Source organism: Pseudomonas sp. QS1027, assembly GCF_002814235.1.
Taxonomy (GTDB): Bacteria; Pseudomonadota; Gammaproteobacteria; order Pseudomonadales; family Pseudomonadaceae; genus Aquipseudomonas.
In genome coordinates this window covers 1-56,277 of sequence record NZ_PHSU01000020.1, presented here as the reverse complement: position 1 = coordinate 56,277, position 56,277 = coordinate 1, and the positions used below count along the sequence as shown (strand labels likewise).

The window sequence follows — 56,277 nt, the reverse complement described above, 5'->3', positions numbered from 1 at the left end:
AATATCGGGCTCATGGCGTGTCCAGGGCAGGTACTGAGGAAGAGGTGCCGGAGCGCCGCCGTTCGAGCGCCTGGCCGGGTAATCTGAGGGTTGCCTTGAGCAACTCGGAAACGCCGTGCACGGCAATCACGCTGATCGCGCGCAGGGCCATGAGGGGCGAGTCGGGTACGCTGGTGCCCCAGTTCCGCGCCCAGGTGTCGGCGCGCGAGAAGGTCAGGTGGACCAGGTCGCTTTGCTGGCTCAAGGTCATCGGGTCGAAGCGGATGCCGACCGTATTGTCGCGGCTGAAGACCACGCTGCCGTCGAAGTGATAGTGCTGCTTTTGGCGAAACAGCGAGACCCGCAGGGGCGTGCCGAGGGGGATCGATTGACCTGGCGCCAGCTTCAGGCCCAGGCCGCTCTGGGAGAAGTCCTGGGTGTGGCTGTGATACTCGGTGCCGTCGGCCAGCCGCAGGCCGACCGGCAATTTCGCCTCGACCCGGGGTTCGGCCCGTACCTGGCGGGTTTCGCTGGCGACCGCGATGGCGGCGGCGCACATGATCGCGTTGTACAGGGCCCAGACCTGGTTGAGCAGCACTGTTTCATCGGTGGTGACATTGGCGCCGAGGTAGTCGTAGACCCCATACACCACGGCGGCGATGTTCAGCACCAGCAGCACGATGTAAGGCCGGGCCATCTTCCAGTCGAAGAACCCATGGTGCAGGTCACCGCCCTTGTCCGTGACGTTGAAGTGCCCGGACTTGGGCTTGAGCATGCCCATCAGCACCGGCGTCAGGATGTACCAGGCCAGTACCGTTTCGTAGACCTCGTTCCAGTACGAATGGCGGAACCGCCCCTGGATGCGCGAGTTGGTCAGGTTGGCCAGCAACAGATGCGGCGCGGCGTAGGCGGCCACCATCAATGGCGCGGCATGGAAGATCTGCGCGCCGAACACCAGGTAGGCCAGGGGCGCGGTGAGAAACACCAGGCGTGGAAAACCATAGAAGAAGTGCAGCATGGCGTTGCTGTAGCAGATGCGCTGGCCCAGGGTCAGGCCGCGGCCGAGCATGGGGTTGTCGGTGCGGAAAATCTGCGTCATGCCGCGGGCCCAGCGCACGCGCTGATTGATATGCCGCGAGAGGTTTTCGGTGGCCATGCCGGCGGCTTGGGGCAGGGCCAGGTAGGCGGTGTTGTAGCCGGCGCGGTTGAGCTTCAGCGAGGTATGGGCGTCCTCGGTGAGGGTGGTTTCATCCATCCCGCCGATGGCTTCCAGCGGCGCCCGGCGCATCAGGGCGCAGGAGCCGCAGAACATCGCGGCGTTCCACAGGTCGTTGCCGTCCTGCACCAGGCCGTAGAACAACTCGGCTTCGTTGGGGACCTCCTGGTAGGTCTTGAGGTTTTTTTCGAAAGGGTCCTGGGAAAAGAACACATGGGGGGTTTGCAGCATTGCCAGCTTGGGATCCTTGAGAAACCAGCCCATGCTGATCTGCAGGAAGGAGCGCGAGGGCACGTGGTCGGCGTCGAAGGCGGCAATGTATTCGCCGTGGGTGACCTTGAGCGCCGCGTTGAAATTGCCGGCCTTGGCGTGCAGGTTGTTGTCGCGGGTCAGGTAGTGCGCACCGACGCTCTCGCAGAACAACCGGAATTCGTCGCGGTGGCCGTCATCCAGCACATGAACCTTGAGCTTGTCTGCTGGCCAGTTCATCCGCAGTGAGGCGAACACGGTGAGCTTGACGATCTCCAGCGACTCGTTGACGGTGGTGATGAACACATCGACGCTGGGCCATTGTGCCGGGTCCTCGCTGAGCAGGATCGGCCGGCGCTTGAGCGGCCAGGCGGTCTGCACGTAGCCGAACACCAGCACCAGCAGCGCATAGAGCTCGGCCAGGACCAGGGTGTAGCCGAACAGCATGTCGTGGAAGTTCTCCAGCTCCAGGGTCTCGGTCAGGCGCCAGTACATGTAGCGCAGCGAGGCGATCAGCGACAGGCTGATCATGGCGATGATCGGCAGGTGACCTTCGAAGCGTCGCAGGACCAGGACCGCGACCACGCAGGCAAGGCCGAACAGGGCTTGCTGGAGCAGGTCCGCGGGAGCGCTGATCACCCCCGCCAGGACCACGGCGCAGAGGATCGCGGCGCACAGGATCAGGCCCAGCCGCAACGGCTGCGACCATTGGCGAGCGTAGTGCAGGGAGGTACCGAGCAGGCGTTGGACGCGGCGTTCGAAGGTCATGGGCGCTGTGACTCCAGCTGATCGTGGAGCTTGTCGGCGATGGCCAGGATGTCCTGGCAGCCACGGGATTCGGCGGATTGCTCGAACGGATTGCATTCATAGGCCAGCGCCTCGGCGATGGCCTCGTCCCAGGTGACCGTGCCGAGCAATTGGGTTTTCAGTTGGCTCTCGAGGATCTGCGCAATGTCCACGGACAAGGGGTGGGCGTTGTCCACGCCGTTGATCACGAACCAGCAGCTTGCCGGCCTTTCACCGCCCAGGTGGGGTTTGATCGCGGTGATCAGGCGCTCGAGGGCGGCATGGGAAGCGGCGTCGGGCCGGACGACGGCGACCACCAGGTCGGCCATGTGCAGCGCCTGCTGCTGATAGATCGTGCTGCCGGGCGGGGTGTCGATGATCAGTGTGTCGTGCTCGCGGAGGGCCAGTTCGTTCAGGTGGCGGGCCAGCCAGTGCGGGTCACCTTCGAGTTGGTGCTCAAGGGCTTGCAACTGTTGCGGGTCGTTCTCGCCGAAGGCCAGCAGCCGGGTGTTGGCGTAGCCGGTTTGCGCGAGGTCGTGCCAGCTCTGCTGTTCCAGGCTGGCCTGGCAGATGCCTTGCACGGGGGGGCGGGTACCCAGGTGATGGTGTTGCGCATTCTGCGGGTCGAGTTCGAGGACGATGGCCTGCCGGTCAGCGCTGTTGAGCAGGATTGCCAGCAGACTGGCCAGGGTGCTGCGGCCGACGCCGCCCCGGGTCGAGACCACCGCAATGATCCGGCCCGGAATCTGGGTGGCGAGGGCCGGCTGGTGCTCTTGCGTGGCTTGCGCCTGGCGTTGCCGGGCAAGGTCTTGGAGCCGCTCGCGCAACGAGGGGGTTGCGGTTTTTTCAGGCGTGCCGGTATCACCCTGGACGAGCGGCGGCGGTGCCTGTTCGACAGGTGTGGATGCTGGAGGTTGGGGGGCCACAGGGACGGGCGCTGGCGTTTCGGTGAAGACCCGGGCCACCTCGATTTCCCGATAGCGGTCGGCCTTGGCGCCGAACTTTCCCATCAGGTTCGCAACATCATCGTCGTCATCTGAAGGCTGCATGACAGCACCCATCCGTACCATTCTAAGAAAATCTTGAAAGGGGACAGATACGGCTAATCACACAATGCCGTCGTGCTGCATGCCTACCGGGCGGTGAGGCAAACGATGGTGTTCTTAAAGGTGTCGCCTGAACGTCTGCGATAGAACCGACGGCACTTAGTGTTAATCCAGAGTGCTTTATCGATCTATCAGGTTCAAATGTAGACCAGATTTACCGATGCAAGAAATTTTCGGTGGGTCGTGTGTCGAACAGCACGCGGCTGTACGACAGGTGTGGCACGTTTACCTGTAGGAGCCGGCTTGCTGGCGATGGCGATTTTTCAGGCGACAACGCTGTCGACTATCAGATCGCAATCGCCAGCAAGCCGGCTCCTACAGTTGACCGTATTGAGCCAAGTGGCAACGGGGTTACAGACGCAACAAGGTCTTCCAGGCACGGCTCTGGAACACCGTCAGTGCCTGCTGCACCCGGGCTTCCAGCACTTCATCGCTGATATCGGTCTCGGCCAGTTGCGCCAGCTTGTTCATTTCACCGAACAGGCGATCCAGCTCCGGCAGTTCCAGCACGCCACGGGCCAGATGCAGCCAGGCCTGGATGCGCTCGATACGCGGCAGTTGTTCGGCGAGGTCTTCCGGTTGCTGCTGGTAGCGTCCCAGTTGCAACGACGTGGCTTCCTCGGCCAGCAGCCGTGGCAACCAGTTCTGCAACTGCGCCGCGCCCTGGCGATTACCGCGGGTGGTGCGCTCGGCGGTCCAGCTACGGGCCAGCAACCAGCGCGAGGTGTTCAGCGAGAACAGGCCCCAGCGCACATCTTCCAGTTCTTCCAGGAATTGCTCCGGCGCCGCCTTGCGCACGTCTTCGTCTTCCAGGCCGGCGTGGACCAGTGGGCGCCAGTCTTCCAGCAATGCATCCAGGGCGCTGCGCAGCTCACTGGTGGATTGCCGTGGCGCGGCCTGGCCGAGGCTGCCGAGCAGGGCGCGCAACTCGGTCAACTGCGCGACCCAGTCCTGCAGCAAACGCCAGTGACCGTTGAAACGGTATTGTTCGGCCAGCCGCTGGCTGCTGGCGAGCAAATGCCAGCCCAAGGCGGCGAACGCATCGTCCAGCGGCATCTCGGCGGTCAATTGCGGGGCCGGCAGGCTCAGCGAATAGCTGTTGGCATCGAACAGGCGATAACCGCGCTCGGCCTTGCTGATATCGCATGGCATCAGCGCCAGTTTCTCGGCCAGTTCGGCGGCCAGTTCCAGCAACGCGGCCGGCTCGCCTTCGCGCAATTCCAGTTCCAGCTCGCAGATTTCTTCCTGTCGCGCGCCGGCGATGACAAAACCCAGGTCCAGGGCGGCTTCGATCACCACCTTGGCCTTGCCGCGACCCCAGGCGATTTCGGCGCGTTCGCGGACGAAATCGGTGGTGAAGATCGGCTTCAGGGTTTTCTTGTCCAGCTCGGCCAGCGCTTCGGGCCAGCATTCGCCGTCGAGTTTTTTCACATCGAGCTTGGCCTTGGCCAGGTGCCAGTCGTACTCGTTGCGTTCCGACAGGCCGGCAACGCTCTGGCCGCGGGTCTTGAGGGTCTGGATCACTTCTTCGCCGTCACGGCGCAGGCGCAGGGCGACCTTGGCCTTGGCCAGGTCACGCTCGGGGGTGTCGAAATACTGATTGGTCAGCTCGCGACGTTCCCAGCCACTTTTGTTGCGTTTTTTCAGCAGCGGGTGTTCGCGCAGGGCGGCGAGGGTTTCGCGGCTGACGCGGAGTTTGATTTCGGTTTCTTTCTGCATGGCCGGAAAATCCAGGATCGGGAGCGCAGCCGGGGGAGAAGGGGGCTGCCTAGGCCGTGCAGTGTACAGGACAAGCGGGCGGCACGCGTCGCGGCGGTTTATTCCAGGCGTCGGATGGCTCTATGATGAGCCTCGCCTTGGAGTTCGGGAGTCAGCGTCATGCCGTTGCCGTCGATGAAAGATCAATTCGCTGCGCTGATTGCCGCGCCGTCCGTCAGCTGTACCCAGCCGAGTCTGGATCAGTCCAACCGTCCGGTGATCGATCTGCTGGCGACCTGGCTCGGCGACCTGGGCTTCAGCTGCGATATCCAGCAGGTCAGCCCCGGCAAGTTCAACCTGCTCGCCAGCTTCGGCAGTGGCCCCGGCGGCCTGGTGCTGGCCGGGCACAGCGACACCGTACCGTTCGATGGCGCGCTGTGGCAGACCGACCCGCTGAAACTGACCGAAGTCGATGGCCGCTGGGTCGGCCTGGGCAGTTGCGACATGAAGGGCTTTTTCGCCCTGGCCATTGAAGCCGTGATCCCGTTGCTCGAGCAACCGTTCAAGCAGCCGCTGCTGATCCTCGCCACCTGCGACGAAGAAAGCTCCATGTCCGGCGCCCGGGCCCTGGCCGAAGCCGGTCGGCCGCTGGGTCGCGCCGCGGTGATCGGCGAACCCACGGGCCTGAAGCCGATCCGCCTGCACAAGGGCGTGATGATGGAGCGCATCGAGATTCTCGGGCGCAGCGGCCACTCCTCCGACCCGAGCCTGGGCCATAGCGCCCTGGAGGCCATGCACGACGCCATCGGCGAGCTCAAGGGCCTGCGCTGGCAATGGCAGCGCGAATACAACAACCCGCAATTCAGCGTGCCCCAGCCGACCCTGAACTTCGGCTGCATCCATGGCGGCGACAACCCCAACCGCATCTGTGGCCAGTGTTCCCTGGAATTCGACCTGCGGCCTTTGCCGGGCATGGACCCGAGCGTGCTGCGGGCGGCGATCCGCGCCAAGCTCGAACCCCTGGCGCAACGGCACCAGGTAAGGATCGACTACGCGCCGCTGTTTCCCGAAGTGCCACCGTTCGAACAGGCCGCTGACTCGGAACTGGTCCACGTCGCTGAAAAAATCACCGGCCATCGCGCCGAGGCAGTGGCATTTGGCACCGAAGCGCCTTATCTTCAGCGCCTTGGCTGCGAAACCCTGGTCCTGGGCCCTGGCGACATCGCGTGTGCGCATCAGCCGGGGGAATACCTCGAAATGTCACGTTTGCAGCCTACCGTGCATCTACTGCGTGAATTGATTCAACATTACTGCTTGAGCCCGGCCGCAACCTTGCGTTAAATGCGCGGCTCATTGATTTTTCCTGAATACCCAAGGAGAGCGCGCGTGTCGCCAAGCCTGTTCCGACGATAACCAACAGCCCGTTGTGCGTTTTGACGTTGCACCTCTTTTCTATTGGCTGTTTTTTATACAGGTTCAGGTTTTATGCCCGATTACGTGAATTGGCTTCGCCATGCGTCTCCCTATATCAATGCCCACCGGGACTGCACCTTCGTGGTCATGCTCCCTGGCGACGGTATCGATCACCCCAACTTCGGCAATATCGTCCACGACCTGGTGCTGCTCCACAGCCTGGGCGTGCGGCTGGTGCTGGTGCACGGCTCGCGTCCACAGATCGAAAGCCGCCTGGCGGCGCGTGGCCTGACCCCGCATTACCACCACGGCATGCGGATTACCGATGCGGCCACCCTGGAATGTGTGATCGACGCCGTCGGCCAACTGCGGATCGCCATCGAAGCGCGTTTGTCCATGGACCTGGCCGCCTCGCCGATGCAGGGCTCGCGGTTGCGGGTGGCCAGCGGCAACCTGGTCACGGCGCGGCCGATCGGCGTGCTCGAAGGTGTCGACTATCACCACACCGGTGAAGTGCGTCGGGTCGACCGCAAGGGCATCAATCGCCTGCTCGATGAGCGCTCGATTGTCCTGCTGTCGCCGCTGGGTTATTCGCCTACGGGGGAAATCTTCAACCTGGCCTGCGAAGACGTGGCAACCCGTGCCGCCATCGATCTGGAAGCGGAGAAGCTCCTGCTGTTCGGTGCCGATCACGGCCTGATCGATGAAAATGGCAAGTTGGTCCGCGAACTGCGTCCGCAGCAGGTCCCGGCGCATCTGCTGCGTTTGGGCACCGATTACCAGGGTGAGTTGCTGGACGCGGCGGCGCAGGCCTGTCGCGGTGGCGTGGCGCGCAGCCATATCGTCAGCTATGCCGAGGACGGCGCGCTGTTGACCGAGCTGTTTACCCGTGACGGTGGCGGTACGCTGGTGGCCCAGGAGCAGTTCGAACTGGTGCGTGAGGCGGCTATCGAAGATGTCGGCGGTTTGCTCGACCTGATCAGCCCGTTGGAAGAGCAGGGCATCCTGGTGCGGCGTTCGCGGGAAGTGCTGGAGCGCGAGATCGAGCAGTTCAGCGTGGTGGAGCGCGAAGGCATGATCATCGCCTGTGCGGCGCTGTATCAGATCGCTGATTCGGAGGCGGGGGAGTTGGCGTGCCTGGCGGTGAACCCGGAGTATCGCCATGGCGGTCGCGGCGATGAGTTGCTGGAGCGGATTGAAACGCGGGCGCGGGCGCAGGGGTTGAAAACCTTGTTCGTACTGACGACCCGGACGGCGCACTGGTTCCGCGAACGTGGCTTTGAGCCGAGCAGCGTGGAACGGCTGCCGAGCGCGCGGGCTTCGCTGTACAACTACCAGCGTAATTCGAAGATTTTCGAAAAAGCCCTTTGATTCAAGCGGGTCTGGTCCTTGAGGTTTTTGTCGGCCTCAAGGGCCTCTTCGCGGCGGTGCGGCGTCCCGACAAGCCCTGCTCCTACAGTTTTGCGTCGTACAGAAAAACTGTGACCGCTGCGAATTTGTAGGAGCAGGGCTTGCCCGCGAAGGCGTCAGCCCAGGCACCGCATCAGTAACTGACGGCCAGAATACTCGCCTGGTACGACCCGACAAACACGTCGAAATCCCCCACCTCGTTCTGCTCCAGCTCAGACTGTTGCACCAGGGACTTGCGGGCCGCGTCCTCGAAGCCGGCCTGGTCTTCCTTGCTCAACGGCTGACCACGGAAAAATTCGGCATGGGCCTGGCTCTGGCGCATCGAGAATTGCGCGAAGCTTTCCTTGTGCTCGGTCATGCTCGCCAGCACCTGGGCCGATGGCGTCAGGGACGAATCCTTGACCTTGGCAAGCTGCTCGTCCAGCGCCTTGGCGTGGCTGTCGCCACCGTGGCTGCGGTCCAGCAACGCCGCCAGCGGCGCGATCTTCTCCAGCAACTCGTTAGCCCATTCCTTCAGGCCCACCGCCTCACCCCGACGTTGCAACTGCAGGCCTGGACGCCGACCTTCCTTCACCACGCTGAGGAAGTTCGAGGTGGCATTGCCGCACTCGTTGGTTTCGAACAGCGGGCTCTCGTTCAATGCGCAATACAGCAGGAACGCATCGAGGAAACGCGCCTCGGTCAGATCGATGCCGGTCGGCAGGAACGGGTTGATGTCCAGGCAGCGCGCCTCGACATACTGCACGCCACGGGCCATCAGCGCCTGGATCGGCCGTTCGCCGGTGTAGGTCACGCGCTTGGGGCGAATGTTGGAGTAGTACTCGTTTTCGATCTGCAGGATGTTGGTGTTGAGCTGTACCCACTCACCGTCCTTGTGCGTGCCGATCTCTACGTAAGGTGCGTAGGGAGTGGCCACCGCCTTGCGCAGGCTGTCGATGTAGCTGTCCAGATCGTTGTAGCACGGCGTCAGGCCGGCCTGGGCGTTGCTCTGGTAACCCAGGTCGCTCATGCGCAGGCTGGTGGCGTAGGGCAGGTACAGCGTATCGGCGTCGAATTGTTCCAGCGAATGGGAACGCCCGCGCAGGAAACCGGCGTCCAGGGCCGGCGATGCGCCGAACAGGTACATCAGCAGCCAGCTGTAACGGCGGAAGTTGCGGATCATCGCGATGTAGGCCAGCGACTGATAGTCGCGGTCCGTACCGACGAAGCCTTCGGCCTGCTTGAGCACAGGCCAGAGGCTTTCCGGCAGCGAGAAGTTGTAGTGAATCCCGGCAATGCACTGCATGGTCTTGCCGTAGCGCAGGGCCAGGCCCTGGCGGTAGACATACTTGAGCTTGCCGATATTCGAGGTGCCGTAATAGGCGATCGGAATATCTTCTTCCGCCGGCAGCGGGCAAGGCATCGACGGGCTCCACAGGTACTCGTTGCCGAGCTTGCTGTAGGCAAAGCGATGGATCTTGTCCAGGCTGGCCAGGGTGTCCGCCGGGTCGGCCAGGGCGGGAGTGATGAACTCCAGCAGCGACTCGGAGTAGTCGGTGGTGATTTGTTCGTTGGTCAGTGCGGAGCCCAGCTCTTCGGGATGCGGTGTCTGCGCCAGACGAGCTTCGCCGGTGACGCGCAGGCATTCACGCTCGATGCCGTGCAGGCACTGTTCGAGCAGAGAGAGGTGGTCGCGCTCGCCGAGCAGAGCCAGGCGGCGGTTGAGAAGTTCGCTCAAGTTGGATTCCTTCACGCGTCGGTCGCCCCAATATGGGGGTGGGCAAGACGGTCTACAAGGGTGAAGTTGAGAACTGGCGTGGTCGCCTGGTAAATATCAGAAAACGCCGACACTTCCTCCCTGGGTCGGAGGCAGTGAAAGGGAAAACCCCGACACTGCGTTCACAGTGTCGAAATTAACCCAAATCGAGCCGGGGCGGCTAGAGAACAGCGAAGGTGCCTTGTGCTTTCGCGACAAGTTTGTCGCCTTGACGCACTTGCGCCTCGACCACCAGGGTGCGGCGGCCGGGGTGGATGACCGTGGCGACGCACAACACTTCGCCCTCGGCCACCGCCCGCATGTAGTTGATCTTGCACTCGATGGTCACGCTGCGCTGGTCAAAACCATGGGAGCTGGAGCAGGCCAGCCCCATGGTGATGTCCACCAGGCTGAAGATCGCCCCGCCGTGCATCACGTTGCCGCGATTGCGCAGGTGCGGCTCCAGTGCCAGGGCCACCTCGGCAACACCGGTTTCCAGGCGTTGCAGGCGGCAGCCGAGCATCTCGCTGAAAGCGCTCTGGGTGAGGCCCTCAGGAATGTCCATCAGCGTTTCTTCAACTGTTTGGCGTTGGCGAACAGCGAGGCCATGGCATTGTTGCTTGGCGCCGCCGGGGTGCTTTCCTTGCGCGGCGCGGTGTTCTGCGACGGCCGTGGTGCCGAGCCCGGACGCGAGCCGCGGGCACCGTCGACTTTCTCGCCCGGGGTGTCGCTCATGCGCATCGACAGGCCGACGCGTTTGCGCGGGATGTCGACTTCCATGACCTTGACCTTCACCACATCGCCGGCTTTCACCGCTTCACGCGGGTCCTTGATGAACTTCTCGGACAGCGCCGAGATGTGCACCAGGCCGTCCTGGTGTACGCCGATATCGACAAAGGCACCGAAGTTGGTGACGTTGGTCACCACGCCTTCGAGGATCATCCCCGGCTCCAGGTCCTTGAGGTCCTCGACGCCGTCCTGGAACGAGGCGGTCTTGAACTCGGGGCGCGGGTCGCGGCCGGGCTTCTCCAGTTCCTGGAGAATGTCGGTGACGGTGGGCAGGCCGAAGGTTTCATCGGTGAATTTCTTCGGGTCCAGGCGCTTGAGGAAGCTGGCGTCGCCGATCAGCGAGCGGATGTCGCGGTCGGTTTCGGCGGCGATGCGCTGTACCAGCGGGTAGGCTTCCGGGTGCACGGCGGAGGAGTCCAGCGGATTGTCGCCGTTCATCACCCGCAGGAAGCCGGCGGCCTGCTCGAAAGTCTTCTCGCCGAGGCGGGCGACTTTCTTCAGAGCGGCGCGGGTCTTGAACGCACCGTTTTCATCGCGGTGGTTGACGATGTTCTGCGCCAGGGTCGGGTTGAGGCCGGAAATCCGCGCCAGCAATGCCACCGAGGCAGTGTTCACGTCGACGCCGACGGCGTTCACGCAGTCTTCCACCACCGCGTCCAGGCCACGGGCCAACTTGAGCTGGGACACGTCGTGCTGGTACTGGCCCACACCGATGGATTTCGGATCGATCTTCACCAGCTCGGCCAGCGGATCCTGCAGGCGGCGGGCAATGGACACGGCGCCACGGATCGACACATCCAGGTCGGGGAATTCCTTGGAGGCCAGTTCAGAGGCCGAGTACACCGAGGCGCCGGCTTCGGACACCATGACCTTGGTCATCTTCATGGCCGGGTATTTCTTGATCAGTTCAGCGGCCAGCTTGTCGGTTTCGCGGCTGGCGGTGCCGTTGCCGATGGCGATCAGGTCCACCGAATGCTTGGCGCACAAGGCGGCGAGCACGGCCAGGGTCTGGTCCCACTTGTTGTGCGGCACGTGCGGGTAGACGGTGGCATGGTCGAGCAGCTTGCCGGTGGCGTCCACCACCGCGACCTTGCAACCGGTGCGCAGGCCCGGGTCGAGGCCCAGGGTCGCGCGCGGGCCGGCCGGGGCGGCCAGCAGCAGGTCGTGCAGGTTGTGGGCGAACACATTGATCGCCTCGGTTTCCGCGCCGTCGCGCAGCTCGCCCAGCAGGTCGGTTTCCAGGTGGGTGTAGAGCTTGACCTTCCAGGTCCAGCGCACCACTTCGCCCAGCCATTTATCGGCGGGACGGTTCTGGTTCTGGATGCCGAACTGCTGTCCGATCATGCCTTCGCACGGGTGCATGCTGCCTGGCTGCTCGTCGCCGACTTTCAGCGCGGAGCTGAGGATACCTTCGTTGCGGCCACGGAAAATCGCCAGGGCGCGGTGCGACGGCATGCTTTTCAGCGGCTCGTCGTGTTCGAAGTAGTCGCGGAACTTGGAACCTTCCTCTTCCTTGCCGGCGATGACCCGGGCACTCAGGGTGGCTTCCTGCTTGAGGTAGTTGCGCAGCTTGTCCAGCAGGCCGGCGTCTTCGGCGAAGCGTTCCATCAGGATGTACTTGGCGCCTTCCAGGGCCGCCTTCACGTCCGCCACGCCTTTTTCGCCGTCGACGAAGCGCGCGGCTTCGCTTTCCGGATTCAGCATCGGGTCGTTGAACAGGCCATCCGCCAACTCGCCGAGGCCGGCTTCCAGGGCGATCTGGCCCTTGGTGCGGCGCTTCTGCTTGTACGGCAGGTAAAGGTCTTCGAGGCGGGTCTTGGTGTCGGCCAGCTTGATATCGCGGGCCAATTCCGGGGTCAGCTTGCCTTGCTCCTCGATGCTGGCGAGGATGCTGATACGCCGTTCGTCGAGTTCTCGCAGGTAGCGCAGGCGCTCTTCCAGGTGACGCAGCTGGATGTCATCCAGGCTGCCGGTCACTTCCTTGCGGTAGCGCGCGATGAAGGGCACGGTAGAGCCTTCATCGAGTAGAGCGACGGCCGCTTCGACCTGTTGTGGGCGGACGCCGAGTTCTTCGGCGATGCGGCTGTTGATGCTGTCCATAAAACCACCTGACAAAGTGTGAAAGCAGACGCGTCGAGGCTCTCAAGCCATCGGGACGAATCTGGTTTGGGATCAAAAGGCAGCCTTGAGACCCATGAAATCAGCACATTGCTGTGTGCCTTGGAAAATAAAGAGCGGCACGCCACAGCAATGATCAGACGTTGCCTGAGACAAGAGGCGGCGCATTATAACCAGCGTTCCGGGCTTGCGGGGATTGTGCACCGGCGCAGGGCCTTTAGAGCGTTTACTGGTAGTTGAGGAAAAATCTGCTAACAATGCACCGGATACGGATAAGGGCCGCTGGGCCCATAATGCGTGCCGAGATCAAAGGAGCATCCAATGAGCAGCACTGCAAACCCTGCTGAAGGCGAAAAAATTCTCATCGTTGATGACGATCCCGGGCTGAGCAGCCTGCTGGAACGTTTTTTCACCAGCAAGGGCTATCGCGCCCGCGCAGTGGCGAATACAGAACAAATGGACCGCCTGCTGTCGCGGGAGGTTTTCAACCTGGTGGTCCTCGACCTGATGCTGCCCGGCGAAGACGGCCTGACCGCCTGCCGTCGCCTGCGCGCGGCGAACAACCAGGTGCCGATCATCATGCTCACCGCCAAGGGCGACGAGCTGAGCCGGATCAAGGGCCTGGAACTGGGCGCCGACGATTACCTGGCCAAACCCTTCAACCCGGATGAACTGATGGCCCGGGTCAAGGCCGTATTGCGTCGCCAGTCGGCACCGGTGCCGGGCGCGCCGGGCAGCGAAGACGAAAGCGTGACCTTCGGGGACTACGAGCTGTCCCTGGCCACCCGCGAACTCAAGCGCGGTGAAGAAGTGCACATGCTCACCACCGGCGAGTTCGCCGTGCTCAAGGCGCTGGTCATGCATGCCCGCGAGCCGCTGACCCGCGACAAGCTGATGAACCTGGCCCGGGGTCGTGAATGGGATGCCCTGGAGCGTTCCATCGACGTGCAGATTTCCCGTCTGCGCCGCATGATCGAACCGGACCCGTCCAAGCCGCGCTATATCCAGACCGTCTGGGGCGTGGGTTACGTGTTCGTGCCGGACGGCGCCGCGACCAAGTGACGATGCCCGGTGCCTGTTGACGGGCGCCTGTTGATTGGTAGGAACGATTCGCCCGGGCGCGCAAGCCCCCGGGCGAGTTGCAATCCGCAATATGCGAGCTCGCCCGCTCGCCTCTGCAAAGTGTCCAGCGGCTGCCCATGAAAACCCCTCTCTGGTTCCCCCAAAGTTTCTTCGCCCGTACCCTCTGGCTGGTGCTGATCGTCGTGCTGTTCTCCAAGGCACTGACTTTGGTGTACCTGCTGATGAACGAAGACGTGCTGGTGGACCGCCAGTACAGTCACGGCGTGGCCCTGACCCTGCGCGCCTATTGGGCGGCGGACGAGGACGATCGCGACAAGATCGCCGATGCCGCCGGCTTGATCCGCGTGGTTAGTGGCGGGGTGCCGGAAGGCGAACAGCACTGGCCCTACAGCGAGATCTACCAGCGCCAGATGCAGGCCGAACTGGGCGCCGACACCGAGGTGCGGCTGCGCATGCACTCGCCCCCGGCCCTTTGGGTGCGGGCGCCGAGCCTGGGCGCCGGCTGGTTGAAAGTGCCGCTGTATCCGCATCCGTTGCGTGGGCAGAAAATCTGGAGCGTGCTGGGCTGGTTCCTGGCCATCGGGCTACTTTCCACCGCTTCGGCCTGGATCTTCGTCAGTCAGCTCAACCAGCCGCTGAAACGCCTGGTGGATGCCGCGCGACAACTGGGGCAGGGGCGCAGCGTGCGGCTGCCGATCAGTGATACCCCCAGCGAAATGACCGAGGTCTACCGGGCCTTCAACCAGATGGCCGAGGACGTCGAACAGGCGGGGCGAGAACGGGAGTTGATGCTGGCCGGGGTGTCCCATGACCTGCGCACGCCGTTGACGCGGCTGCGCCTGTCACTGGAGCTGATGGGCAGCCACGATGATCTCAGCGACGAGATGGTCCGGGATATCGAGGACATGGACGCGATTCTCGACCAGTTCCTCGCCTTTATCCGTGACGGTCGTGACGAGTCGGTGGAAGAGGTCGACCTGAGCGAGCTGGTGCGCGAAGTGGTGGCTCCCTATAACCAGAGCGAAGAGCGGGTGCGCACGCGGCTGCAACCGATCCAGCCGTTCCCGTTGCGCCGGGTGTCGATGAAGCGGCTGTTGAACAACCTGATCGGCAACGCCTTGCACCATGCCGGCGAAGGCGTGGAAGTGGCGGCCTACGTCTCGGGCGACAGCAGCGCGCCGTATGTGGTGCTGAGTGTCATGGACCGGGGGACGGGGATCGATCCGGCGGAACTGGAAGGCATCTTCAACCCCTTCACCCGGGGCGACAAGGCCCGTGGCGGCAAGGGCACGGGCCTGGGGTTGGCGATCGTCAGGCGGATCGCCTCGATGCACGGCGGCAATGTCGAACTGCGCAACCGCAGCGGTGGCGGCCTGGAAGCGCGGGTTCGTTTGCCGCTGGGGCTGATGCTGCCCCGCGACGCAGTCTAGGGCTCAGCCCTTGCCCTTGGTCCGGGTCATGTTCGGGCCGCCGTTCTTCTCGATGTGCTCGATGATGATCCCGGCAACGTCCTTGCCGGTGGTCACCTCGATGCCCTCCAGGCCGGGCGAGGAGTTCACCTCCATCACCAGCGGGCCGTGATTGGAGCGCAGGATATCCACCCCGGCCACGCTCAGGCCCATCACCTTGGCCGCGCGAATCGCGGTCATGCGTTCTTCCGGGGTGATCTTGATCAGGCTGGCGCTGCCGCCGCGATGCAGGTTGGAGCGGAACTCCCCAGGCTTGGCCTGGCGCTTCATCGACGCAATCACCTTGTCGCCCACCACGAAGCAGCGGATATCGGCACCACCGGCTTCCTTGATGTACTCCTGGACCATGATGTCCTGCTTCAGGCCCATGAACGCCTCGATCACCGACTCCGCCGCCGTCGCCGTCTCGCACAGCACCACGCCGATGCCCTGGGTGCCTTCGAGCACCTTGATCACCAGCGGTGCGCCGTTGACCATGGCGATCAGGTCGGGAATATCGTCCGGCGAGTGGGCAAAACCGGTCACCGGCAAGCCGATCCCGCGCCGTGAGAGCAGTTGCAGCGAACGCAGCTTGTCCCGTGAACGGGCGATGGCCACCGACTCGTTGAGGGGAAACACCCCCATCATTTCGAACTGGCGCAGCACCGCGCAGCCATAAAAGGTCACCGAGGCGCCGATCCGCGGGATCACCGCATCGAAACCTTCCAGGGGCTTGCCGCGATAGTGGATCTGCGGCTTGTGGCTGGCGATGTTCATATAGGCGCGCAGGGTGTCGACCACCACCATCTCATGGCCGCGGGCGACGCCGGCCTCTACCAGGCGACGAGTGGAATACAGACGCGGGTTACGCGACAGCACAGCGATCTTCATGCAACACCTGTGGCAGAGGTAGTAGTGACCGGGAAAACCGGCTTGTCTTGAACGTATTTGTGCCCCGGATTGACCACCAAGTGGCCATCGATCAGGGCTTTGGAGCCGAGCAACAGGCGATAACGCATGGCCTTGCGGCAGGCGAGGGTGAACTGCACCTGCCAGACCCGGTCGCCCAGGGCCAGGGTGGTGGCGATCACGTAACGCACCTGGGCGTGGCCGTTGGAGCTCTTGATGGTCTTCATCGTCAGCAGCGGCGCTTCGCAGCGGCGGTGACGCAGTTGCACCACACTGCCCAGGTGGGCGGTGAAACGCACCCACTTCTCACCGTCGCGCTCGAAGGGCTCGATTTCGGTGGCGTGGAGGCTGGAGGTACTGGCACCGGTGTCGATTTTCGCCCGCAGGCCGGCGACTCCCAAATCCGGAAGCGCCACCCACTCGCGCAGACCCACAACAGTCAAATGGTCAAATGTCTTCAAAATGCTCAACCGGTGAGAGAGGCGCTCTGGCTGCCCGGCAGCCGTAATCGCGGTATTCACGCAGAATATCGGGTAAATGGCGATAGTTATCTCTGCGACCTGTTTCAGGTCGTGAAATTACCCCCTGGATCACCTGGCATTCTAGACTGGCCAGGACCATTCAGCTTCGACAGCAACGGTAGTACAGTTCGACAATATTTCAGTTTGAGGACGGACAGTGGTGCAGAAAGCGGAAGAGGACGACAAGGTTCGGTTGGACAAGTGGTTGTGGGCGGCGCGCTTCTATAAAACCCGTGCCCTGGCCAAGGCGGCGATTGAAAGCGGCAAGGTGCATTGTCGCGGCGAGCGCTGCAAACCGGGCAAGGAGCCACGGGTGGGCGACGAGATCCAGATTCGCACCGGTTTCGACGAACGGACCGTGGTGGTGCAGGCGCTGTCGCTGGTCCGTCGCGGCGCCCCCGAAGCGCAGACGCTCTATGCTGAAACCGAGCAGAGCCTGGCCAAGCGCGAAGCCGCGGCGGTGCAACGCAAGGCCGGTGCGCTGGGCCTGACCACCGACGGCAAGCCGAGCAAGAAACAGCGCCGGGATCTGTTCAAGTTTCGTGGCAGCGGCGTGTAGGAGCCGGCTTGCTGGCGATGGCGATGCCGGACTCACCGCCGCCCTCACTGGCCGTGCACGGTTTAAAGGACCTTATGTCCTTGACTGGCCGCCATTCGCCCCCATGTTGCTTGGTACAAATCCCGTTTGTTCATAAAATGCTCAGCTTCCTTGGGCCGAACACCCCTATTCCTACTTTCAGAATTGATACCTATGTCAGACCTACCGGACACCGACTACACCCAGCGCTTCATCTTCGATGACAGCGACACCCGCGGCGAACTGGTGTCGCTGGAGCGCAGCTACGCCGAAGTGCTGGCCAAGCACCCCTACCCGGAGCCGATCGCGCAACTGCTCGGCGAGTTGATGGCCGCTGCGTCGTTGCTGGTCGGTACCCTGAAGTTCGACGGCCTGCTGATTCTCCAGGCGCGTTCCGAAGGCCCGGTGCCGCTGCTGATGATCGAGTGCTCCAGCGAGCGCGAGATCCGTGGCCTGGCCCGCTACGACGAGGAACTGATCCCGGCCAACGCGACCCTGGCCGACCTGATGCCCAATGGCGTCCTCGCCCTGACCGTCGATCCGACCCAGGGCCAGCGCTACCAGGGCATCGTCGACCTGGACGGCGAAACCCTGTCGGAGTGCTTCACCAACTACTTCGTCATGTCCCAGCAGGTCGGCACACGCTTCTGGCTCCACGCCGACGGCCGTCGTGCCCGTGGCATGCTGCTGCAACAACTGCCCGCCGACCGCCTGCGCGAGCAGGAAGAACGCGACGCCAGCTGGCAGCACCTGACCGCCATGGCCAGCACCCTGACCGCCGACGAACTGCTGAGCCTGGACAACGAAACCGTCCTGCACCGCCTCTACCACGAAGAAGCCGTGCGCCTGTTCGACCTCCAGCCGCTGCGTTTCCATTGCAGCTGTTCGCGGGAGCGTTCGGGCAATGCACTGGTCAGCCTGGGGCTGGAAGATGCCCAGCAACTGGTGGTCGAACACGGCGGCCATATCGAGGTCGATTGCCAGTTCTGCAACCAGCGTTACCTGTTCGACGCTGCTGATGTTTCGCAATTGTTTGCCGGTGCCGGCGTCGACACCCCGTCAGATACTCGTCACTAAAACGGTTCAGCGCAGGTAAATCTCCTGTCAAACGACAGAAAACGGGCGTTCTGACAGGAGGACCCTACTCTTTTTGGGCTTTTCTGGCATAATCCGGCCCACTTTTTTCGCGGTAGTAGTGCACGACTTTCTACTACAAAACGTTTGGAGCACTCGGCCAATGGCCGACGGGGAATCTCATGACGCAAGCAAACAATGCCGTGTACACCGATCTGAGTGTTGACGATCTGGTAAAAGAAGCCCTGGCTCGTGGTGAAGGCGAACTCGCCGACACCGGCGCGCTGGTAGTGCGCACCGGTCACCGTACCGGTCGTTCGCCGGTCGATCGTTTTATCGTTGAAGAGCCTTCCACCCAGGACGCCATTGCCTGGGGCCCGATCAACCGCAAGTTCCCGGCCGACAAGTTCGACGCCCTGTGGAACCGCGTTGAAGCCTTCATCGGCGAGCGCGAGCGTTTTGTTTCCCACGTGCACGTCGGTTCCGACCCGGCGCACTACCTGCCGGTCAAGATGACCACTGGTACTGCCTGGCACAACCTGTTCGGCCGTTGCCTGTTCATCAACCCGGAAGCCGGCCAGTACAACGCCGGTGGCAAGGACGAGTGGCAGATCCTCAACGTGCCGGAGTTCGAGTGCGTGCCAGAGCGTGACGGCACCAACTCCGACGGTACCGTGATCCTCAACTTCGCGGCCAAGAAAGTCCTGATCGCCGGCATGCGTTACGCCGGTGAAATGAAAAAAGCCCTGTTCTCGGTGCAGAACTTCCTGCTGCCGGCCGTCGATGTACTGCCGATGCACTGCGCGGCGAACATGGGCGAAGAGGGCGACGTGACCCTGTTCTTCGGTCTGTCGGGCACCGGCAAGACCACCCTGTCGGCTGACGAAAGCCGTTACCTGATCGGTGACGACGAACACGGCTGGGGCGTGGGCGTGGTGTTCAACATCGAAGGCGGTTGCTATGCCAAGTGCATCGACCTGTCCGAGAAGAACGAGCCGGTGATCTGGAAAGCCATCCAGCACGGCGCCGTGCTGGAAAACGTCGTGCTGGACGCCAACAAGAAGGCCGACTACGCCGACGACAGCCTGACCCAGAACAGCCGTGCGGCCTACCCGCGCGAACTGATCGAAAAACGCGCACCGAAAAACCTCGGTGGCGAGCCAAACGCCGTGATCTTCCTGACCTGCGACCTGACCGGCGTACTGCCACCGGTGTCGATCCTCAGCGAAGAACAGGCCGCTTACCACTTCCTGTCCGGCTACACCGCTCTGGTGGGCTCGACTGAAATGGGTTCGGGCGCCGGCATCAAGTCGACCTTCTCCACCTGCTTCGGCGCACCGTTCTTCCCGCGTCCGGCTGGCGAATACGCTGAACTGCTGATCAAGCGTATCCGTGGTTTCGGTTCCAAGGTCTATCTGGTCAACACCGGCTGGACCGGCGGCGGCTACGGCGTTGGCAAGCGCTTCAATATCCCGACTACTCGTGGCGTGATTGCCGCGATCCAGAGCGGCGCGTTGATTGGCGCCGAGACCGAGCACCTGGACACCATCAACCTGGACGTGCCATTGGCCGTACCGGGCGTCGAGACTGGCCTGTTGAACCCACGCAACACCTGGGCTGACAAGGCTGCCTACGACGAAGCGGCGAAAGCGCTGGCGGGTCTGTTCATCGAGAACTTCAAGAAGTTCGACGTGAGCGACGCGATCAAGGCGGCTGGGCCGAAGTTGTAAGTATCGGTTGCTCTGCTGGTTGAAAAGAAAGCCGCCCCTCGGGGCGGCTTTTTGGTTAATGCGGGTTTGAAAAAATAAGTGATAGAAAGCCTACCCGCCTTAGTTTTTGAGTTCTGTGTGGGGGCTAAAACTTCAATTTTTTCAGTTCAGCGGTATTCCAGCGTTGTAGCGTGATTGCGTGGTAGAGCATCCCGATGGTCAGTGGGATCTTGCCTCGTCGCTCCTGGGCTCTTCGCCAAAAAAACAGGTCGTAGCCCTCCGGCCTGAAGTACCGATAGGCGTCGTAGTCGAGAAACGTAATCGCGAAACGCTGGTGCAGGGCCTCCATCAGTTCACTGGCGTCATCGCCGTCGCAATGCAGATCATGGTTGATCGAGGTCTTCAGGCTTAGGGGGATGTGCTTGGGCAAACCAATGTGCTCGTCCAGTAACTGGATGAGTTGCCTCATCGGCTCATCATCTGGCAGCTCCGACATTGGGTTCATCGTCAAAATACCTGATCCGAAACGTCTACAACGGCGTTGTATTTTTTCACGCTTAGCACCGCGACCTTATCCAGTTCGTAAGCGGTGTGTATTCCTTATCCCTAGATGCACGAAAACCCGCTCGACGAATCGATGCGGGCCTCGGAAATTGGGCAAATGGTTAACCAGATGCGTTGTGGAAATTTTATAGACTTGCCAAGTTTTTATGCAACAAACTTGAATCCTGTCTTTGTATTAAATCTTTTCAGTGCAGCCGGATTCGTGCAGATTGTTGGGTATGAAGTGGTTATGCTGCCGCTGACCAGACCGAGCTATTTACGACTTTTGGGGCATTTCGCTGATGCATTGGTCAAATATGACTTCGAGGCCTCGGTAATCGCACATCACGGCGCTGATGTTCGCCGGAATCCACGACGCTTCTTTCACTACCCACCAATCGACTGTGAAACCTGTGTTCACAATGATGTTTTCGAACAGGATTCGCTGGGCGCGACCATTGCCTTCACGGAAGGGGTGAATGACATTCAGGTCACCATAGGCCTGAGCGACTTCGACTATAAGGTCGGCCCGCGATAAGTCTTCGAACCAGCCAGCATCTTCCATAGCACGAAAAATCTTTGCTGCCTCGGGGACGATGCGCTCTGGAGTGCAGAACATTGTTTCAGCCTTCTGGATTTTTACAGTCCTGAGCTGACCGGCCCATTCATATAGTTCCGAGAAAAGCGTCTGATGGATGCGTTGCAAAAACGCTAAGTCGTAGGGCGGGGGGCTCAAGGTGATTCTACTAGCGGCGGCTATCTCGTAGATGGCCTGCTCTGCGTCATTGAGGGTCTGTTCGTCTCTGATGTCTAGCCGGTTGCGCAAGGCATCAGTGCCTGGGTAGCAATACGGGTCCTGGCCAGCTCCGTATTTGTCGACCATTAGCGTGAGGTGTTGCGATATTTGTTGAGGACGGCTTCCATCGTCGGAAGTGGCTTTTCCAGATCGGCAGGTGTGGTGTTGAAGCCTTCCAAACGAAGGCTTGCGAGGCAGTTTGATCTGCGGATCCTGTTGTAGTGATCCTGCTTTTCCTGAAAGGTCAGTTTACTCATGGGATTTACCTCCGGGCATAGGGTTAAAGTGTAACGCAAAGCAATGATTCGAGCTGAGGCACGGGCGATTTTTGGTCGGTATCACCAGGTTTTTTTTGCGCTTAGCTGCAAACAATCGCTGAGCGTCTTCATCGGAAATGCTGGGGTGCGGGTCATCGATACTGGCTTGAACCTGAGCCTTGAACCACTCGTCATAGGCCGTAGCTTCATGGGCTTGCTCAAGTGCTGCTGGGCGGTCTGGCCGGCTGTTGAGGTGGACGTGCTCAGCCAGTTCGAAGCAACCCTGATCTTCAATAACGTTCAGATGCATTTGCAGGAAATCTGCGTCGATACGAGGCTGCTCGAACAGGGATTCCCGGCTAGGTTGGGCTTGAGGTCGGCATTTTTCAAGTGCTCGGTGTTGGTTTTCTAATGTCTGCACGGGGCGCTCCATATTGTTCAAAGCCAAGACAATGGAGGAGTCGAAGGGCGTCTTGAATCAGGCCCTGCTGGTATTTGCGTAGTTGAGCTCTCTGAAGTGGCTATGAATTGTCCGAGGCAAGTAGGCCATTTCCTATCAGTGAAATGGCCTGTTTGTTGTGATGTTATTGAGCTACTTGCCTGCTCAATGCCATCGTCCGCTGCTGGACCAGTTGCAACAGATCGCAGCCTTCACGCACCAACAGGTATGCGGCATTGGTGACGTGGGTGAAGTCTTTGTCGCAGGTGGTGATGAGGCTCACACACGTCATGGTTTCCAGCAGGTCGCTGGCCGCCTGAAGGCGTTGATAGGCGCTGGTTTGCAGGTCGTCGAGGCTGGCGTTGGTGCCGATGACCAGGACGGGGATTGTGGTGAAGTTGGTGCTGAGAGGGATGTAACGATTTTGAGTGTTCATAGGTATGCGCTCTGATGAGTTTCATTGATCCGCTCTCATCGTGACCAAGCGATGGGTGGCGGACTGTGCACAGGTTGGTCAACCGGCAGAGCGCACCGGCACACCCGAAGGTGTCCTGCACACAGCCGCCATGAAGCGTGCCGGCACGAAACGCGCCTGCAACATCCACTGTGGCGCTAGTGCGCACTCTGACAGGTGACCAAACCCGGTCGCTGAATTGGCAGCGACGGCGCGAACTATAGAGGGCTTTATTACGGCTCCGCAAGCTGTGGCATTTTGGATTGTCAGGTGGCTACCTATCGGTTTGCTCGCTCGGCCGACGATAGCGGTTTGGTGATGTTTTTTTTTGACGAAATCCAACCGGCAAAAGTTGCCTGTCCATGGACTGTGGATAGGCGAGGTTCCATTGAGATGAAAAATCAAGATGTGTGGCCTCCCTATTTAAAACCAATACTGGAATAAGAGCTTTGCGATTTATCGCGCATAGTTTTAAGGGCTATATATTTTGAACGTTGACCCCAACATTAATGCGGGCGGATGATTGGTCCGCGCGGCGCAGTATGTCCAGATGGTCCAGTCAGCGGCAATTCACAGTTTTTCAGGGCGCCGCACTGATGACGCCAATGATGCACCCATCCTTCTCTATCCGGTGTAAACAAACACCACAATAAGAAGGACTTAGCTATGAACGATAAAATAACGACCGAGCAATCGCAGCGTGCAGGTGAACTTGATCCGGAGTTCAATGGTGGGGAGATACTTGTCCTTCCCGGTACAGATGCAACCGATGTGGCAATTGCCCCCCAGGGTAGGATCTACGTGGTGGGCGGTACGGAGCTCTGGGACTCCAAGTATATAATTTCGGGTCTGAACCCAGACGGTACATTTGACCGGTTTTTCAATGGTGGCGTCCCTGTTACTAACGTGTTCCTTCCAGGTTTCCCAGCAGTGGCAGAGAATGTTCTTGTGTTGCCAGATGGCAAGGTTTTAATTCTCGGTAGGGTGGTGGGCGAGGAAGGTTATATGTTTGGGTTGGCCCGTTATCATCCAGACGGAATGCCAGACCTCTCATTTGGTGTTAATGGTACTGCCGTTCCGACCTATGAGTTCGATGGGGTCGAGATGAGCAAGGATGATTCTGCTGTTAAGGACAAGGCGTCGAGGTATCTTGATACCGATAGCGTTTCGTTATTCGAACATGACGGGCGTATCTATATTGCGGGGCGTGGCAAGGTACGGATTGATAATAAGGTCGTGACGCTGCTCATGTGTCTTGATGAAGCGGGTAACCTCGTACAGGCATTCGGTAACAAGGGAGCCGTTGTTGTCGCGCATCCTGAATACCACGTAAATACACGGCAAATCTTGGTGGCCAATGGTTATATCTATTTGGCCGGGTTTATACAGGCTCCGCGAGGGAATCACAGGACCTGGGTTCGCCTGCATATGGACGGTCGTCTTGACCTGGCTTTTGGCCTGGATGGTTTTGTTTTTGAGATCAACGAGGACTACAGCAGTTGGGGAAACTTCATGAGGGTCGTATTGCAGAACAACCTGAAAATATTGGGCGTCGGTTCAGGTGTTAACGTGGCCACGTTTGTGTATGAGGGGCTATTGGCGAGTATCGACAAGGAGGGTGGAAAGGATTCGGATTTCAATGGGGGCGAGCCCGTCCTGACCCATATGGACGATACGAGATCGGGCTGGCAGGACGGTTCGATTCAGAGGAACGGATATATCGTCACCTGTGGCACTGCGGGTGATCTCGATGTCGAAGATCTGGTTGTCGGGCGTTACCTGCCGAACGGTGATCTGGATGTGACCTTTGGCAGCAACGATGGCTGGACGCGAATTGATGTGAAAGACTGGGTTTATCGGGCGGCGTTGGCTATACAGCCGGACAATGGGATTGTTGTAACGGGCCGATATGTCCGTGATCGGATTTCAACCCCATTTGTACTTCGACTGAAGGGCTGACTTTCGGTGGCTGAGTCCAGATGCCGGGGCGATATGGTTGACCGGGTGCGATAACAACGGTCGTCATAACGCCTTGGTTGCTGGACTCACTCCACATACTCCGTGTCGGGCGTTGAGTAGTGATTCACTCCGCCGCGCTATACGTCTTCATCGCCGTGCAATAGCGCACCTGCATCCCCTTGCTTTTCTCATCCTGGTCGCGGTTCCAGCGCTTCTCCCATTCGCCGCATTGTTCCTTGAAAAAGACCTCCGCCGATTTGCGGCATTCGCGGCGCTCGGTGCTGCCGGCCAGGAAGTTACCGCAGACGCTGGCGTTGTCGATGACGTTGTTGAAGATCCGCCATTTCGCCTGGTAGCGGTCACGACCGTCCCATTCACGAATGCTGACCGTGGCGATTTCGTACTGGCGTGTCTGCCTGGCTTCAGGCGCATTCAAGTTGGCCTGGTAACCGGCCAGGTAGCTGGCCGACACCAGACCCTGGACCTTCGGCACGGGTGCCGAGACCGTGGCGGATGCTGCCGCCGGGGCCTGGGTCTGCACCACGACCACCACTTGCGGTGCAGGTGCCGGAACGAGTTTGGCGGTGGGTTCCGGATGCGCCTGCACCGGCTCCACTGGCGCCATCGGCGCTTCGGGCGGTTCGGATGTTTCAGTCGGCATCGGCTCAGCCGCCGGCAGTGCCGGGATAGGGATCGGGTGGCTGTTGTTACGGTTGACCGTCATGTAGCCGAGCATGCCCACCAGTATCAGCACCAACACCCACATGCCGTAGGACCTTGGCTGAACTGGGCGCGGGACTTTCTGTTTGGCCGGGTGCGATCCCAGCACCACATCGAAATGTTCGGGGTGCAGGCGTTTGAAACGGATGACGCCATCGTCATCTTCTTGCTCGGGGGGATGCATATCGCCGCTGCCTTCCTTGGTGAGTCAGCGGGTTATCGGCGCTTTCTCGTGGGCTTTAAGGGGAGTCGCAGATTAAATCGTTAAACGGCCGTTGGCGAGTAACGACGACTCCACAAAAATGAAACTTTCCCTGATAGAAAGGCGAGACGGATGACAAGGCCGTTGCCCCGGCATTCGGCAGTTCGGCCAAATCGACAACGCGCCCTGTCTGGCGCGTTGTTCGTTTATGGAGGCCGTTATCGGTAGGCGAGATTGGTCGGCTGCTGCTTCGCACGTTCGCCTGCCAGTCGCGTCGCTGCCGCCAGGTCCATCAGGCCGCGCCCGTAAGCCTCGCCCTTGGCAAACAGTCCGCTGTTGTTGGCGCTATCGAGCAATACATCGCGCAGTTGCTGGGGCGTGAGTTCGGGAAAGCGACTTTGCAGGGCGGCGAGCGCACCACTGACCAGCGCCACGGCAGGCGAGGTGCCGGCCGTTTCCTTGTAGCCGCCCTTGGCACTGGTGGTCAGCAAACCTTTGTCGACGCCACCATCCCCGCCCGGGACCGCGATGCACCAGCGTTCGGCCACGCCACAGTAGTTGGACTTCTGGTTGATGGCCGTGCCGTCGTTCTTCAGCGCCACCACGGCGATCCAACCCTTTTCCAGCTCCGGCAAGGCCATGGGCAGGCCAGGTTCGGCCAGGGGTTCGCGGCGTAGCTCATTGCCCGTGGGAAAAACAAACACGGCACCGTCGGCCACCAACTGGCGAGCGACCGGTAAGGAGTCGCCCATCACTTGTTTGTAACGCGCTTCAGTGATTTCGGTGGCGGGAATGTCGTTGGCCCAGGAGTTACTCAGGATTCGGGCCCCGGCGGCGAAGCTGTCTTTCCAGGCGCGGGCGATCTGATCGTCGAAAAAGAACGGTTCGTTGTTGTCGCCGATGCGCATCGCTATGAGCTTGGCGTCGAAAGCGATGCCGTGCATGCCTTGGCCGTCGCGGTTGGCGGCGATAATGCCGGCCATCTGGGTGCCATGGCCGTGGGGATCGATCAGTTCGGGGATGTCGCGTACATAGTCGTGACCGGGGGTGGCGAGACGGCCCTTGAATTCGGGCAGTTCAGGGTTGAGGCCCGAGTCGATGATGGCCACGCTGACACCTTTGCCGGTGCCACCCTGTGCATAAAGTGCCGATGCCTTGACCAGGAGCAGGGCGCGTTGGGCGTTGTATTCCGGGGTTTCGAAGCGGCTGGAGGGTGGCTCGGTCCCGGTCTTGCCTGACTGCTTGAAGTCCAGGTCGTACAGGCAGCCACCGAGCATGAGTGGGGTCAGCAGCAGGCCCCGACCAAGCAGCGAAGAGAGACGTTGAAGTACAGAATCCATGTGAAGCTCCTGTGCAAACGACAGCCCTTGAACCGTCCGTTTCAAGGGCAGGGCAGTCGGGTTCTGAGTGTCAGTCCCCCAAGTGGCTTCGATGTAATCGGTATTTTCACCAGGACGCACCTGATGATTTGTATCCGGGTATTGGTCGCTATCCCGCAGCTCCGGCCCGCTTTGCGCTAGTCTGGCGCGCCGTAGCAGTTTGTAATGCTTGCCTCGGACCTTTTCTCGCCCGACCGCCTAGGGTTTGTTTATCCACAGCGGTCAACGGAGTGACAGCTTATGCACGACACCCTCCAGCGGGTTTTTGGTTATCCACAGTTTCGCGACGGTCAGGAGGCAGCGATCAGTGCGGTATTGGCCGGGCGTTCGGCGGCGGCGATCTTTCCTACCGGTTCCGGCAAGTCCTTGTGTTATCAACTGCCGGCGCTGCTCCTGCCACACCTGACGCTGGTGGTGTCGCCGCTGCTGGCGCTGATGCAGGACCAGTTGGCGTTTCTGCAACGGCACGGCATTGCGGCGGCGAGCATCGACTCGGCCCAGAGCCGCGATGAAGCCAATGCGGTGATGGCCCGGGCGCGCTCCGGCGAGCTGAAGATCCTGATGATTTCCGTGGAACGCCTGAAGAACGAGCGCTTTCGCAACTTTCTCCAGCAGGTGCAGATTTCCCTGTTGGTGGTGGACGAGGCGCACTGTATTTCCGAGTGGGGCCACAATTTCCGTCCGGACTATCTGAAGCTGCCGGACTATCAGCGCCAGTTCCGTATTCCCCAGGCCTTGCTGCTGACCGCCACCGCAACGCCGAAAGTGATCGCCGATATGCAGGCCAAGTTCGCCATTGCACCGGATGATGTGGTCACCACCGGTTTCTATCGGCCGAACCTGAACCTGTTGGTGGAATCGGTCGGTGGCCAGGACAAGCATCGCCGGCTGGTGGAATGGTTGGGCGGGCACCTCGGGCAGCCGAGTATCGTCTACGTCACCTTGCAGAAGACCGCCGAGCAGATCGCCCAGCACCTGAGTCGGAACGAAATTCCGGCCACGGCCTATCACGCCGGCTTGCCCCATGAGCAACGGGAGGCTATCCAGAAGCAGTTCATGGGCGGGCAGTTGAACTGCATTGTCGCCACCATCGCCTTCGGCATGGGCATCGACAAGGCCGATATCCGCAACGTGGTGCATTTCGACCTGCCCAAGTCCATCGAGAACTACAGCCAGGAAATAGGTCGGGCCGGGCGCGACGGCCAGCCGTCCGATTGCCTGGTACTGGCCAATCGCGACAGCCTCAATGTGCTGGAGAACTTCGTCTACGGCGATACGCCGGAGCTGGAGGGGATTCGACGGGTGCTGGACGAGCTGAAGGGCGCTATCCCGGATGGCCAGTGGGAGTTCCTGCTCGGGCCCTTGGCGGACCAGAGCAATATCCGCCAGTTGCCGCTCAAGACCTTGCTGGTGCAGCTGGAGTTGCGTGGCTTGATCGCGCCGCGTTATGCGTATTTCGCCGAGTACCGTTTCAAGTTCCTGGTGGAGCCCGAGGTGTTGCTGGCGAAGTTCGAGGGCGAGCGGCGCGACTTTGTCTCGGCGATTATCCAGACCTCCAGCCGCGCCCGGACCTGGGCCACGGTGAACTTCGACGCCTTGTATCAACAGCATCAGGCCGAACGCGGCCGGGTGGTGAAGGCCTTGGACTTTTTCCAGGAGCGGCGCTGGATCGAGCTGGAAAGCAAGCAGATGACCGAGGTCTACAGCCTGTTGGTCAGCGACTTCGATCCCCATGCCCTGAGCCTGGAGCTGTACGCCTATTTTGCCCAGCATGAGGTCAGCGAGATTGCACGGATTCACGCGATGCTGGCGTTGTTTGCCACCGAGCAGTGCCTGGGTTATCGGCTGGCCCGCTATTTCGGCGACGAGCAGGCGCCCGAGCATTGCGGGCATTGTTCGGTGTGTCACGGACAGGTGGCGTGCCTGCCAGAACCGCCGGCATTGCCTGCCCTCGATCAGCGTGATTTCCCGGGGCTGTGCAGTGGATTTATCCACAGACACCAGGAGTACAACGGGCATTCGCCCAGTGCGGAGTGCCTGACGCGATTCCTGTGCGGTATCAGCGTGCCCTTGTTTACGAAGTTGAAGGCAAGGGCGCTGCCGGGGTTTTCGGCGCTGGAGGCTTATCCCTATGCGGATGTGCGGGAGTGGGTCGCGGCCTGGTCCCTTGAGGGGCAGGCAGCGTAGGCGCTAGCGAGGGTGGCGCGCCTTATTGCGCAGCCGGTCGGTCACTGAGCACGGCGTATTCGTCACCCTCCAGCGTAAAACCCGCGACTTCACGCATGCCCAGGCGTTCATGGGCGCGCAACGAGGCGCTGTTATCCCGGCGTATGAAGAGAATCGCCTCACGACCGGGGTAATGCTGCTGAAGTTGTGCGTAGAGCCGAGGCAGAAGGCCTTGGCCCCTTTCCGTGCTGGCAATACAGGCGGGGCCGTACACATAGGCGTCGGGCGTGCCTGGCCAGGCGGCCAGCATGGCGGTGATCGACGGCGGGGCGGGGTGCATGTCTTTTGCCGCGCTGAACAGCACGCCAACGACCCTGTCATCGCGGGAGGCGACCACCACGGGTGAGCCGCCAAGGGCCATCTGCCTGACCTTGTCGAGAGGGAATTCCCCGGTCAGTGAGCCGCCCTGGGAAGGGGCATTGGCCTGGAGCAGTTGGGCGATACCCTCGATGTCCGCGGCGCTAGCAAGGTGGATGCTGTACATGAGTAGTCTCCTTGGGGGGAGGCGAACCTACTGCATGGATGGCGCCCGGGCTTTCATATTACGCCCGGATTTCGACCGTTACAGGCCCGGATGTATTGCATTCAGTTTTCAGGCGGAGTGGCTGTCAGGTTCTGACCCACCGCCAATCCCGCGCGGATCGCGGCCAGCGCGGCCTGGTAGTAGGCCTTGCCTTCCGGCGACTCGGCAAAGGTGCTGAATTCTTCCAGCTCCGGGTCGGACAGGCCACGATAGACATAGAGCAGGGTGTTATCCAGGTCGCTGCCGATCTGTTCCATCAACCGCTCGCGCTGGCCGTTCAACATGCCTTGCGCCGCGCCGGCACCGAGCAGGCCGGGGATCATCGAGCTCAGGCTGTCGGCCGCGACGCCGGCGATAGCCAGGCTGACTTCGGCCCCGGCTTCGCGCGCCGGCAGCGCACGGCCCAGGTGGTTGATCAGCAGGCGACGGGTGGCACTGGCTTCGATATGCGGCAGGCCCTTGGCGTTCTTGGCCAATTGGTCGCGGCGGGTGGCGAGCAATTCAGCGGAAACGATCTTGCGTCCCAGCGGTGACTGGAAGAACGTCAGGGCCGGCTTCGGATTGGCGAGGTTCTGGCGCAACTGGGCCTCGGCCCGCTGGTCCATGGCCTCGGGCGCGAAACGCTGGTTGCTGTTGCTCACCAGCGCGTCATAGACCGCCGGCGGCAGGCTGTTGCGGTACTTTTGCTGGGCGGCGCTCAGGGCATCGTTGAAATGCGCGCGTTGTTCCGGCCAACCGGCGACCCGGTACAGCTGGTCGTGGTTGTCTGCCCAGGCGGGCAAGGTGCAGAACATCAACAGCGAAAAAAGCAAACGGCGCATAGGGACTCCTGTCTACAGCCGGCTATTGTCCCGGCGAGCGCGGTACTTGTCGAGAATTCCTGTAAGTCGTTCGGGGGGCTCTGTCGGATTTCCGGGCATCTGGATACTATGCGCGGCATGCACATTCCCTCTGATCACCCGCTGCTGTTACGTATCGTCGACGATCTGGCCGAGCGCGGCTGGTCGCAGCAGAACATCTTCCTGCCGCAGGCGCTGACCCTTGCCCTGGCCGCCGAGTGCCGCCAGCGCGCCGCCGAGGGTGAGTTGGCCCCGGCTGGTGTCGGGCGCGGACCGGCCCAGGAAGTGCGCGAGGGGATTCGTGGCGATCATATCCAGTGGCTGGAACCGGGCCAGACCGGGCCCTGCGATGAATACATGGCGTTGATGGACAGCCTGCGCGAGGCCCTCAACCGTGGCCTGTTCCTGGGGCTCGAGGATTTCGAAAGTCATTTCGCGCTGTATCCGCCCGGCGCTTTCTACAAAAGACACGTGGACCGCTTTCGCGATGACGACCGACGGACGGTCTCGGCGGTGATCTACCTGAACGACGCCTGGTTGCCGGAGCACGGTGGCCAGTTGCGCATGTACCTCGGGGACGGCGTGGAGCACGACGTGGTTCCGACCGGCGGTTGCCTGGTGCTGTTCCTCTCGGGGGAGGTGCCCCATGAAGTCTTGCCGGCGACGCGCGAGCGCCTGTCGCTGACCGGCTGGTTCCGCCGGCGAGGGAGTGATCCGTTCCCATGATGCAGAAGATTCTGGTCAGTCGTTGCCTGCTGGGGCATCTGGTCCGTTATGACGGCGGGGCCAGCGGGCCTTATGCGCAGCTGTCCCGATGGCAGGATGAAGGGCGAGTGGTGCCGTTGTGCCCGGAAGTGGCCGGTGGCCTGCCGACGCCCCGTGCGGCGGCGGAAATTCCCGGCGGGCAGGGCGCTCAGGTACTGGAAGGGCTGGCCCGGGTGATCACCACCGAGGGCGAGGATGTCAGCGAGGCCTTTCTCTCTGGCGCGCACCAGGCGCTGGAGCTGGTACGGCGGCATGCCATCGGTATCGCGGTGCTCAAGGCCAACAGCCCGTCGTGCGGCAACCTGCTGGCCTACGACGGAACCTTCAGCGGGGTGAAGGTCCGCGGTGAAGGGGTGACGGCGGCGTTGTTGAAGCAGGCCGGGGTGCAGGTGTTCAGTGAGTTGGAACTGCCGGAAGCGCTTATCGCCCTGCAACGCCTGGAGCATCCCGCAGCGCCGTAAAACACCGGCTCACTGCTTCGGCGGCTGGGTCGCATCCATCCCTAACCACTTCTGCGAGAGCGCCGCCAGGCGCCCGTCGGCCTTCAAGCGTTGCAATGCGTTATTGAGGCTGGCCTGGAACGCCGGATTACCTTTCTGGAACGGAATCGCCAGGGTCACTGTCGGCGCCTCGGCCGCATCCTGGGTGATCGGCAGCGAGTCATCGCGCATGGCGAACGGAATCTGCGTGGGCAGGGTCTCCCGGGGCATCAGCCATTGCGCGCTGGTGTAACCATAAGGTTCGCTGAAGTCGTAACGTTTTTGCAGTTCCGCAGTCATAGGCATGTGGTTGATGGCGACATCGTATTTGCCCGTCTCGATGCCTTGCAGCAAATCGGCGGCATCGGTGGGGACGAACGAGGCTTGCACGTCCAGTTCCCGGGCCAGCTGTTCGCCCAGTTCGACTTCGAAGCCGGTCAGGTGGCCGTCTTCGGTAAAGCCGAAGGGCCGCATGTGGCCTTCCAGGGCAATGCGCAACTCGCCCCGGTCGTTGACGTCATCAATCAGTTCAGCCTGGACGAAAGGGCTGACGAAAGGCAGTAAAAGTAATAGGCCAGGCAGAAAACGCATGGTCGCTCCCGAATTGGAATACAAATATGTACCGTGCCGGTCGGGCACGTTTTGCTATGTTGTTGAGTGCCTTGGACCACAAATCGCCACAAAGTTGTCATAACCGTACTGAAATTGCGGAAAACTGGAGAAGTTGATGAAAACCTTAGTGTCTCGTCTTGCGTTGGCTACTGTTTTGCTGGGTTCTTCGATGCTGGCGGTTGCGGATGATAATATTCCGCGGGTTGCGGCGCCCAAAAGCGCCAAGGTCTTTATCGTTTCGCCGAAGGACGGCGCTACAGTCGATAAGACCTTCACGGTCAAGTTCGGTATGAAAGGCCTGGTGCTCAAGCCGGCCGGTGATCTCACCCCAGGCTCGGGTCACCATCACCTGCTGGTCGACCAGACGGACCTGCCGGACCCAGCCCTGCCGATCCCGGCGACCGACACCGTGATCCACTACGGCAAGGCCCAGACCGAAACCCAACTGACCCTGACCCCGGGCAAGCACACCTTGCGACTGGTGGCGGGCGACAAGGGCCACATGCAGTTCAATCCGACCGTTGCCTCGAAAGTCATCACCGTCAACGTGAAGTAAATCCGCGACAGAAAAAAAGGGAGGCCCTCGCAGGCCTCCCTTTTTTCGTCCAGCGCTTGAGGCTTAGAACAGCACGCGGGACCGGATGGTGCCGTTGATGTGTTGCAGCTTCTCTTGCGCCAGGTCCGAGTACTCGGCGTCAACGTCGATCACCACGTAACCGACTTTCTCGTTGGTCTGCAGGAACTGACCGGAGATGTTAATGCCGTTTTCCGCGAAGACCTTGTTGATTTCGCTCATCACACCCGGGATGTTTTCGTGGATGTGCAGCAGGCGGTGCTTGCCAGGGTGAGCCGGCAGGGCCACTTCAGGGAAGTTCACGGACGATACCGAAGTACCGTTGTCGCTGTACTTGACCAGCTTTTCCGCCACTTCCAGACCGATGTTGGCCTGGGCTTCGGCGGTCGAACCACCGATGTGCGGGGTCAGGATCACGTTGTCCAGGCCACGCAGCGGGCTTTCGAACTCTTCGTCGTTGGAGCGTGGCTCCACCGGGAAGACGTCGATGGCCGCGCCGATCAGGTGCTTGTCCTTGATCGCGTTCGCCAGTGCGTCCAGTTCGACCACGGTGCCGCGTGCGGCGTTGATCAGGATCCCGCCTTTCTTGATCGCGCGGATTTCCTTCTCGCCGATCATCCACTGGGTTTCAGCGGTTTCCGGCACGTGCAGGGTGACGATGTCGGACATGCCCAGCAGGTCGGTCAGGTTCGAGACCTGGGTGGCGTTGCCCAGCGGCAGCTTGGTCAGGGTGTCGTAGAAGAACACCTGCATGCCCAGGCCTTCGGCCAGAACCGACAACTGCGTACCGATCGAGCCGTAACCGATGATCCCCAGCTTCTTGCCACGGATTTCAAAGGAGTTGGCCGCGCTCTTGATCCAGCCACCGCGATGGCAGGAAGCGTTCTTCTCGGGAATGCCGCGCAGCAACAGGATCGCTTCGGCCAGCACCAGCTCGGCAACGGAGCGGGTGTTGGAGTACGGGGCGTTGAACACGGCAATGCCGCGCTCGCGAGCCGCGTTGAGGTCGACCTGGTTGGTGCCGATGCAGAAACAACCGACAGCGACGAGTTTCTTCGCGTGTTCGAAGATGTCTTCGGTCAGTTGGGTGCGCGAGCGAATGCCGATGAAGTGGGCATCGGCGATCTTTTCCTTCAACTGGGCTTCTGGCAAGGAGCCAGTGAGGTACTCGATATTGACGTACCCGGAGGCCTTGAGGACGTCCACGGCGGATTGGTGGACGCCTTCGAGAAGAAGGAACTTGATCTTGCTCTTATCGAGAGAAGTCTTGCTCATCTGCGTAAACCTGTGTCCCGGAGAAAAATGGCAGGGAAATGGACAGCTTGAGCTGACCGCGCGGCGTGATCGCCGGCACCGCAGATCGGCCTGATAGCACGCTTCTGCGGGGGGCGTATGCTAGCATATGCGACCCGCAAACACTCATTCTGCGACGTGAAGCGTCCTCAGGATGACCATGAATTGTTCGAGAGTTCTGTCGATGACCCATCCTGCCCTGATTGATGAGCTGAAGACCCTGGTTGAGCCTGGCAAAGTCCTGACCGATGCCGACTCGTTGAATGCTTACGGGAAGGATTGGACCAAGCATTTCGCCCCCGCGCCGACGGCCATCGTGTTCCCGAAAACCACCGAGCAGGTCCAGGCCATCGTGCGCTGGGCCAATCAGCACAAGGTCGCGCTGGTGCCTTCGGGCGGTCGCACCGGGCTGTCCGCCGCGGCCGTGGCGGCCAACGGTGAAGTGGTGGTGTCCTTCGACAATATGAACCAGGTGCTGGACATCAACCTGACCGACCGTACCGCTGTTTGCCAGCCGGGCGTGGTCACCGAGCACCTGCAGAACGTGGCCGAAGAAAAGGGCCTGTACTACCCGGTGGACTTCGCTTCGGCCGGTTCCAGCCAGATTGGCGGCAATATCGGCACCAATGCCGGCGGGATCAAGGTGATTCGCTACGGCATGACCCGCAACTGGGTCGCCGGCATGAAAGTGGTGACCGGCAAGGGCGATGTGCTGGAGCTGAACAAGGACCTGATCAAGAACGCCACCGGCTACGACCTGCGCCAACTGTTTATCGGCGCCGAGGGCACCCTGGGTTTTGTGGTCGAGGCCACCATGCGCCTGGATCGCGCGCCGAAGAACCTGACCTGCATGGTCCTCGGCACCCCGGATTTCGACTCGATCATGCCGGTGCTGCACGCATTCCAGGGCAAGCTGGACCTGACCGCCTTCGAGTTCTTCTCCGACAAGGCCCTGGCCAAGGTCCTCGGCCGTGGCGATGTGCCGGCGCCGTTCGAAACCGACTGCCCGTTCTACGCCCTGCTGGAATTCGAGGCGACCACTGAAGAAGTGGCCAACCAGGCCCTGGAAACCTTCGAACACTGTGTCGAGCAGGGCTGGGTGCTGGATGGCGTGATGAGTCAGAGCGAAACCCAGTTGCAGAACCTCTGGAAACTGCGCGAGTACATCTCCGAGACCATTTCCCACTGGACGCCGTACAAGAACGATATTTCGGTCACCGTGTCGAAAGTGCCAGCGTTCCTCAAGGAAATCGATGCCATCGTCGGCGAATACTACCCGGACTTCGAAATTGTCTGGTTCGGTCACATCGGCGACGGCAACCTGCACCTGAACATCCTCAAGCCGGAAAACCTGAGCAAGGACGAGTTCTTCGCCAAGTGCGCTACCGTCAACAAGTGGGTGTTCGAAACCGTCGAGAAGTACAACGGTTCGATTTCCGCCGAACACGGCGTGGGCATGACCAAGCGCGATTACCTGACCTACAGCCGTTCCCCGGTTGAAATTGAATACATGAAGGCGATCAAGGCGGTGTTCGATCCGAACGGGATCATGAACCCGGGCAAGATCTTCGCGGTTTGAACCAGATGTCACTGATGACAAAGACCAGGAGTCAGTCATGAGCTATCAGCACCAGTATGTCGACGGTACCCGTATTCACTTTCCTCTCGGCAAGGTGGTCTGCATCGGCCGCAATTACGCCGAGCACGCCAAGGAGCTGGATAATCCGGTGCCGACCGAGCCGCTGCTGTTTATCAAACCGGGCAGTTGCGTGGTGCCGATCGAGGGTGGTTTCAGTATTCCGGCGGACCGTGGTTCGGTGCATTACGAGGCGGAGATTGCCGTGTTGATCGGCAAGCCGCTGTCCAACAAGCCGAGCGTTGAAGAGGTGCTGGACGCCATTTCCGGGTTTGCGCCGGCATTGGACCTGACCTTGCGTGACAAGCAGGCGGAATTGAAGGGCAAGGGCCTGCCGTGGGAAGTCGCCAAGTCGTTCGACGGTGCCTGCGTGCTGTCGCCGTTCGTAGTGGGGAGTACCTTTGCGGACCTGACGAAGATCGGTATCCGCCTGACCATCAACGGCCAGGTTCGCCAGGACGGGATCAGCAGCGACATGCTCAATCCGATCGTGCCGATGATCCAGTACATGGCCGCGTGTTTCTCGCTGCAGGCCGGCGATGTGATCCTGACCGGTACGCCGGTGGGCGTCGGCCCGCTGAATGCCGGGGATGAGCTGGTACTGGAATTGCCGGGCGCCAGCAGCTTCAACAGCAGCGTCCGTTAATCACGACGCCCCCCCCTGTAGGAGCGAGCTTGCTCGCGATGATGGCACAGACACCGTTGGGCATCAGGCGCCCCGCGTTATCGTTAACGCCCATCGCGAGCAAGCTCGCTCCTACAGAGGGGGGCGGTGCTTGCCTCAGACCTTGAGGGTCTTCACGCCTTCGCTGGTGCCCAGCAGCAGCAGGTCCGCCGGACGCGCCGCGAACAGGCCGTTGGTGACCACGCCGACAATCGCATTGATCTGGCTTTCCAGCTCCACCGGGTGGGTGATCTGCAGGTTGTGCACGTCCAGAATGATGTTGCCGTTATCGGTCAACACGCCCTCGCGATACACCGGATCACCCCCCAGTTTCACCAGTTGGCGCGCCACATGGCTGCGGGCCATCGGGATCACTTCGACCGGCAGCGGGAAAGCGCCGAGCACCGGTACCAGCTTGCTGCCGTCGGCGATGCAGATAAAGGTCTTGGCCACGGCCGCGACGATCTTCTCGCGGGTCAGGGCCGCGCCGCCGCCCTTGATCAGGTTCAGGTGCGCGTCGCTTTCGTCGGCGCCGTCGATGTAGAACTCCAGGTCGCTGACGGTGTTCAGTTCGTAGACCGGAATCCCGTGGCCCTTGAGGCGCGCGGCGGTGGCTTCGGAGCTGGCGACCGCGCCGTCGAAGGCGCCCTTGTGCTGGGCCAGGGCGTCGATAAAGCAGTTGGCGGTGGAGCCGGTGCCCACGCCGATAACGCTTTTGTCATCGAGCTTGGGAAGGATGAAGTCGACGGCGGCTTGGGCCACGGCCTGTTTGAGTTGATCCTGGGTCATGCGGGCTCCGAAAGCGGGCAGGGGGGGTGCGAAAGGCCGGCATTATAAGCGTCGGGGCGGGGAAGGTCATTGTCCGTTTGGCCGCAGGCACGGGCAATAAAACCTCAGGAACCCTGTGGTCGTTGCCGCAAGCGCTGGGTTAGACTCCTCGGTCCCTGTCCACACCCGCCAGCGATGCCTTCCGATGCTTGAACAGTACGTCAAGAAGATCCTCACCTCGCGCGTCTACGACGTTGCCGTGGAAACCCCGTTGCAGACCGCTCGCCAGCTCTCCGAGCGGCTGGGCAACAAGGTCTGGCTCAAGCGCGAAGACCTGCAACCGGTGTTTTCCTTCAAGATTCGCGGTGCCTACAACAAGCTGACCCAGCTCAGCGACGACGAGCGCGCCCGTGGCGTGGTGACGGCATCGGCGGGCAACCATGCCCAGGGCCTGGCCCTGGCGGCCAAGGTGCTGGGGGTCAAGGCCACCATCGTGATGCCCAAGACCACGCCGGAAATCAAGATCGAAGGCGTCCGCTCCCGGGGTGGCAAGGTGGTGCTGCATGGCGACTCTTTCGCCGAAGCCCTGGCCCATTCCCTGCGGTTGGTCGAGGAAAAAGGCTACGTCTATATCCACCCCTACGATGATCCGCACACCATTGCCGGACAGGGCACCGTGGCGATGGAGATTCTGCGTCAGCATCCGGGTCCGTTGGATGCGATCTTCGTTCCGGTCGGTGGCGGCGGGTTGATTTCCGGTATCGCGGCCTATGTGAAGTACCTGCGGCCGGAGATCAAGGTGATTGGTGTTGAGCCGGATGACTCCAACTGCCTGCAACAGGCCATGGCCGCCGGTGAGCGGGTGATATTGTCCTCCGTGGGGTTGTTCGCCGACGGCGTGGCCGTGGCGCAGATCGGCCAGCACACCTTTGATATCTGCAAGGACTATGTCGACGAGGTGATCACCGTCAGTACCGACGAGATCTGCGCCGCCATCAAGGATATCTACGACGATACCCGCTCGATCACCGAACCGGCCGGCGCCCTGGGCGTGGCGGGGATCAAGAAGTACGTCGAGTCGCGCAAGATCACCGGGCAGACCCTGGTGGCCATCGACTCCGGCGCCAACGTCAACTTCGACCGCCTGCGCCATGTCGCCGAGCGTGCCGAGTTGGGTGAAGGCCGCGAAGCGATCATCGCCGTGACCATTCCGGAACAGCCGGGCAGCTTCAAGGCGTTCTGCGAGGCCATCGGCAAGCGCCAGATCACCGAATTCAATTACCGTTATCACACCGGTCACGAAGCGCATATTTTCGTCGGCGTGCAAACCCATCCCGACAGCGACCCGCGTAGCGTCCTGATCGACAGCCTGACCAGCCAGGGCTTTCCGGTGCTCGACCTGACCGACAACGAACTGGCCAAGTTGCATATCCGCCATATGGTCGGTGGCCATGCGGCCCGTGTCAGCGACGAGATGGTGCTGCGCTTCGAGTTTCCGGAGCGTCCGGGGGCGCTGTTCAACTTCCTCAACAAGCTCGGCGGGCGCTGGAATATCTCGATGTTCCATTACCGTAACCATGGCGCCGCTGATGGCCGGGTGGTTGCGGGCTTGCAGGTGCCGGAGGAGGAGCGTCATCTGGTGCCTGCGGCCCTGGCGGAAATCGGCTACCCGTATTGGGATGAAAGCGATAACCCGGCGTATCGGTTGTTCCTCGGCTGAAACGCGGTGGATGGCTGCTAAGCTGATGGGCAAGGCGCCTGCTCGAAAGTTGATCGTCAAACCAAGGAAACGATGAAATGGAAACCCTCACTGCCTTGAAACTGCTACACGGTGCGGCGCCGGTGCTTTTGCTGGGCAGCGCGCTGGCAGTGACGATCAGGCTTTGGCGCGGACGTCGTGCCGGCGATGCAACCATTCAAAATCATACTTTGCAGCGCCCCTGGTTCTTCGTCTGGGGGCTGATGGCGCTGTGCCTTGCCGTGCTGCCGGTCAGTGGCTGGTGGCTGGTGCACCTGTCCGGTTGGCCGTTGGGTCAGACCTGGCTGCTGGGTTCGAGTGTGCTCTACACCCTGTGCACCCTGAGCTGGGTGTGGCTGGTGGTCCGCCTCAATCGCCTGCGTCGTGGCATCACGGCACGGCATCCAGGGTTCACGCTGGCCCTGGCGATTTTCACGGTCGTCGGTTTTGTCGCCATTGCGGGCCTGATGGGCGCGAAACCGGTTTAAGCCGTCAGGCCAGGGAATTGCCATGAAGGTGCTTCTGGTGGGGGCCACGGGTTTCGTCGGTCGCCATTTGCTGGGTGCGTTGAGTGCCGCGGGTCACCAGGTGATCGCCACCAGCCGCGGCCATCATTTGCGCTCGCTACCGGGCGTCGAATGGCAGGTACTCGACCTGGATCGGTTGGCCGAGGACTCCAAGCATTTCATCCTGCCCCACGATATCGACCTGCTGATCAATGCCGCCGGGTTGCTGAGTGTCGATGAGCAGGCGCTGCGCTTGACCCAGGACCTGGGTACTCGGGCGCTGTTCGACCTCGCCGCGCGCCAGGGTCTGAGGGTGCTGCACATCTCCGCCCTGGGTGCCGGCGAACAGCCGGATGTGCCGTTCCTGGCGAGCAAGGCGGCAGCGGATGATTACCTGATGGCGCTCGGCGTGCCGGCCGTGGTCCTGCGGCCCTCTTTGCTGGTGGGGGCCGGCGGGGCCAGCAGTGCCTGGCTGGCGCGCCTGTCGCCGTGGCCGCTGATTCCCCTGCTGGACCTGCAAGCCCGTCTTCAACCGCTGCATATCGACGATCTGTGCGCCGCCGTGCTGGCTTTGCTGCGGCATTGGCCGGCGCACTCCCAGATATTGCCGCTGGTGGGTCCGCAGGTGCTGACCCTGGCGCAGGTGCTCGATCAGTTGCGTGCGGCCCAGGGCTGGGGCCCTGCGCGGTATGTGAAGGCACCGGGGATCTTGTCGCGGGCTGGTGCCTGGCTGGGTGATCGCCTGGGCTGGCGGCCCTTGAATCGCCAGAGCCTGCGCATGGCCCAGCGCGACAACGTCGCCGATCCCGAGGCGCTGGCCGAGGTCTGTGGTTACCGGGTCGCGCCGTTATCAACTCGCCTGCTGGATTGGCCGAACGCCGGTCAGAGTGTCCAATGGGCGCTGCGGCCGTTGCTGTTGGCAGTGATGCTGCTGATCTGGTTGGGTACGGCGCTGGTTTGCCTCGGTCCGGGTTATGGCTGGAGCCTGCGGATCATGGCCGAAGCCGGTGTGAGCGGGACGCCTGCGGTGTTCGCGGTCTACGCCGGGTCGCTGTGCGACGGGCTGCTGGGCCTGGGAATGTTGTTCCGACGCTCGCGCAAGTGGGCGTTCCGGGCGCAATTGCTGTTGATGGGCGCCTACACCCTGATTATCAGCCTGGTGCTGCCGCACTACTGGTTTGACCCTTATGCCGCCGTCGCCAAGAACCTGGTGCTGATGGTGGCGACCCTTTGGCTGCTTTGGACCGAACCGCGTCGATGAGTGCTTACCTGCTGCTGAAAACCCTGCATATCCTGTCTTCCACGATTCTTTTCGGCCTGGGTGCCGGTTCCGCGTATTACGCCTTGCGTGCCTGGCGCACGGGCAGCGTCGAGGTGATCGCGGCGACCTTCAAGCACCTGGTGTTCGCCGATTGGGCCTTTACCACCACCACGGCGGTGTTCCAGCCGTTGAGCGGGCTGGGGTTGATGCACCTGGCGGGCTGGCCGATCCAGCAGAGCTGGTTGATGTGGAGCCTGGGGCTGTTCGTGTTGGCGGGAATCTGCTGGTTGCCGGTGGTGTGGCTGCAGATCCGGGTGCACAGGATGGCCGAGCAGGCCTTGCGCGAGGGTACGGCGATGCCGATGCAGGCCGAGACCTATATGCGCTGGTGGTTTGTGCTGGGCTGGCCGGCGTTTTTGTCGTTCATGGCGATTTTTTATCTGATGGTCGCCAAGCCGGCCTGAGTGCCGGCCTGGTCGCGAAGGCTGGGTCAGCCGCGCAAACTGATTACCGGCCACCCACGCTTCTCGGCCTCGGCCCGCAGATTTGGATCCGGATCCACCGCCACGGGATTGGCCACCTGCTCCAGCAGCGGCAGGTCATTCATCGAATCGCTGTAGAAATAGCTGTCTTCCAGGCCATGCCCGGTTTCTTCCAGCCAACGGTTCAGACGCGTCACCTTGCCCTCGCGAAAGCACGGGATATCGGTACTGCGTCCACTGTAGCGACCGTCGATCATCTCGCATTCAGTGGCAATCAAGGTCTCGACCCCCAGCCGCGCGGCAATCGGCGCCGTGACAAAACGGTTGGTGGCAGTGATGATCACCAGCTTGTCACCGGCATCCCGGTGTTTGGCCAGCAACTCCAGGCCCTTGGGCAGCACGATGGGTTCGATGCAGTCGCGCATATAGTCGCGATGCCACTCGTCCAGTTGGGCCATCTCGCTGCGGCCGAGAATTTCCAGGCAGAAATTCAGGTACTCGGCGTTATCCAGGCGGCCCGCCAGGTAATCCTGGTAGAACTCATCGTTGCGGTTTTTATAGGCCACCGGATCGAGAATCCCCCGTTCGCAGAGGTAATCGCCCCAGGCGTGGTCGCTGTCGCCGCCCAAAAGTGTGTTGTCCAAGTCGAATAAAGCCAGACGCATTGCGGTTACTCGCTGATAAGCCTGTAAAAAGGCCTCCAGAATACGGTCTTTTCACAAGAGTGCACATAAGGTAGGAAGGCTCGTTGCTGCTTTCACAACCTTTGTGGAACAATGCGATGACATGCGTTTGCGAGGTGGTTGCCGTGATCGACCCCGATGGTTTCCGTCCTAATGTCGGGATAATTCTGACGAATGATGCTGGGCAGGTCCTCTGGGCACGCCGCATCAATCAAGATGCATGGCAGTTTCCGCAAGGCGGGATCAACCCGGACGAGACGCCTGAAGACGCTTTGTACCGTGAATTGAACGAAGAAGTCGGCCTGGAACGCGAAGATGTGCAAATTTTGGCCTGTACCCGGGGCTGGTTGCGCTATCGTTTGCCGCAACGCCTGGTGCGTACCCACAGCCAACCGCTGTGCATCGGCCAGAAGCAGAAATGGTTTCTCCTGCGCCTGCTCTCCAACGAGCAGCGGGTGCGGATGGATTTGACCGGTAAACCGGAGTTCGATGGCTGGCGTTGGGTCAGCTATTGGTACCCGTTGGGCCAGGTGGTGACATTCAAGCGCGAGGTCTACCGTCGCGCGCTCAAAGAGCTTGCCCCGCGCCTGTTGGCGCGCGACTGACACGGAGTTCGACCCCGAGCCATGCTCAATACGCTGCGCAAGATCGTCCAGGAAGTTAACGCCGCCAAGGATCTCAAGGCGGCGTTGGGCATTATTGTATTGCGCGTCAAAGAGGCCATGGGCAGCCAGGTCTGCTCGGTCTATTTGCTGGACCCCGAAACCAACCGCTTTGTCCTGATGGCCACCGAGGGCTTGAACAAGCGCTCGATCGGCAAGGTCAGCATGGCGCCGAACGAAGGCCTGGTTGGCCTCGTGGGTACGCGCGAAGAACCGCTGAACCTGGAAAACGCTGCCGATCACCCACGGTATCGCTACTTTGCCGAAACCGGCGAGGAGCGTTATGCCTCCTTCCTCGGTGCGCCGATCATCCACCATCGCCGTGTCGTCGGCGTGTTGGTGATCCAGCAGAAAGAGCGTCGCCAGTTCGACGAGGGCGAAGAAGCCTTCCTGGTGACCATGAGCGCCCAGTTGGCCGGCGTTATCGCCCATGCCGAGGCCACCGGTTCGATCCGCGGGCTGGGGCGTGAAGGCAAGGGCATCCAGGAAGCCAAGTTCATCGGTGTGCCGGGCTCGCCCGGCGCGGCCGTCGGTACGGCGGTGGTCATGCTGCCGCCGGCGGACCTGGACGTGGTGCCGGACAAGGCGATCGCCGATATCGACGCCGAACTGGCGCTGTTCAAGACCGCCATCGAAGGCGTGCGTGCCGACATGCGCACGCTCTCGGCCAAACTCGCGACGCAGCTGCGTCCGGAAGAGCGCGCGTTGTTCGACGTCTACCTGATGATGCTCGACGATGCCTCCCTGGGCAGCGAAATCACCAACGTGATCAAGACCGGCCAATGGGCCCAGGGCGCCTTGCGCCAGGTAGTGACCGATCACGTCAACCGTTTTGAACTGATGGACGACGCCTACCTGCGCGAGCGCGCGTCGGACGTCAAGGACCTCGGTCGTCGGCTGCTGGCCTACCTGCAATCCGAGCGCCAGCAGGCCCTGGTCTACCCGGACAACACCATCATGGTCAGTGAAGAGCTGACCGCGGCGATGCTTGGCGAAGTACCGGAAGGCAAGCTCAAGGGCCTGGTCTCGGTACTGGGTTCGGGTAACTCCCACGTGGCGATCCTGGCGCGGGCCATGGGCATTCCGACGGTCATGGGCCTGGTGGACCTGCCGTACTCGAAGGTCGACGGCATCGAGATGATCGTCGACGGCGCCCGTGGCGAGGTGTTTACCAACCCCAGCGAAGTCCTGCGCAAGCAATACGCCGGTGTGGTGGAAGAAGAACGCCAGCTGTCCGAGGGCCTGGACGCCTTGCGCGAACTGCCGTGCGTGACCCCGGACGGCCATCGCATGCCGCTGTGGGTCAACACCGGCCTGTTGGCGGATGTGGCCCGGGCGCAGCAGCGCGGGGCCGAAGGTGTCGGCCTGTACCGCACCGAAGTACCGTTCATGATCAACCAGCGCTTCCCGAGCGAGAAGGAACAGCTGGCGATCTATCGCGAGCAGTTGTCGGCGTTCCATCCGCAACCGGTGACCATGCGCAGCCTGGACATCGGCGGCGACAAATCGCTGCCGTATTTCCCGATTGAAGAAGACAACCCGTTCCTCGGCTGGCGCGGTATCCGCGTGACCCTCGACCACCCGGAAATCTTCCTGGTGCAGGCGCGGGCCATGCTCAAGGCCAGCGAAGGCCTGAACAACCTGCGGATCCTGCTGCCGATGATCTCGGGCATCCACGAGATGGAAGAGGCGCTGCACCTGATCCACCGGGCCTGGGGCGAGGTGCGCGACGAAGGCACCGACGTGCCGATGCCGCCGGTGGGCGTGATGATCGAGATTCCGGCGGCGGTCTACCAGACCCGCGAATTGGCGCGGCAGGTGGACTTCCTCTCGGTGGGTTCCAACGACCTGACCCAGTACCTGCTGGCGGTGGACCGTAACAACCCACGGGTGGCGGACCTTTACGACTACCTGCACCCGGCGGTGCTGCAAGCCCTGCAGAACGTGGTGCGCGACGCCCATGCCGAAGGCAAGCCGGTGAGTATCTGCGGCGAGATGGCCGGTGATCCGATGGCGGCGGTGCTGTTGATGGCAATGGGCTTTGACAGCTTGTCGATGAACGCCACCAACTTGCCGAAGGTGAAATGGATGCTGCGCCAGATCAACCTGAGCAAGGCCCAGGAACTGCTGGCCCAGGTGATGACCATCGACAACCCGCAGGTGATTCGCAGTACCTTGCAATTGGCGCTGAAGAATCTCGGCTTGTCACGGATGGTGGTGCCGACCGTCACGCATTGAGGAGGGGAGCTAGACCTTTAGCTCCACCTCTCCCAGATGCCCGCCATACGGCCCGAAGCTGCGCTCCACCAGATGACGCGTGCCATCGGCGTGGCTGATCAGCACCGTGCTGGCCCGTGTGCCGTAGCTGGGGCTGGCGATAAACACGCTGGATAACAGGCTCTCGGTCGCCAGTCCCACCCCGGTGTCCGGCAACTCGGCAAAGGGCGCTATCGTCGGATCGCCAAGGATCGCCAGCAAGGCCTCCGGCTGGGGATCGGCCAGCGTCCAGGACAGCGCCGCCCGGGCCTTGAGCAATTTTGGCCAGGGCGTATCGAGCCCGGCATTGGACAGTCCGTAGACCCCTTCCGCCAGTTCGCGTGGCTCACCCTCATGGGAATTGAAGTGCCACAAGGCATCCGCTGTGCCCAACAGCAGATTGAAACCCGCATATTCCAGCGATTTTCCGCGAACTTCGGCTAAATACTGATCAATCGACAGGTCCTCGGTGAGAAAGCGAGCCACCAGTTCTCCCCTTGAACGCCGGGCCACCGGTTGGTGCGGATCGCGGATATTGGTCAAGGCTGCAAAGCGCCCCTGCGGGCCTATCCCGAGCCAGGTCCCACCCGCTTCCAGATCGCGCCCCGCATAGACCTGCGGCGCTTGCGGCCATTGCGCCAGCGGCAGGCTCGGCCGGGCATAAAATTCGTCACGGTTGGCCGCGACGATCAGCGGCTGGGCATGGCCCGGGCGCCAGGCAAAGACAATCAGGCACATCAGGTGGTCCTCGATGTTTTTGCCCACTCTACGCAGGGTATCCATCGCCATCCAGTAGAGCCGTGTCCATCCTTCCGTTACCATGCCGGACTTGTTTTGCGGGGTCGTGCATGGAATTTCTGCTCTATCTGGTCTTGGGGGCCTGCGCCGGTGTGCTGGCCGGGCTGTTCGGCGTGGGCGGCGGGATCATTATCGTCCCGGTGCTGGTGTTCAGTTTCACCCTGCAAGGGTTCGATCCGCTGATCCTCACGCATCTGGCGGTGGGCACGTCCCTGGCGACGATCATTTTCACCTCGTTCAATACCATTCGCGGGCATCACAAGCGCGGTGCGGTGCTCTGGCCGGTCTTTGCCTGGATGGCCGTGGGCATCCTGCTCGGCTCGGGCCTCGGCGCGTTGACCGCCAACGCCATCGCCGGCCCGCATCTGCAGAAGATCATCGGTGTGTTCGCCCTGGTGGTGGCGGCGCAGATGGCGCTGAACCTCAAGCCCAAGGCCAGCCGCAGCGTGCCCGGCAAGTTCGGCCTCGGCGTGGCGGGGGCGGTGATCGGTTGGGCCTCGGCGATTTTCGGCATCGGCGGCGGCTCCCTGACCGTGCCGTTCCTGACCTGGCGCAGTGTGCCGATGCAGCAGGCGGTGGCGACGTCCTCGGCCTGCGGCTTGCCGATTGCCCTGGCCAGCACCTTGAGTTTCATGATCCTGGGTTGGCACGATCCGTTGCTGCCGGCCCACAGCCTGGGCTTTATCTATTTGCCGGCCTTGCTCGGGATTGCCCTGACCAGTATGTTTTTTGCTCGGTTCGGTGTGCAGCTGGCACACCAGCTGTCGCCGTTGTTGCTCAAGCGGCTGTTTGCCGGCCTGTTGTTCATTGTCGGCCTGAAGTTCCTGATCTGAGCCACAGGCTCGGTTCAGTCATGCCGGCGCAATATTGGCTTAATGGCGCGCTTGCAGCATGACCCGCCGGCCTGGGCGATTGCTGTTCGCCGGGCCCTGAATTTTTACTCTATCGAGGAGTTGCAATGCTGCCTTACCCGCAGATTGACCCGGTGGCCCTGGCCATCGGCCCGCTGAAAATCCACTGGTACGGCCTGATGTACCTGGTCGGCATTGGCGGTGCGTGGCTGCTGGCCTCCCGGCGCCTGAACCGTTTCGACCCGACCTGGACCAAGGAGAAACTCTCCGACCTGATCTTCTGGCTGGCCATGGGCGTGATCGTCGGCGGGCGCCTGGGTTATGTGCTGTTCTACGATCTGAGTGCCTATCTTGCCAACCCGACGCTGATCTTCGAGGTCTGGAAGGGCGGCATGGCGTTCCATGGCGGCTTCATCGGGGTGATGGTGGCGGCCTGGTGGTTTGGCCGGCGCAACGGCAAGTCGTTCTTCCAACTGATGGACTTCGTCGCGCCGATGGTCCCGATCGGCCTGGGTGCCGGGCGGATCGGCAACTTCATCAATGGCGAGTTGTGGGGCAAGCCGACTGACCTGCCGTGGGCGATGGTCTTCCCGCCGTTCAGCGACCCGGCCCAGTTGCCGCGTCACCCGTCGCAGCTGTATCAGTTCGCGCTGGAAGGTGTGGCCCTGTTCGTGATCCTCTGGTTGTTCTCGCGCAAGCCGCGGCCGACCATGGCGGTTTCGGGCATGTTCGCGTTGTTCTACGGGATCTTCCGTTTTGTCGTCGAGTTCGTCCGGGTGCCGGATGCGCAGCTCGGCTATCTGGCGTTCGGCTGGGTGACCATGGGGCAGATCCTCAGCCTGCCGATGATCATCGGCGGCCTGGGCTTGCTGTGGTTCGCCTATCACCGCGCCCCGACTACACCGGCTGCGAAAGACGCCGCGCTTTAAATTCGAATCGGGGCTCGCGGGCCCCGTATTCAAGGATGCAGGTAACTCATGAAGCAATATCTCGAACTGGTCGCCCACGTCATCAAGAACGGCACCAAGCAGGCCAACCGTACCGGCGTGAACACCATCAGCTTTCCCGGGGCCATGCTGCGTTATGACCTCCAGGAAGGTTTCCCGGCGATCACCACCCGCAAGATGGCCTTCAAGTCCGCTGTCGGCGAGATGTGCGGCTTTCTCCGTGGGGTGAACAACGCCGCCGAGTTCCGTGCGCTGGGCTGCAAGGTCTGGGACCAGAACGCCAACGAAAACGCGCAGTGGCTGGCCAATCCGTTCCGCCAGGGCGAAGACGACCTGGGCGAGATCTATGGCGTGCAATGGCGCAAATGGCCGGCTTACAAGCAGATTGCCAAGAGCAACGTAGCCGCCATCGAGCAGACTCTGGGCCAGGGCTACCGGCAGATTGCCGAGGGCGAGGAAAGCGGCCAGGCCTATGTGGTGCTGTACAAGGCCATCGACCAGGTGCGCCAGTGCGTCGACACCATCATCAAGGATCCGGGTAGCCGGCGGATTCTGTTCCATGGCTGGAACTGTGCGCAATTGGATGAGATGGCGTTGCCACCGTGCCATTTGCTGTATCAGTTCCATCCGAATGTGGAGACCAGGGAAATTTCCCTGACCCTCTACATCCGCTCGAATGACCTGGGCCTGGGCACGCCGTTCAACCTGACCGAAGGCGCGGCGCTGCTGAGCCTGATCGGGCGCCTGACCGGCTATACGCCGCGCTGGTTCACCTATTTCATCGGTGATGCCCATGTGTATGAAAACCACCTGGACATGCTCAACGAACAACTGACTCGCGAGCCGTTCCCGATGCCGAAACTGGTTATTTCCGAGCGTGTGCCGGAGTTTGCCAAGACCGGGGTGTACCAGCCGGAGTGGCTGGAGCTGGTGGAACCGGGGGATTTCTCGCTGGAAGGCTACCAGCACCATGCGCCGATGACGGCACCGATGGCGGTTTGAGGAGCATCACTCTGTAGCCGGCTTGCTGGCGATAGCGGCCGAGCAGGCGATGCAGGACTTACCGGCCTCATCGCCAGCAAGCCGGCTCCTACAGGATTTGGGTGTGCCTAATGACCGTGGCTTCTTCCGACATGTGAATGCTCTTCCGCCGCCACCACACTGCCGCTGACCTCCAACCGCTGCAAAATCCCGCACTGATCCAGATCCGGCCCGCCGCCACAGCGCTGGCGCAGGTCGAGCAACTGCTTCTGCAACGCCAGCAACCCATCGATCCGCGCCTTGACGTGATGGATATGCTCATCAATCAGCGCATTCACGCTTTCGCACTGATCCTGCGGACTGTCCCGCAGCCCCAGCAAGCTGCGAATCTCCTCCAGCGTCATGTCCAGGCTGCGGCAATTGCGGATAAAGGTCAGGCGCTCCACATGCGCCTGGGTGTACAGGCGGTAGTTGCCCTCGCTGCGCGCTGGTTCCGGCAGCAGGTTTTCCTTCTCGTAATAACGGATGGTTTCCACCTGGCAGTCGGTGAGTTTCGCCAGTTCGCCAATCTTCATCGTTCGATCTCCGAAAAGGGTGCTTGACCCTATAGTGGCTACAGGGTGTTCACTTGGCAACAAGCACTTTCAGGGACGCACCCATGAGCGACTCCATCCACACTTCGCACAAGCCTGCCGGCGATCATGCCCATGCTGGCCACGATCACGATCACGATCACGATCACGATCACGATCACGATCACGATCACGATCACAAGCATGAGCATAGTCATGACCACGGCCATGACCACGATCATGCCGATAAACCCGCGACTCAGTCTTTCCGTGTCCTCCAGCCGGTAAAGGCTTCCCACTCCCATGGAGCGGCCGGGCATGCCCACAGCTGCTGTTCGACCGCCGAGGCCCCCGCGCTGATCAAGCTCAGCGAGACCACCAGCGCCGACGCGCGGTTGAGCCGTTTCCGCATCGAAGCCATGGACTGTCCTACCGAGCAGACGCTGATCCAGAACAAGCTCGGCAAGCTGGCGGGTGTGCAGCAGCTTGAGTTCAATCTGATCAACCGGATTCTCGGCGTCACCCATGACCTGCCGTCGACCACGCCGATTGTCGAGGCCATCAAGTCCCTGGGCATGCAGGCGGAGCCGTTGGAAGAGGGCGCAAGCGCCGAAACCCCAAGCCAGCCGCCGGTGAAGAAACCCTGGTGGCCCCTGGCTTTGTCCGGTGTCGGCGCCCTGGCCGCCGAAGTGATTCACTTCACCGGTCTGGCCCCAACCTGGGTGGTGGCAATCGTTGCGCTGGTTTCCATTCTCAGCGGCGGCCTGACCACCTATAAAAAGGGCTGGATCGCCCTGAAGAACCGCAATCTGAACATCAACGCGCTGATGAGCATCGCCGTGACCGGCGCGCTGCTGATCGGCCAGTGGCCGGAAGCGGCGATGGTAATGTTCCTCTTCACCATCGCCGAGTTGATCGAAGCCAAGTCCCTGGACCGCGCGCGCAACGCCATCAGCGGCCTGATGCAGATGACGCCGGACAAGGCCACGGTGCGCCAGGATGACGGCGAATGGGTCGAACGTGAGGTTAAAAGCATCGAACTGGGTGCCTTGGTACGGGTGCGCCCCGGCGAGCGTATCGGCCTCGACGGCGAAGTGATCTACGGCAGCTCCAGCGTCGATCAGGCGCCGATCACCGGTGAAAGCCTGCCTATCGAGAAGAATCCTGGCGACAAGGTCTTCGCCGGCACCATCAACCAGGCCGGTTCCCTGGACTATCGGGTGACGGCCGTTGCGGGCAACTCGACCCTGGCGCGGATCATCCATGCCGTCGAGCAGGCCCAGGGCGCGCGGGCACCGACCCAGCGTTTCGTCGACACCTTCGCGAAAATCTACACCCCGGCGGTGTTCGCCTTCGCCCTGGCGGTGGCGGTGCTGCCGCCGCTGTTCATGAGCGGCCTGTGGTTCGACTGGATCTACCGGGCGTTGGTCCTGCTGGTGGTCGCCTGCCCTTGTGCGCTGGTGATCTCGACCCCGGTGACGATCGTCAGCGGCCTGGCCGCCGCCGCCCGCAAGGGCATTCTGGTCAAGGGCGGGGTGTACCTGGAAAGCGGGCACAAGCTCGATTACCTGGCCCTGGACAAGACCGGGACCATCACCCACGGCAAACCGGTGCTGACCGACTACCTGGCCCTCAACCCACTGTTCGTCGAGACCGCGCCGTTGATCGCCGCCAGCCTCGCGGCGCGCTCCGACCACCCGGTGTCCCTGGCGATTGCCAAGGATGCACAGGACAAACAATGGACGCTGCGCGATGTGGAAGCCTTCGAAGCCCTGGCCGGGCGCGGTGTGCGCGGTGAGGTCGGCGGCAAGGGTTATCACCTGGGCAACCATCGCCTGGTGGAAGACCTTGGTCTCTGCTCGGCGGCCCTGGAAGAAAAACTCTTCGCCCTGGAAAAACAAGGCAAGACCGTGGTGTTGCTGCTCGACGCCTCCGGCCCGTTGGCGCTGTTCGCCGTGGCCGATACGGTCAAGGCTTCCAGCCGCGAGGCGATCCGCGAATTGCACGCGCTGGGGATCAAGACCCTGATGCTGACCGGGGACAATATCCACACCGCCTCGGCCATTGCCGCCCAGGTCGGGATCGACGAGGCTCGCGGCGACCTGTTGCCCACCGACAAACTGCAGGCCATCGAAGAGCTGTATGCCCGTGGTCATCAGGTCGGCATGGTCGGCGATGGCATCAACGACGCTCCGGCCCTGGCCCGTGCCGAGATCGGTTTCGCCATGGCGGCGGCCGGTACCGACACCGCCATCGAGACCGCCGATGTCGCCCTGATGGACGATGATCTGCGCAAGATTCCGGCTTTCATTCGCCTTTCGCGCCAGACCGCGCGTATCCTCAGGCAAAATATCGCCCTGGCCCTGGTGATCAAGGCGATCTTCCTGGCGGTGACTTTCCTCGGCCTGGCAACCATGTGGATGGCGGTATTCGCCGATATGGGCGTCAGCCTGCTGGTGGTGTTCAATGGGTTGCGCCTGTTGCGCAAGTAAACGAATGAGAGGGTGATGTGCTGAGTGCCGAGCTGAAGGCGTTTTACATGGTCGCCCGCCTGGGCAGCATCACCCTGGCGGCGAAAAAGCTCGGGCTCAGCCAGCCCACGGTGACCACCCAGATCCGTCATCTGGAAAGCCAGTACTCGGTCGAGCTGTTCTATCGCGGCGGTCGGCGACTGAGCGTCAGTGAAGACGGCGCGCGCTTGCTGCCGATGGTCAAGGCGCTGTTGCAGCAGGAAGCCGATATCGAGTTTTTCCTGCGCAACGCCGGGCAGGTGCAGGGCACCTTGCGCATTGCCGCGACGGCACCGTATTACATCCTCGATCTGGTGAAGGCCTTTCGCGAGCGCTTGCCCCACGTGGACGTCTCGGTGGAAATCGGCAACTCCCAGCAGGTGCTCGAGGCGCTGGAGGACTATCGGGTCGATGTGGCGGCTTCGTCGCAGTTGCTCGACGACCCGCGCCTGATCCGCCGCTTGCTGGGCAGCGATCCGCTGGTGCTGGCGGTGCATCGCAACCATCCTTTGGCGGTGCACGATCATGTACCGTTGAGCGCGCTGGCGGGGCATTGTCTGCTGATGCGCGAGGTAGGCTCGACCACCCGTCGCCTGACCGAAGAGTTTCTGCACGGTGCGGGGGTCAGTTTCGGACCGTTGCTGGAAATCGGCAGCCGTGAGTCGATTCGTGAGGCGGTGTTGCGCAATATCGGCATCAGCCTGATTGCCCGCCAGGAAGTGCCCCATGACCCGCAACTGCGGGTGCTGAGCCTGGAGAATGCGCCGCAGATCGCCGAGTACCTGTATTGCCTCAAGGAACGCAAGGCGGCGCGCTTGCCGGCGGCGTTTCTGGGGTTGGCGCAGGAAATGGCGCCGGCCTGAGAGAGCTGTGGTGAATGGCCGTCTGCTGCGCGGCGGTTCGCGGCGGTGCGGCGATCCGACAAGCCCTGCTCCTACAGTCCTGTGTCGTTCACAGGTTTTGTGCATGACACCGGACTGTAGGAGCAGGGCTTGCCCGCGAAGGCGTCGGCTCAGGCGACTCAAATCCTCAACCCAAATCTACCAATACCACTATCGGTAGCTTTGGCCTCATTGCCACATAGCCTACGCATTCCCTCCCTAGCATGACCCTCATCCGCTAGATGAGGTCCGTCCATGAACAACTCGATCGCCAACGCCCTGGCCAACCCCGGCGCCCCGATGAAGGTCCGTGGGGTGCGCAAGCGCTTCGGTGCCTTTACCGCGCTGGACAACGTGTCCCTGGACGTCGCCGCTGGCGAGCTGGTCTGCCTGCTCGGCCCCTCCGGCTGCGGCAAGACCACCTTGCTGCGCTGCATCGCCGGCCTGGAGCGTCAGGACGACGGCGAGCTGTTCCTCGGCGAACGGAATGTCTCCGATCTGCCACCGCAAGCCCGCGACTACGGCATCCTGTTCCAGTCCTACGCGCTGTTCCCCAATCTCACGGTTGAAGCGAATATCGCCTACGGTCTCGCCGGCAGCGGTCGCGAAGTCACCCGCAAGCGTGTCGGGCAGATGCTGGAACTGGTCGGCCTGCTCGGCAGCGAAAAGAAATACCCCGGCCAACTCTCCGGTGGTCAGCAACAACGGGTGGCCCTGGCACGTGCCCTGGCCCCGGCCCCCTCGCTGTTGCTGCTCGACGAACCCATGTCGGCCCTCGACGCCCGGGTCCGCGAACATCTGTGCACCGAGCTGCGCCAGCTGCAACGCAACCTCGGCGTGACTACCCTGATGGTCACCCACAACCAGGACGAGGCCATGTTGATGGCCGACCGCATCGCCGTGATGAACAACGGCAAGGTCGAGCAGTACGCCACGCCCCAGGAAATCTACGACAAGCCGGCCACGCCGTTCGTCGCCGAGTTCGTTGGCCAGGGCAACTGGCTGCCGTTCCAACGCAGCAGCGACAGCCATGCGCGGGTTGGTGGCATGGATGTGCGCCTGGCCGATGGGACTGCCCGCGCGGCTTCCGGTCGGCTGTTCTGCCGCCCCGAATCAATCAACGTCAACCCGCCGGTCCACGAGGAAAACCTGTTTCCGGCGCGGGTTCGCGAAATAACCTTCCTCGGCAATCGCTGCCGCATGAGCTTCGAACTCAACCAGTTGCCCGGCCACGCGCTGTTGGCCGAAGTCGGCCCGCAGGACATGCCGCGCCTCGGTGCGCCGGATATCTGGGTGGCCTTGCCACCGCGCAGCCTCCAGGTGTTTGCCTGAGATGGCTGCTGAAATCAGCCTGGCCCTGTCCCGGCAGTCGAGCGTGAAGACCGCGCGGGTCGGCCTCGGCGACCGTCTGTTCGTGCTCGGCGGCAAACTGCTCTGGCTCTGCCTGCTGGGGGTGGCGGTGTTGCTGCCGTTGCTGGCGATCTTCTGGCGTGGCTTCAGCAGTGAAGCCGGGCAGGGCGGTGGCTGGGTTGCGGCGAAGGAACTGGTGAACAGCGACAACTTCCACTGGCTGCTGGGCAATAGCCTGAAGGTTTCCCTCAGTGTGGCGGCCATCGTCGTACCGTTGGCCTACCTGTTTGCCTACGCGCTGCAGCGGACCCTGATTCCCGGCAAACCCCTATGGCGCGCCCTGTCCCTGTTGCCGCTGATGGCCCCGTCGATGTTGCCGGGTATCGCCCTGGTCTACCTGTTCGGCAACCAGGGCCTGCTGCGTGGCCTGCTGTCGGAAAACATCTACGGTTTCTGGGGCATCGTCCTCGGTGAAGTCATCTACACCTTTCCCCATGCCCTGATGATCCTGATCTCGGCCTTGTCCCTGGCCGATGCGCGCTTGTTCGACGCCGCGTCGAGCATGGGCGCCAGTCCCTGGAAGGCCTTTCGCAGCATCACCTGGCCGGCCAGCCGCCAGGCGGTATTCGCCGCCTTCTGCCTGGTATTCACCCTGACCATCACCGACTTCGGCGTGCCGGTGGTGGTGGGCGGCGACTATCAGGTGCTGGCGCTGGAAGCCTACAAGGCGGTGGTCGGCCAGCAGCAGTTCGGGCGTGGCGCCTTGATCGGCATGATCCTGCTGCTGCCGGCGCTGTTCAGTTTTGCCGTCGATGCCTGGCTGCGCCGCCGTCATGGCGAGGCCATGAGCGGGCGGGCCCAGGTGTTCAAGCCCGCACCGTCGCGCCGCCGCGATGCCTGCTACCTGGTCATCGTGCTGTTGATCAGCGCAGCCCTGCTGCTGGTGTTCGGCATGGCGGTGTACTCGTCGCTGGTGAAGTTCTGGCCGTACAACCTGTCGCTGTCGTTCAGTCACTACGCCTTCAATGCGACCACCGGTAGCGGCTGGCTGGCCTACCGCAACAGCCTGACCCTGGCCCTGAGCACGGCGCTGATCGGCAGCGGACTGATTTTCACCGGGGCCTACCTGATGGAGAAAACCCGCAGCCAGAGCGGCCTGAACCTGGCCTTGCGCATTCTCGGCTTTGTGCCGATGGCGGTCCCGGGCTTGGTTCTCGGTCTGGGCTACGTGTTCTTTTTCAACCTCAACGGCAACCCGCTGAATGTGTTCTACGGGACCATGACCCTGCTGGTGGTCTGCACCATCGCCCATTACCTGACCACCGCGCAGATGACCGCCACCACCGCGCTGCGCCAGCTCGACAACGAGTTCGAAGCCGCCGCCCTGTCGCTCAAGGCGCCGCTCTACCGGCATTACCTGCGGGTCACGCTGCCGATCTGCCTGCCGGCGTTGCTCGACATCGTGCGTTACCTGTTCGTTTCGGCGATGACCACGGTGTCGGCGGCGATCTTTCTCTACAGCCCCGACACCATCCTCGCGGCGGTGGCGGTGCTGAACATGGACGACGCCGGCAACGTCGGCGGTGCCGCCGCCATGTCGAGCCTGATCCTGTTTACCTCGGTGGCCGTGTCGCTGCTGCTGGCCTGGGCTTCGCGCGGCGTGCTGCGCCGCTCCCAGGCCTGGCGGCAGACCGAGCCCGGCCATTGATCCCGCAACAACGCTGTGCCCAACCCCAACCGCACTCACCAAGGAACCGCACCATGTTCAAGCCCCTGGCTCTTGCCGCTGCTGTCCTCACTGCTTTCAGCCTGAATGCCTTTGCCGCGAAAACCGAACTGACCGTGTACACGGCCCTCGAGTCCGAGCAACTGGCCGACTACAAGAAAGCCTTCGAGGCCGCCTACCCGGACGTGGAAATCAAGTGGGTGCGCGATTCCACCGGCATCATCACCGCCAAGCTGCTGGCCGAGAAGGCGCGCCCGCAGGCTGACGTGGTCTGGGGCCTGGCGGCTTCCAGCCTGGCAATCCTCGATCAGCAGGGCATGCTGCAAAGCTACGCCCCCAAGGACCTGGGCAAGATCGGCAACCACTATCGCGACGCGGCGAACCCGCCGTCGTGGGTCGGCATGGACGTCTGGGCGGCGACCATCTGCTTCAACACCGTCGAAGCCGAGAAGCAGCATTTGACCAAGCCGGTGAGCTGGCAGGACCTGACCAAGCCCGAGTACAAGGGCAAGATCGTGATGCCGAACCCGGCCTCGTCCGGCACCGGTTTCCTGGATGTCAGCGCCTGGTTGCAGACCTTCGGCCAGGAGCAGGGCTGGAAGTACATGGATGAGCTGCACCAGAACATCGGCCAGTACGTTCACTCCGGTTCCAAGCCGTGCAAGCTGGCGGCGTCGGGTGAATTCCCGATCGGTATTTCCTTTGAATACCCGGCGGTGCAGCTGAAGCGCCAGGGCGCGCCACTGGACATCATCCTGCCGAAGGAAGGCCTGGGCTGGGAGATCGAGGCAACTGCGGTGATCAAGGGTACGCCGCATGAAGACGCGGCGAAGAAACTCGCGGACTTCTCGGCCAGCCCGGCGGCGATGGAGCTGTACAAGGAAAACTTTGCCGTGCTGGCGCAGCCGGGCATTGCCAAGCCGCAGACCGAACTGCCGGCGGACTACGAGCAGCGCCTGATCAAGAACGACTTTGCCTGGGCGTCGAAGAACCGCGACGAAATCCTCACCGAATGGCGCAAGCGTTATGACGGCAAGTCGGAGAAGTTGCCTCAGTAACTCCGTTGTTTGATCGCGACTCAGTCACTGGCTGAACACGATCCCTTGTAGGAGCAACTGTCTTGAC

General features: G+C 61.8%; 52 protein-coding genes (1 of these 52 only partly in view). 28 read left to right on the top strand and 24 right to left on the bottom strand.

What is annotated here, in order from left to right; genetic code table 11:
* From bcsB to CWE01_RS18865, 4 genes are all read right to left on the bottom strand, one after another.
* Positions 1-14: the beginning of a cellulose biosynthesis cyclic di-GMP-binding regulatory protein BcsB gene (bcsB, locus tag CWE01_RS18880; RefSeq protein ID WP_100942060.1), read on the bottom strand. The gene continues 2,287 nt to the left of window position 1, outside the view; the window shows 14 of its 2,301 coding nt (coding positions 1-14); it begins with the start codon at positions 12-14; its stop codon lies beyond the left edge, outside the window.
* Positions 11-2,212 (bottom strand): UDP-forming cellulose synthase catalytic subunit, encoded by a 2,202-nt coding sequence (gene bcsA, locus CWE01_RS18875; RefSeq protein ID WP_100942059.1) that lies wholly within the window; start codon positions 2,210-2,212, stop codon positions 11-13. The genes bcsB and bcsA overlap by 4 nt, the downstream gene beginning before the upstream one ends.
* A complete protein-coding gene (gene bcsQ / locus CWE01_RS18870) occupies positions 2,209-3,279 on the bottom strand; it encodes a cellulose biosynthesis protein BcsQ (protein WP_100942058.1) in 1,071 nt (356 codons plus the stop codon). Before bcsQ ends, bcsA begins: the two co-directional genes overlap by 4 nt.
* 408 nt (positions 3,280-3,687) lie before the next feature.
* A complete protein-coding gene (locus CWE01_RS18865; RefSeq protein WP_100942057.1) occupies positions 3,688-5,055 on the bottom strand; it encodes an inorganic triphosphatase in 1,368 nt (455 codons plus the stop codon).
* Between the two features lie 159 nt (positions 5,056-5,214).
* Here CWE01_RS18865 and argE point away from each other — a divergent pair, with 159 nt between their 5' ends.
* Together argE and argA are read left to right on the top strand one after the other, a co-directional pair.
* Complete coding sequence (gene argE / locus CWE01_RS18860; RefSeq protein ID WP_100942056.1) at positions 5,215-6,375, top strand: acetylornithine deacetylase; 1,161 nt, start codon at positions 5,215-5,217, stop codon at positions 6,373-6,375.
* Positions 6,376-6,519: 144 nt separating this feature from the next.
* Entirely contained in the window at positions 6,520-7,818 is a 1,299-nt protein-coding gene (gene argA / locus CWE01_RS18855) for an amino-acid N-acetyltransferase (RefSeq protein ID WP_100942055.1), read from the top strand.
* A 172-nt stretch (positions 7,819-7,990) separates the two neighbouring features.
* Here argA and gshA read toward each other — a convergent pair whose 3' ends face one another.
* From gshA to CWE01_RS18840, 3 genes are all read right to left on the bottom strand, one after another.
* Complete coding sequence (gene gshA / locus CWE01_RS18850; protein WP_100942054.1) at positions 7,991-9,574, bottom strand: glutamate--cysteine ligase; 1,584 nt, start codon at positions 9,572-9,574, stop codon at positions 7,991-7,993.
* 199 nt (positions 9,575-9,773) lie between these two features.
* Positions 9,774-10,157, bottom strand: a complete 384-nt coding sequence (locus CWE01_RS18845; protein ID WP_100942053.1) for a PaaI family thioesterase — start codon at positions 10,155-10,157, stop codon at positions 9,774-9,776.
* A complete protein-coding gene (locus CWE01_RS18840) occupies positions 10,157-12,481 on the bottom strand; it encodes a Tex family protein (protein WP_100942052.1) in 2,325 nt (774 codons plus the stop codon). Before CWE01_RS18840 ends, CWE01_RS18845 begins: the two co-directional genes overlap by 1 nt.
* 339 nt (positions 12,482-12,820) lie before the next feature.
* On the opposite strand from CWE01_RS18840, the gene ompR reads away from it, so the two are divergent.
* Positions 12,821-13,561 (top strand): two-component system response regulator OmpR, encoded by a 741-nt coding sequence (ompR, locus tag CWE01_RS18835; RefSeq protein WP_100942051.1) that lies wholly within the window; start codon positions 12,821-12,823, stop codon positions 13,559-13,561.
* Positions 13,562-13,698: 137 nt separating this feature from the next.
* Positions 13,699-15,012, top strand: a complete 1,314-nt coding sequence (locus CWE01_RS18830; protein WP_100942050.1) for an ATP-binding protein — start codon at positions 13,699-13,701, stop codon at positions 15,010-15,012.
* 3 nt (positions 15,013-15,015) lie between these two features.
* Here CWE01_RS18830 and rimK read toward each other — a convergent pair whose 3' ends face one another.
* A complete protein-coding gene (gene rimK, locus CWE01_RS18825; protein ID WP_100942049.1) occupies positions 15,016-15,921 on the bottom strand; it encodes a 30S ribosomal protein S6--L-glutamate ligase in 906 nt (301 codons plus the stop codon).
* The gene (locus tag CWE01_RS18820; RefSeq protein WP_100942211.1) at positions 15,918-16,400 is read right to left on the bottom strand and encodes an ATP-dependent zinc protease; all 483 of its coding nucleotides are present in this window, start codon (positions 16,398-16,400) and stop codon (positions 15,918-15,920) included. Before CWE01_RS18820 ends, rimK begins: the two co-directional genes overlap by 4 nt.
* A 217-nt stretch (positions 16,401-16,617) precedes the next feature.
* Between CWE01_RS18820 and CWE01_RS18815 the strand changes: the two genes are divergently transcribed.
* The 3 genes from CWE01_RS18815 to CWE01_RS18805 all read left to right on the top strand — a co-directional run bounded on the left by CWE01_RS18815 (position 16,618) and on the right by CWE01_RS18805 (position 19,841).
* A complete protein-coding gene (locus CWE01_RS18815) occupies positions 16,618-17,019 on the top strand; it encodes an RNA-binding S4 domain-containing protein (RefSeq protein ID WP_100942048.1) in 402 nt (133 codons plus the stop codon).
* Between the two features lie 192 nt (positions 17,020-17,211).
* Positions 17,212-18,114 carry an Hsp33 family molecular chaperone HslO gene (gene hslO / locus CWE01_RS18810; protein ID WP_100942047.1) on the top strand — a complete coding sequence of 301 codons (903 nt, stop codon included), beginning with the start codon at positions 17,212-17,214 and terminating at the stop codon, positions 18,112-18,114.
* A 179-nt stretch (positions 18,115-18,293) separates the two neighbouring features.
* Positions 18,294-19,841 (top strand): phosphoenolpyruvate carboxykinase, encoded by a 1,548-nt coding sequence (locus CWE01_RS18805; RefSeq protein ID WP_100942046.1) that lies wholly within the window; start codon positions 18,294-18,296, stop codon positions 19,839-19,841.
* Between the two features lie 124 nt (positions 19,842-19,965).
* Here the strand turns inward: CWE01_RS18805 and CWE01_RS18800 are convergent, their stop codons facing one another.
* From CWE01_RS18800 to CWE01_RS18780, 5 genes are all read right to left on the bottom strand, one after another.
* Entirely contained in the window at positions 19,966-20,325 is a 360-nt protein-coding gene (locus tag CWE01_RS18800; RefSeq protein ID WP_100942045.1) for a DUF1493 family protein, read from the bottom strand.
* 315 nt (positions 20,326-20,640) lie between these two features.
* Complete coding sequence (locus tag CWE01_RS18795; RefSeq protein WP_100942044.1) at positions 20,641-21,246, bottom strand: Fic family protein; 606 nt, start codon at positions 21,244-21,246, stop codon at positions 20,641-20,643.
* Positions 21,246-21,416, bottom strand: a complete 171-nt coding sequence (locus tag CWE01_RS18790; protein ID WP_100942043.1) for a YhfG family protein — start codon at positions 21,414-21,416, stop codon at positions 21,246-21,248. The genes CWE01_RS18795 and CWE01_RS18790 overlap by 1 nt, the downstream gene beginning before the upstream one ends.
* Positions 21,409-21,837 (bottom strand): hypothetical protein, encoded by a 429-nt coding sequence (locus CWE01_RS18785; protein WP_100942042.1) that lies wholly within the window; start codon positions 21,835-21,837, stop codon positions 21,409-21,411. Before CWE01_RS18785 ends, CWE01_RS18790 begins: the two co-directional genes overlap by 8 nt.
* Positions 21,838-22,000: 163 nt before the next feature.
* On the bottom strand, positions 22,001-22,291 hold the full coding sequence (locus CWE01_RS18780; RefSeq protein ID WP_100942041.1) for a hypothetical protein: 291 nt from the start codon (positions 22,289-22,291) through the stop codon (positions 22,001-22,003).
* 684 nt (positions 22,292-22,975) lie between these two features.
* On the opposite strand from CWE01_RS18780, the gene CWE01_RS18775 reads away from it, so the two are divergent.
* Complete coding sequence (locus CWE01_RS18775) at positions 22,976-24,268, top strand: delta-60 repeat domain-containing protein (RefSeq protein WP_100942040.1); 1,293 nt, start codon at positions 22,976-22,978, stop codon at positions 24,266-24,268.
* Between the two features lie 124 nt (positions 24,269-24,392).
* Here CWE01_RS18775 and CWE01_RS18770 read toward each other — a convergent pair whose 3' ends face one another.
* Both CWE01_RS18770 and CWE01_RS18765 read right to left on the bottom strand, forming a co-directional pair.
* Complete coding sequence (locus CWE01_RS18770) at positions 24,393-25,172, bottom strand: hypothetical protein (RefSeq protein WP_100942039.1); 780 nt, start codon at positions 25,170-25,172, stop codon at positions 24,393-24,395.
* Positions 25,173-25,408: 236 nt separating this feature from the next.
* On the bottom strand, positions 25,409-26,530 hold the full coding sequence (locus tag CWE01_RS18765) for a S8 family peptidase (RefSeq protein ID WP_100942038.1): 1,122 nt from the start codon (positions 26,528-26,530) through the stop codon (positions 25,409-25,411).
* 279 nt (positions 26,531-26,809) lie between these two features.
* Here CWE01_RS18765 and CWE01_RS18760 point away from each other — a divergent pair, with 279 nt between their 5' ends.
* Positions 26,810-28,756: an ATP-dependent DNA helicase RecQ gene (locus CWE01_RS18760; RefSeq protein ID WP_100942037.1), complete on the top strand. Its 1,947-nt coding sequence runs from the start codon at positions 26,810-26,812 to the stop codon at positions 28,754-28,756.
* Between the two features lie 22 nt (positions 28,757-28,778).
* Here CWE01_RS18760 and CWE01_RS18755 read toward each other — a convergent pair whose 3' ends face one another.
* Positions 28,779-29,279, bottom strand: coding sequence for a GNAT family N-acetyltransferase (locus tag CWE01_RS18755; RefSeq protein WP_100942036.1), 501 nt, complete (start codon positions 29,277-29,279; stop codon positions 28,779-28,781).
* Positions 29,280-29,380: 101 nt separating this feature from the next.
* The gene (locus CWE01_RS18750) at positions 29,381-30,139 is read right to left on the bottom strand and encodes a DUF2059 domain-containing protein (protein ID WP_100942035.1); all 759 of its coding nucleotides are present in this window, start codon (positions 30,137-30,139) and stop codon (positions 29,381-29,383) included.
* Between the two features lie 108 nt (positions 30,140-30,247).
* Here CWE01_RS18750 and CWE01_RS18745 point away from each other — a divergent pair, with 108 nt between their 5' ends.
* Together CWE01_RS18745 and CWE01_RS18740 are read left to right on the top strand one after the other, a co-directional pair.
* A complete protein-coding gene (locus CWE01_RS18745; protein ID WP_100942034.1) occupies positions 30,248-30,883 on the top strand; it encodes a 2OG-Fe(II) oxygenase in 636 nt (211 codons plus the stop codon).
* Positions 30,883-31,383, top strand: a complete 501-nt coding sequence (locus CWE01_RS18740) for a DUF523 domain-containing protein (RefSeq protein ID WP_100942210.1) — start codon at positions 30,883-30,885, stop codon at positions 31,381-31,383. The genes CWE01_RS18745 and CWE01_RS18740 overlap by 1 nt, the downstream gene beginning before the upstream one ends.
* A 9-nt stretch (positions 31,384-31,392) precedes the next feature.
* Here CWE01_RS18740 and CWE01_RS18735 read toward each other — a convergent pair whose 3' ends face one another.
* Positions 31,393-31,992 carry a transporter substrate-binding domain-containing protein gene (locus CWE01_RS18735; protein WP_100942033.1) on the bottom strand — a complete coding sequence of 200 codons (600 nt, stop codon included), beginning with the start codon at positions 31,990-31,992 and terminating at the stop codon, positions 31,393-31,395.
* A 136-nt stretch (positions 31,993-32,128) separates the two neighbouring features.
* On the opposite strand from CWE01_RS18735, the gene CWE01_RS18730 reads away from it, so the two are divergent.
* The gene (locus CWE01_RS18730; protein WP_100942032.1) at positions 32,129-32,569 is read left to right on the top strand and encodes a DUF4399 domain-containing protein; all 441 of its coding nucleotides are present in this window, start codon (positions 32,129-32,131) and stop codon (positions 32,567-32,569) included.
* A gap of 63 nt (positions 32,570-32,632) precedes the next feature.
* On the opposite strand, the gene serA is transcribed toward CWE01_RS18730, so the two are convergent.
* Positions 32,633-33,862 carry a phosphoglycerate dehydrogenase gene (serA, locus tag CWE01_RS18725; protein ID WP_100942031.1) on the bottom strand — a complete coding sequence of 410 codons (1,230 nt, stop codon included), beginning with the start codon at positions 33,860-33,862 and terminating at the stop codon, positions 32,633-32,635.
* Between the two features lie 202 nt (positions 33,863-34,064).
* Between serA and CWE01_RS18720 the strand changes: the two genes are divergently transcribed.
* Together CWE01_RS18720 and CWE01_RS18715 are read left to right on the top strand one after the other, a co-directional pair.
* Complete coding sequence (locus CWE01_RS18720) at positions 34,065-35,459, top strand: FAD-binding oxidoreductase (RefSeq protein ID WP_100942030.1); 1,395 nt, start codon at positions 34,065-34,067, stop codon at positions 35,457-35,459.
* 37 nt (positions 35,460-35,496) lie between these two features.
* Positions 35,497-36,162: a fumarylacetoacetate hydrolase family protein gene (locus CWE01_RS18715; RefSeq protein ID WP_100942029.1), complete on the top strand. Its 666-nt coding sequence runs from the start codon at positions 35,497-35,499 to the stop codon at positions 36,160-36,162.
* Between the two features lie 135 nt (positions 36,163-36,297).
* On the opposite strand, the gene rpiA is transcribed toward CWE01_RS18715, so the two are convergent.
* Positions 36,298-36,969, bottom strand: a complete 672-nt coding sequence (gene rpiA / locus CWE01_RS18710; protein WP_100942028.1) for a ribose-5-phosphate isomerase RpiA — start codon at positions 36,967-36,969, stop codon at positions 36,298-36,300.
* A 184-nt stretch (positions 36,970-37,153) separates the two neighbouring features.
* Between rpiA and ilvA the strand changes: the two genes are divergently transcribed.
* The 4 genes from ilvA (at position 37,154) to CWE01_RS18690 (ending at position 40,917) form a co-directional block, all read left to right on the top strand.
* Positions 37,154-38,668 (top strand): threonine ammonia-lyase, biosynthetic, encoded by a 1,515-nt coding sequence (ilvA, locus tag CWE01_RS18705; protein ID WP_218177103.1) that lies wholly within the window; start codon positions 37,154-37,156, stop codon positions 38,666-38,668.
* Between the two features lie 77 nt (positions 38,669-38,745).
* Positions 38,746-39,174, top strand: a complete 429-nt coding sequence (locus tag CWE01_RS18700) for a DUF2269 family protein (RefSeq protein ID WP_100942026.1) — start codon at positions 38,746-38,748, stop codon at positions 39,172-39,174.
* Between the two features lie 22 nt (positions 39,175-39,196).
* Positions 39,197-40,453: an SDR family oxidoreductase gene (locus CWE01_RS18695; protein WP_100942025.1), complete on the top strand. Its 1,257-nt coding sequence runs from the start codon at positions 39,197-39,199 to the stop codon at positions 40,451-40,453.
* The gene (locus tag CWE01_RS18690; protein ID WP_100942024.1) at positions 40,450-40,917 is read left to right on the top strand and encodes a DUF2269 domain-containing protein; all 468 of its coding nucleotides are present in this window, start codon (positions 40,450-40,452) and stop codon (positions 40,915-40,917) included. Before CWE01_RS18695 ends, CWE01_RS18690 begins: the two co-directional genes overlap by 4 nt.
* A 26-nt stretch (positions 40,918-40,943) precedes the next feature.
* Here the strand turns inward: CWE01_RS18690 and CWE01_RS18685 are convergent, their stop codons facing one another.
* Positions 40,944-41,600, bottom strand: coding sequence for an HAD family phosphatase (locus CWE01_RS18685; protein WP_100942023.1), 657 nt, complete (start codon positions 41,598-41,600; stop codon positions 40,944-40,946).
* A gap of 143 nt (positions 41,601-41,743) precedes the next feature.
* Between CWE01_RS18685 and CWE01_RS18680 the strand changes: the two genes are divergently transcribed.
* On the top strand, positions 41,744-42,223 hold the full coding sequence (locus CWE01_RS18680; protein ID WP_040071746.1) for an RNA pyrophosphohydrolase: 480 nt from the start codon (positions 41,744-41,746) through the stop codon (positions 42,221-42,223).
* A gap of 21 nt (positions 42,224-42,244) precedes the next feature.
* Entirely contained in the window at positions 42,245-44,518 is a 2,274-nt protein-coding gene (ptsP, locus tag CWE01_RS18675) for a phosphoenolpyruvate--protein phosphotransferase (protein ID WP_100942022.1), read from the top strand.
* A gap of 9 nt (positions 44,519-44,527) precedes the next feature.
* Here the strand turns inward: ptsP and CWE01_RS18670 are convergent, their stop codons facing one another.
* Positions 44,528-45,274: an NRDE family protein gene (locus CWE01_RS18670; RefSeq protein ID WP_100942209.1), complete on the bottom strand. Its 747-nt coding sequence runs from the start codon at positions 45,272-45,274 to the stop codon at positions 44,528-44,530.
* Positions 45,275-45,384: 110 nt separating this feature from the next.
* Here CWE01_RS18670 and CWE01_RS18665 point away from each other — a divergent pair, with 110 nt between their 5' ends.
* From CWE01_RS18665 to CWE01_RS18655, 3 genes are all read left to right on the top strand, one after another.
* Complete coding sequence (locus CWE01_RS18665) at positions 45,385-46,167, top strand: sulfite exporter TauE/SafE family protein (protein ID WP_100942021.1); 783 nt, start codon at positions 45,385-45,387, stop codon at positions 46,165-46,167.
* Between the two features lie 125 nt (positions 46,168-46,292).
* Positions 46,293-47,114 (top strand): prolipoprotein diacylglyceryl transferase, encoded by an 822-nt coding sequence (gene lgt, locus CWE01_RS18660; protein ID WP_100942020.1) that lies wholly within the window; start codon positions 46,293-46,295, stop codon positions 47,112-47,114.
* A gap of 48 nt (positions 47,115-47,162) precedes the next feature.
* Positions 47,163-48,134, top strand: a complete 972-nt coding sequence (locus CWE01_RS18655) for a thymidylate synthase (RefSeq protein WP_100942019.1) — start codon at positions 47,163-47,165, stop codon at positions 48,132-48,134.
* Between the two features lie 107 nt (positions 48,135-48,241).
* On the opposite strand, the gene cadR is transcribed toward CWE01_RS18655, so the two are convergent.
* Positions 48,242-48,688, bottom strand: coding sequence for a Cd(II)/Pb(II)-responsive transcriptional regulator (cadR, locus tag CWE01_RS18650; RefSeq protein ID WP_100942018.1), 447 nt, complete (start codon positions 48,686-48,688; stop codon positions 48,242-48,244).
* 83 nt (positions 48,689-48,771) lie between these two features.
* On the opposite strand from cadR, the gene CWE01_RS18645 reads away from it, so the two are divergent.
* From CWE01_RS18645 to CWE01_RS18625, 5 genes are all read left to right on the top strand, one after another.
* Complete coding sequence (locus CWE01_RS18645; protein ID WP_100942017.1) at positions 48,772-51,177, top strand: heavy metal translocating P-type ATPase; 2,406 nt, start codon at positions 48,772-48,774, stop codon at positions 51,175-51,177.
* A 17-nt stretch (positions 51,178-51,194) separates the two neighbouring features.
* Entirely contained in the window at positions 51,195-52,058 is an 864-nt protein-coding gene (locus tag CWE01_RS18640) for a LysR family transcriptional regulator (protein WP_100942016.1), read from the top strand.
* Between the two features lie 273 nt (positions 52,059-52,331).
* Entirely contained in the window at positions 52,332-53,408 is a 1,077-nt protein-coding gene (locus tag CWE01_RS18635) for a putative 2-aminoethylphosphonate ABC transporter ATP-binding protein (RefSeq protein WP_100942015.1), read from the top strand.
* A gap of 1 nt (position 53,409) precedes the next feature.
* Positions 53,410-55,134: a putative 2-aminoethylphosphonate ABC transporter permease subunit gene (locus tag CWE01_RS18630; RefSeq protein ID WP_100942014.1), complete on the top strand. Its 1,725-nt coding sequence runs from the start codon at positions 53,410-53,412 to the stop codon at positions 55,132-55,134.
* A gap of 53 nt (positions 55,135-55,187) precedes the next feature.
* On the top strand, positions 55,188-56,210 hold the full coding sequence (locus tag CWE01_RS18625; protein WP_100942013.1) for a putative 2-aminoethylphosphonate ABC transporter substrate-binding protein: 1,023 nt from the start codon (positions 55,188-55,190) through the stop codon (positions 56,208-56,210).
* Positions 56,211-56,277: the final 67 nt, after the last annotated feature.

Excerpts from the sequence above, each read along its gene's own strand:
- bcsA (WP_100942059.1), bottom strand. The coding sequence starts at position 2,212 with ATGACCTTCGAACGCCGCGTCCAACGCCTGCTCGGTACCTCCCTGCAC.
- bcsQ (WP_100942058.1), bottom strand. The coding sequence starts at position 3,279 with ATGCAGCCTTCAGATGACGACGATGATGTTGCGAACCTGATGGGAAAG.
- CWE01_RS18865 (WP_100942057.1), bottom strand. The coding sequence starts at position 5,055 with ATGCAGAAAGAAACCGAAATCAAACTCCGCGTCAGCCGCGAAACCCTC.
- argE (WP_100942056.1), top strand. The coding sequence starts at position 5,215 with ATGCCGTTGCCGTCGATGAAAGATCAATTCGCTGCGCTGATTGCCGCG.
- argA (WP_100942055.1), top strand. The coding sequence starts at position 6,520 with ATGCCCGATTACGTGAATTGGCTTCGCCATGCGTCTCCCTATATCAAT.
- CWE01_RS18845 (WP_100942053.1), bottom strand. The coding sequence starts at position 10,157 with ATGGACATTCCTGAGGGCCTCACCCAGAGCGCTTTCAGCGAGATGCTC.
- CWE01_RS18840 (WP_100942052.1), bottom strand. The coding sequence starts at position 12,481 with ATGGACAGCATCAACAGCCGCATCGCCGAAGAACTCGGCGTCCGCCCA.
- ompR (WP_100942051.1), top strand. The coding sequence starts at position 12,821 with ATGAGCAGCACTGCAAACCCTGCTGAAGGCGAAAAAATTCTCATCGTT.
- CWE01_RS18830 (WP_100942050.1), top strand. The coding sequence starts at position 13,699 with ATGAAAACCCCTCTCTGGTTCCCCCAAAGTTTCTTCGCCCGTACCCTC.
- rimK (WP_100942049.1), bottom strand. The coding sequence starts at position 15,921 with ATGAAGATCGCTGTGCTGTCGCGTAACCCGCGTCTGTATTCCACTCGT.
- hslO (WP_100942047.1), top strand. The coding sequence starts at position 17,212 with ATGTCAGACCTACCGGACACCGACTACACCCAGCGCTTCATCTTCGAT.
- CWE01_RS18805 (WP_100942046.1), top strand. The coding sequence starts at position 18,294 with ATGACGCAAGCAAACAATGCCGTGTACACCGATCTGAGTGTTGACGAT.
- CWE01_RS18800 (WP_100942045.1), bottom strand. The coding sequence starts at position 20,325 with ATGAACCCAATGTCGGAGCTGCCAGATGATGAGCCGATGAGGCAACTC.
- CWE01_RS18795 (WP_100942044.1), bottom strand. The coding sequence starts at position 21,246 with ATGGTCGACAAATACGGAGCTGGCCAGGACCCGTATTGCTACCCAGGC.
- CWE01_RS18790 (WP_100942043.1), bottom strand. The coding sequence starts at position 21,416 with ATGAGTAAACTGACCTTTCAGGAAAAGCAGGATCACTACAACAGGATC.
- CWE01_RS18780 (WP_100942041.1), bottom strand. The coding sequence starts at position 22,291 with ATGAACACTCAAAATCGTTACATCCCTCTCAGCACCAACTTCACCACA.
- CWE01_RS18775 (WP_100942040.1), top strand. The coding sequence starts at position 22,976 with ATGAACGATAAAATAACGACCGAGCAATCGCAGCGTGCAGGTGAACTT.
- CWE01_RS18770 (WP_100942039.1), bottom strand. The coding sequence starts at position 25,172 with ATGCATCCCCCCGAGCAAGAAGATGACGATGGCGTCATCCGTTTCAAA.
- CWE01_RS18765 (WP_100942038.1), bottom strand. The coding sequence starts at position 26,530 with ATGGATTCTGTACTTCAACGTCTCTCTTCGCTGCTTGGTCGGGGCCTG.
- CWE01_RS18760 (WP_100942037.1), top strand. The coding sequence starts at position 26,810 with ATGCACGACACCCTCCAGCGGGTTTTTGGTTATCCACAGTTTCGCGAC.
- CWE01_RS18755 (WP_100942036.1), bottom strand. The coding sequence starts at position 29,279 with ATGTACAGCATCCACCTTGCTAGCGCCGCGGACATCGAGGGTATCGCC.
- CWE01_RS18750 (WP_100942035.1), bottom strand. The coding sequence starts at position 30,139 with ATGCGCCGTTTGCTTTTTTCGCTGTTGATGTTCTGCACCTTGCCCGCC.
- CWE01_RS18745 (WP_100942034.1), top strand. The coding sequence starts at position 30,248 with ATGCGCGGCATGCACATTCCCTCTGATCACCCGCTGCTGTTACGTATC.
- CWE01_RS18740 (WP_100942210.1), top strand. The coding sequence starts at position 30,883 with ATGCAGAAGATTCTGGTCAGTCGTTGCCTGCTGGGGCATCTGGTCCGT.
- CWE01_RS18735 (WP_100942033.1), bottom strand. The coding sequence starts at position 31,992 with ATGCGTTTTCTGCCTGGCCTATTACTTTTACTGCCTTTCGTCAGCCCT.
- CWE01_RS18730 (WP_100942032.1), top strand. The coding sequence starts at position 32,129 with ATGAAAACCTTAGTGTCTCGTCTTGCGTTGGCTACTGTTTTGCTGGGT.
- serA (WP_100942031.1), bottom strand. The coding sequence starts at position 33,862 with ATGAGCAAGACTTCTCTCGATAAGAGCAAGATCAAGTTCCTTCTTCTC.
- CWE01_RS18720 (WP_100942030.1), top strand. The coding sequence starts at position 34,065 with ATGACCCATCCTGCCCTGATTGATGAGCTGAAGACCCTGGTTGAGCCT.
- CWE01_RS18715 (WP_100942029.1), top strand. The coding sequence starts at position 35,497 with ATGAGCTATCAGCACCAGTATGTCGACGGTACCCGTATTCACTTTCCT.
- rpiA (WP_100942028.1), bottom strand. The coding sequence starts at position 36,969 with ATGACCCAGGATCAACTCAAACAGGCCGTGGCCCAAGCCGCCGTCGAC.
- ilvA (WP_218177103.1), top strand. The coding sequence starts at position 37,154 with ATGCTTGAACAGTACGTCAAGAAGATCCTCACCTCGCGCGTCTACGAC.
- CWE01_RS18700 (WP_100942026.1), top strand. The coding sequence starts at position 38,746 with ATGGAAACCCTCACTGCCTTGAAACTGCTACACGGTGCGGCGCCGGTG.
- CWE01_RS18695 (WP_100942025.1), top strand. The coding sequence starts at position 39,197 with ATGAAGGTGCTTCTGGTGGGGGCCACGGGTTTCGTCGGTCGCCATTTG.
- CWE01_RS18690 (WP_100942024.1), top strand. The coding sequence starts at position 40,450 with ATGAGTGCTTACCTGCTGCTGAAAACCCTGCATATCCTGTCTTCCACG.
- CWE01_RS18685 (WP_100942023.1), bottom strand. The coding sequence starts at position 41,600 with ATGCGTCTGGCTTTATTCGACTTGGACAACACACTTTTGGGCGGCGAC.
- ptsP (WP_100942022.1), top strand. The coding sequence starts at position 42,245 with ATGCTCAATACGCTGCGCAAGATCGTCCAGGAAGTTAACGCCGCCAAG.
- CWE01_RS18670 (WP_100942209.1), bottom strand. The coding sequence starts at position 45,274 with ATGTGCCTGATTGTCTTTGCCTGGCGCCCGGGCCATGCCCAGCCGCTG.
- CWE01_RS18665 (WP_100942021.1), top strand. The coding sequence starts at position 45,385 with ATGGAATTTCTGCTCTATCTGGTCTTGGGGGCCTGCGCCGGTGTGCTG.
- lgt (WP_100942020.1), top strand. The coding sequence starts at position 46,293 with ATGCTGCCTTACCCGCAGATTGACCCGGTGGCCCTGGCCATCGGCCCG.
- CWE01_RS18655 (WP_100942019.1), top strand. The coding sequence starts at position 47,163 with ATGAAGCAATATCTCGAACTGGTCGCCCACGTCATCAAGAACGGCACC.
- cadR (WP_100942018.1), bottom strand. The coding sequence starts at position 48,688 with ATGAAGATTGGCGAACTGGCGAAACTCACCGACTGCCAGGTGGAAACC.
- CWE01_RS18645 (WP_100942017.1), top strand. The coding sequence starts at position 48,772 with ATGAGCGACTCCATCCACACTTCGCACAAGCCTGCCGGCGATCATGCC.
- CWE01_RS18635 (WP_100942015.1), top strand. The coding sequence starts at position 52,332 with ATGAACAACTCGATCGCCAACGCCCTGGCCAACCCCGGCGCCCCGATG.
- CWE01_RS18630 (WP_100942014.1), top strand. The coding sequence starts at position 53,410 with ATGGCTGCTGAAATCAGCCTGGCCCTGTCCCGGCAGTCGAGCGTGAAG.
- CWE01_RS18625 (WP_100942013.1), top strand. The coding sequence starts at position 55,188 with ATGTTCAAGCCCCTGGCTCTTGCCGCTGCTGTCCTCACTGCTTTCAGC.